The organism is Desulfomonile tiedjei DSM 6799 (genome assembly GCF_000266945.1).
GTDB lineage: Bacteria > Desulfobacterota > Desulfomonilia > Desulfomonilales > Desulfomonilaceae > Desulfomonile > Desulfomonile tiedjei.
Window position 1 is genome coordinate 3,982,059 of the sequence record NC_018025.1, and the last position, 57,671, is coordinate 4,039,729.

Here is a 57,671-nt window from a genome sequence, read left to right on the forward strand (position 1 = left end):
GTGATTCCTACCGGTTTCTGAGGAGATACCTATACGGCCTATGGATACGTTGCGGTTATCGTCCTCAGACCAGTCGTAATTTGGATCACCCGGAACCGCAATCCATCCGATGTTACGTTCCATCATCACAAACTCTTCGATACGGTGCCCGCCGCAGTGAGGGCACGTGAAGGTCAGTACTTCGATTTCGCAGCTTTCATGCTGCTTGGTTTCAGTCTTCATGTCGTTCATCTTATTCGCTTCCTTTCTTGTTACTTGTTGTACGGGTAGTTTCGATGCTGACGCCCATCACCTTTGCCGCAGCGGAGATACGCCAAAACGCAGTCAGACCTGGATCAATAGTGTCTTCCTCTTGCTGTTCCACTGTGGTCATCATTCACCGTCTGCTTCTCCTGTCTGCCGTTCGATGGATTTAGTGCCAATGTGTCTTCACTGCGCTGAACCCTGTTTCTGTGGACTCGCAGGAGGCCAGGTCTTCGGCAATTAGCCCTGCCTCCTGACGGTCGATCTGATTCTTGTGAGTCGGACAGAGGCATCGCACCAAGACCCGATGCTATGCCCCCTCCGATCTCAGAGGGGCAGCCCTCTATGAACGGTTCTCGAACGTATTGCCATTTTCCGAGGGTTCCCTGCGGTTCCGAATCAACCACTTAGCGAGGTGAATATCGTCTTCCACCGGAGGTTCGTAGTCACACTCGGCACACCGAAACCAGGAATGGTGATCCGACGCATTATCCACGCCGAAATCCCAGATCTCGCTCCCGTCCGGGCGCGACTGGACCACTACGTAAGCATCTTCCACATCGTCATATGCAGTGACATCTTGCTCATCGAGTCCCTCCTCGGTATCTTCTTCGTTGTCCTCTTCCCATTCTTCTGTCTTGTAGTGGATTTCGTCCACCTGACCGTACACCACTCTGCCGCCTAAGCATTTGATGAGGCTGTTGGAGCCACATTTAGGACAGGTGAACGTAAGTTGAGACCAGCCGCCCGTGGCCGCTGCATCTGTCGTGGTATTCTCAAAGCCTATTTCTCTTTTTTCAGTCATCGTCGTTTCCTCCTCCAATGCGATAAGGTAATGATCCTCTATTTGGCGGTGGGCTCGGTCGGAGCCGAAGCATGCCTTCACGAATGCCCATTCGGACCACGGCTGGCCCAACATCGTTGGAGTTATAAGAGGGGCCGCCCTGAAAAAACGTGCGATGAGCCCCTGCTCGGCAGGTTGTCCGGTTTGCCCACTGACATGAGGCTGGTGAGCCCTCAACGACTCGACCAGCTCCTGTTCGTCCTCGACGGGACTGCCGTCCTCCTCCACCAGTTCAAGGCTCCCGCCGCACCGATACCTGAGACCTGAACGGGCTCCACCGTTTCTTTCGCGGCCTGGCCGTATTGCTTCTCCGCACGTTGCAAGTCTTTTCGGGCGTGATCTATGGTGTCCATCATCACTGCCATTCCAGCTACACTTCTTTTGCTGAAAAATGTTTTTGCCATTTCGTGTATCCTTTCGCTTTCAGGGAGTAACCTGCCCTTGTCGCTATTCGCAAGGGCAGGAGTATGTGTGTACGGAGCTATTCCGCAGACGGTTTATTCTCCGTGCTCGGCAAGTCTTCATCTTGAGGGCAGTTATCGAGGAGCCATCTGGCAAGAGACTCTTCCTGCGACTCTTCTTCATGGTTCTGTTCCAGGTAGGGCGCCAAGCCGCATTTGTCGCACCAGAATTCCCATTCGTCCGTATGACCTACACCTTCATATTCGGACGGCTCTCGCTCATCGATGTACCAGGGATCACCATTCGCGCCGGGATCTTTCTTGACTGCATCCAGTGTGGATATCTGATATAGAGGCTCCGGGAACTTAGTCCGCAGGTCTTGAGAACCGCACAAAGGGCACACGAATTTGAGTTCCAAAGGATTTCCGCCGGATTTCAATATTCGTCTTTTGAATCCGGTGTCTTTGTGAATAGGAAATTCCTGAACCAAGGCAGCGAGGGCCTCTTCCCGCATTGCAGTCGTGAGCGATGGGCGGCCTTCTGCGGGAAGAAGTTGTTTGTCCAGGAGAATACTTACCAATCCGACAAGATCATTCAGATTGTTATTGCAATGTCGGATGAGCCATTGCCAATAATCGTTAACAAATCCATAGGATTGAAAGATGGCCTCCAGTTGAGGAACATGCCGGGTGTAAATGTTGTGAAGTCCGGCTACCTTTACCCCAGTAATCCCGAGGTAGTCGGGATCATTCGGATACCGCACGCACCAACTGAGCGCGAGGAGGGAGAGTATGAATCCGCGTTGCTTGTTTGCCGGCTCTTCGGCACCGTGATATATCCCAGCAAGGTCCTGTAAACCTTCCAATATGGAATCACGACTAAAGGAACAGCGTTCCCGCACGGATTTCACCCGTTCGAGTGCAAAGCGAGACTCTTCCGGTCGTCCCCACCCCATGCAATTGTTGGAGAGAAGAATGAGACCGCATAGCACCTCATCCGAATGCAATCCATATCTTTCTTCAGCCACATATATGTAGTTTCGGATAAGAGGATCGGCTCTCTTGTGTTCACCGACCACGCAATAGAATGAGGCCAAAATCAGACCTTCTTGAGCAGCTTCGATGCAGTCTGGACCGTGGGTTTTCAAGGTTTCGTTCCAAACTTGTGCGACATGATCGGTGAGATCAGTCGTGGTTTGCCTGCCTGCTTTCGTGACATTATTCTCAAACAATCTAGCCATGTTATGCTCCCTTTCTTACGAACGATTTGCGTCTGGTAATACCAGAATGAATGGATCAGATGAGCGCTGTGGGGATGATCGCCGCGGTAATAGGAAACCATCCCCGAAGCACTCGCGTGTTTCCGTGTCAAAAAATCTCCCGGTCGTCCGGGGAATTACACGGGCTACGCTATCGTGCTACAACCCAGATTATCCTTCACCCAAACCGGAAAGAATTCCCTCAAGGGTATCCATCAGGTTTTTCCACTCGTCTAAGCCGGGTTTCCGCGCCTTGATCAATGCCCGTATCCTCTTGCGCTCCGTCTTGCTCAATTCATCGACTAATCTGTCCTTGTCGGTGCAAAGTGCCATGAGATCAGGATCTTCAAGGATTGGAACGGGCTGATCGAGAGTCCTGATGATTTCCTTACCGGGATCGTGATCGTCCTTATGCTCTCTGAGCTGTTCAATAGCTCCCTTAAGTTGCCGAACCGTGTAGTTGTGCCTGCTCGCGTCTTCCGCCAACGCAAGGATTAGCTTCAGATCCTTCATGGAGTACATCTCGATGAAATGGGTGCTGCTGAAGGGCGAAATGTCTATTCCCTCCGCGAGACAGTACCGCCTCACAGCCGCGGCTCCCGTCCATTCTCTCCATCGACGGGGATCGATCAGCAGTTCGGGATGCTTCCAAAGCTTACGAAACCTCTTGTATTCCTGTGACCTTGGTTTCAGTACGGGCATGTAGGAACTCTTGAAAACGGTGTTAATGGTATGGTCGCCCGTTTCAAGAACAGCCTTGTCCAGGACCTTTACGCTCTTTTCATTGATCCCTCGCACCATCTTGTGATCCCAGGCGTCGAACACGATCTTCTCGTCATTTGCAGCGAGAATGCTGTCCGGGATAGCTGGCCTGGTCTCTATTGTCTTCTCCAACACAGGGGCATGTCGGCTGTTAATGGCGCTCCAAACGCTCTCGGTCTGCTCACCTGCACCGGACGATTCCGGTACGGGCTCAGCCCCATCGCTCTGTGACTGCGACGCCGCCTCCTCTTTCAGAGCCTCCACTGCGATTTCAGGCTCCTGCTGTGCCTTGAAGTACGGAGATTCCGCCATCTCGGGAATTGACTCGATGTCCAATTCTGGGACGTAAGAGCTAGGTTGCGGCGATGGTGCCATGGCAGCAGCGACCGGCAGCAAAGCCCCGGCCGGGCCATCTGTTATTGGCCCGTCATCATCCGGGTCCGTCGGTATCTCTTCTTTGATAGGGCTCGTTGAATCGGCCGATTGCTCCGACAGGAAAGCGACTACATCGTCGTGTCCCATCTCCTGCGCGATTGCCAGCGGCGTCATGTCGTCGTTGTTGCGGAGATTCCCATCGGCTCCGTGTGACATCAGCAATTCCACCACATCGAGGTGCCCGCCGTATGCCGCCTTCACGAGAGGGGTTTCGCCCTCGAAATCCACCGCATTGGGGTCTGCACCATGGCGAAGGAGCAGTCCAACCATGGCGGCATCTCCTGCTTCAGATGCGTGCATTAAGGGGGTTCCCCCTTTCTCATTTCTGCAATCCGGGGAGACCCTCCTTCGAGACAATAGCTTCTCGGCTTGAGCGGGAGCTTTTATCTTCACTGCATTAAATAGTTGGATATCCCAGTTGATTATTCGCCTATTGTTTTGATCTTCTTGCATGATTTCTCCTTTTTGAAATCGAACTGAATCCGTCGGCGGGCATACCACTCCGGTTCGCACCCATGGTGGTGTGCACCGACCAATCGGGCACTGAAAAGTGCCGCGGAAATCCTTGAAGTGATCGCTTACGGGTTAGCCGAAGGAGTCCTATGCAGGGAGCAGTCCGGCAGTTCTTTGTCGTGGTTTTTGTGTCAAGAACTGATAAAATGAACTTATCCGTGCCGAGGCTTCATCGGGTTCCCCGTGAGCTTGGTGAATCGGGTCTTGTGCTCGGACGAGGCCCACACGCCTGTGTTTGGCGACTCGGAACGTGTGGGCTTCTTCTTTGGCCTTTTCTCAGGCCACGTTCAATGAACTAACCCGCAAACTCATCGCCGCAAGCCGGACACTTGCGGCACCTGATTCAGATCAGCGCACTTCAATAACCCTAGGCTCTCGCTTCATCCATGATTTCGCCGACACGGGTGAGAGGTCCGCGTTGTAAAGAACAATGCTCAGCAGGCCGATGAAATCGTACTTGGTCAAATGGGCGTGCTTTACAAGCCAGTTCCACTCGTCGAGGACAATTCCATAGGATGAAAAGTGCAAACGGAGGTAATCCAGCGCCTGTGCACCCCATTGGGTTCTATACAGTCCACGGGTTATGCTCCAGCAAAGGGCCATGAGAGCGACAGCGACTCCTCGTTGACGGTTCTCAGTGTCACCTTTGGCCTCAAAGGACATGGCCAGATGCCACAGCGCTTCAAACACCGGGTCAGGAGCAGACGGGTCGATTGCTCTTGAGAGAGGTTTTGCTTCGCTGCTGACCATCATTGCTTCCGGAATGGGATTCATGGCACCATAAGCCTCTGCGAGCAAAGCGTTTGCCCAAGAAAGCGCGTCCGCATTCTGTGGCAGCCTATTTTTGGCTGTGGCTATGCACCTCTTCAGTAGCGGCTCGGCCTCCTCATAGCGCTCCACTACACAATACATGGCCGCCAGCAACAAAGAGGCCACAAGAGTCTTCCGGCTCATCTGACCATGCCGCTTTTCTGTCTTCCTTAAGCGCTTAAGGACGCAGGCCAAAGTTTTTGCTGTAATTTCTGTTCCTTTCGGGATCCTCTTGGCGAAAAATGTCTTTGCCATTTCGGCTCTCCTTTCAGTGTCGTTAATGTGCAGCCACTTCCGGAGAGCCCGCCACCGAGATGTTGTCAAACGGAACGGGGTGGACTTTCCTGTTAATGACCGGCTAAACAGGTTCGCGTCCGCTTCGAATATCCCAGGGGAGTGACCTCGTGCAAAGAGTTCGAACCGCACCCCTTGCTGAATCGCTCAAGCGGGCTTCCGGAGCCTGATCTAAGAAAATGATTGGAGGGCTCAGCCCTTTGTTCGCCAATTTTGGCAGAAATTCAGACTGAGCCACTCCAAGAGGGAGGTATGGAGGTGGTCTGTATGCTCCCGGAAATCAATTCCTGGGGGGAGCAGGAATTTGAGCATCAATTGATTTCCAGGAACGCCTCTGCCTCTTCGTGTATATGCATGAACGCCTCGCTGGGCGGTAACAGAAGTCTCCTTTTCACTCTTTTCGTTTTTGTATTTCGTTCGTTGACTTTATGAATAAGCAATGGCCGTGCCACACATGAAGGAGGGTGAATAAAGCTTAAATTATGACTTAATAACAATAAGATATGGAATAAGGTTAGCTCATGGTCAGAAGGGGGTCAGTAGCGGCGAGTAATAAGAGCGTGATGATCAGTCACGCACCAGCGAATGCTGTCAGAAGATTATATTGTTTTGTCAGCGATATAGACCGACGCTATAGTTTGTCACGCTTTGATATCTCGTGATCGATCGTCACGGTCAATTCCCATCCTATCGAGTTTCCTCGAAACCGTCTCACGCGCCGTGCCGAGTAGTTTAGCGGCCTGAGCCTTATTTCCCCCGGTTCGCTTCAGGGCTTCCTCGAAAAGAGCGCGCTCAAGGTCCTCTAGTATCTCGGTGTAATTGCGGCCTGGGGAGAATTCCGTTGTCCAAGTCCATTTTTCGGTTTCAGTTGGACCGGCGTCCTTGTCGCATTCCGGAGCCGGACCCGTACCTTCCCGGACAGACTTAACGTTTTCGGAACCTAGGCTTCTGTCGAGTTCCGCTTCTCCAAGGTCCGCCATGGCCCTCATAAGGTTCTTAAGCTCGCGGATGTTTCCCGGCCAGCTATATTTCCGAAATCGTTCGAGCACCGATTGGTCGATATACGGGAGACGAATCCCCGGATTCGCCTTACGCAAATCCTGTTCGATTCGCTTTATCAACAAAGGAAAGTCACCCAGGTGATCTCGTAAGGGTGGAATCCTGATCACAATTTGCTTGATTCGATAGTACAAATCTGCTCTGAATCTACCCTCGTTGACCTCTTCCAGAAGATCCCTGTTGGTGGCCACCATCAATCGCACGTTTACGCTCCTGGGGCGCTTGGCCCCGAGCCTGACAACCAATTTGTCATCCAGGAATGACAGGAGCTTCGCCTGGGCTTCTGGAGGTAACTCGCCAATTTCGTTGAGCAATAGAGTGCCACCGTCAGCCTGTTCAATTCTACCCGGTTTGGCAGCAATGGCACCGGTAAAAGCGCCTCTTTCGTAACCAAAAAGCTCCGACTCAACCAGATCCTTAGGAAGTGCGGCACAGTTCAGATTCAAATAAGGACCTTTGGAGCGGTCTGAATGATCGTGAATGAAACGTGCCAAATGATCCTTTCCGACGCCCGTTTCTCCCTGCAGAAGAACAATGCTGTCAGATCTCGATGCCTTATGGCAATCACTTATGACAGTCTTCATTGCATTAGAAGAATACTCTCTTTTCCGAAACTCACCTACTCCCACTAGCTCATTGTAATAGGTTGTTACTTCTCGCGAAATTCCAAGAATAAACTGGAGAGCACCTTCGTTGTCTCGCCATGGTAGCAGCACATCCAAGAAAGTCATCGGTTGCCCGCGCACTTCTCGCGTATGCACCTGACTGACCGAATTCCCGTTGATGACCTCCTCGTCAAGGGATTCGAGTCGCCGGACGGAAATTTCGTCATAAAAATCGTTGTCGGTATGCCCTACGATCCCGGAGGGAAGGAGCCCCAAGTCCTCTACCATGATTCCATTTGCGTATATGTACTCGTGCTCTCTGTTCTTGACGAAAACCCAATCCTTACAGGTACCCGATCGGAACATGTCTAGAAGGCATTCCTCGGGGCTCGACCGTATCATTATGTACGATCCTTCGTCATCGAACTGGTCGAGCGTATCCCAACTGAGAAATAATCTGGGAAGAGCGTCCTCAAACACGTCAGCGGTAAGTTTCCCCGCGTCTCGTGCCGCACGAAGATCGGAATGAGCCTGCTCTCTTAATTCATCCACAAATTTCTTCATCTCTCGTTTCCATTTCTTGCGCTGTTGGCGAAAGGTTAAGTCGGCATCGTTTTCAAGTTCATTTGAGTCAGTGGGGATTGAGGTTTTTGATTTTATCTTTTCATTCATGACGATTACCTCTGTACGTAAACAATTTATGTCAGGACTCGGAGGTTCTCCACGGCAGTCCTAACAATCCGAATGCGGGGAGGTTTTTTCTTCACCCTGGGAGTTGGAAGTGTGTTGAGACTAGTCGCAATCACATGGTAACGTCCGGACTTCCCCACATCAGGACAGGATAGGCCACCTTACAACGACATAGTGTACACCGAGGGCAAAATCTGGTCAAACCAGACCGCCCTAAATATTAATGATATAGACTGCCGGGTAAGTGGCTGTGCATGGAAAGGGGCTGGTCCATATCTCGCTCCGATCCATGTCAACGGGTATTTCTTAGACGGTTCATTGATCCGTGTCGAGACTGGCCATAAACGGCAGCTCCCACTCAATGCGTAAACCTCGGCGATGACGCAGACAGCACCGGCGCGATTTCCGGATAATTTGCCGGGGCATATTAGGGAGTAAGCGAGATCCCTGAGAGATGGAGAGAAGTTATTGGCTTGAGAGACTGATCGAATCATTGGCAGACGGGCTATATCAAGTAGGAATTGCTTTTCAGGACTCCTGCCCGGACCCGGAGTGATTTCGCAACGAGCTTTCAGGGGAGTCCCAAAAGTGTTTCTGATATGATCTGGCCCCCTCCATGGCCGGAGTGCTCGTTCAGAGTACGATCGCTCATACCTACTGGCCTATTCAAGGATTGTACATCAACCTCTCCGACCCTTCGCCTCTCTCACCTTACTTCGTGCTACAGATAAGAAGCCTTGGGCGGCGCTCTTCGTTGCCGGATACTGTTTGTTCCCACCGTTGACCAAGCTGAGCACCAGAAATCCTTCGACCGGTTTACCGTCTCTTGTTGCTTCAGACAAAAGTTTCGCCCTTATTTTTGCGTTCAGTTGACGGAGATAAGCGTTGACTGATCCCCTTCCTGTTTCCTGGGAGGCCATATATGTGACTTCAACGACATCTTGATAATGGAACTCATCGGTATTCCATGTATCGGGTTTCGATACGGAATACGTCGGAACATCTTCTTCCACGAGCGTATACGATGTAGCCTCCATATCGAAAATGACGTTGCTCACGGCTGTCACATGGCCGTTAGAGAAGATGTAAGTCCCAGCATTTCGCTTGATTGGTATCCCATTTGGCTCCAGAGCCGTGGGGTGTGAAAACAAAAGAAAACTGGATTCCGGTTTCATGCCTGCCTCGGAAAGAGCCATGGTTTGAGCAATTCTTTTCATTTCTTCAAACCACTTGCCGTAAGCGCTCCCAATAAAAGAAATCGCCAGCTGCTTAAGGTTCTGGTGATGTGCCGCTGAATGATGGGCCGTTTTCTCGGCCTTCAAGACAAACCCCAACAGCCGATCAACGAAAAAACTTACGAAATGATAACAGGCTATCACGAACGCTCCGAACATGAGGATGCCTGCGGCAGCAAGAAACATCCAAGGAATGTCGGTCACTTGATCATTAGGAGCTGGTTTCACCACTGCTCCCGCGATTGCGACACACATGCCGATGCCGCCAAACCATGACCACCCACCGATAATGAACACTAGGATCTTGCCCAGCCATCCGCCCCAGGGCACGCCATAGCGGGCCATCAGGGTACTCCCGGCCGCAGCTGCTTCTCTCGAAGCCAGCCCGAGTCCTGTTGACCACATCAAGTTCAACGCAAGCTTCCGATTTGCAGTGTTCAGATCTAGAAATGAGTCGGGTAATCGCTCGGGGCTGGAAGTCTCTTTGACTGCCGCCAGACGAGTTGCGATGGGCTTGAAGACACCCCATAACAGCCAAACAGAGAACAGACCACAGCCGATGGTCAACGCGGTTAGAGAGATGTAGAGTACCACACCCGAAGTGTCGTATGGGGGCTTGTCGCCCAAGGTGTTCAAGCCCAATTTGGCTACAAGAAAGATAACCACGGGGAAAGTCACAAACACTATTCCCAGGATTTGTTGTTTCCTGGACACCGCCCACTTGATCGAATCCTTCTGTGTTGCCTTTTCCTTAGCAGACACATCCTCCCAATTATCACGTCCGGCATGACGCTGTTCATCTCTTGCAGCAGTGAGTTTCGCCCCGCATTCTGAACAAAACTTGCCACCGGCATCATTCAGTCTGCCACAGTCGTTGCAGCGGATCATGCTGCTTTGGGACATGAGATTTGATAGGTCTTCCTCGGTTATCAGTCCTTTCTGCAAAAGCTGGTTCAAAAGACGCTGAAGACCCTGGGCCGAAACCCCATATTTCTTCATCAATGACTCTGCATTCAGTCCCGATTTGATATCCTCCGCGAGTTCCTTGGCACTGACTTTTCGGCTAGATTGCGACATGCGTTCCTCCAGAGCGGCAGCTCTTTACCATTATCAAAGGTCATAAAACATAAGGCAGCCCGACCGCTTCGCTGTAGCGGGAAGGCTGCTTATAGTGGTGAATGCAGAGAATGGCACGTTTGTTGATGTGCCGACTATTCGTTGCTGTATTGAGGGAAAGAGCAGGTTTGATTCCACAGACTATTGAATACTTCCTTCGCTTTTCTCCTATCTGACGTAAATGAGAAGCTATCACCGCCGTAGCTGTCAGTTATTGAACTTACATCTACTATGCTCAAAGCTCCTGACTGGTTTTTTACAACTATACAATGGTTGACGTAATCAAGCTTAGGTGAATTCTCAAATTGTGATACAGTCCTGCAAGCCACACAATATACTATCTGAGGGTTATATTTAGCCTTAAAGTCTTGTGAGGGTGACCCTTCTTTGCTCTTCTTTATGTCATTGCTAAGTATCTTTGTGTCTTGGTCAGGCTTGCCATAATGGCTTAGCACTGCCTTTTCAATTTCAGACGGTGCCCCTCCGCAACCCCATAGACAAACCGCAACCAGAAGTCCAGCTAATACTGAGACACATCTCTTCACAGTTCCATCTCCTTTCCACTTACTTGCCCGTTTCACGAGCATTATTTATTTCTGTATTTCGACCGTCTTGATGCCGCTCCGGCTCATCGACCACTTTCTTTGGTTCTTTCTTTTTGCTTTTTCCTGATATCACCACGGCCCACGCAATGGCCAATAGTATGAATCCTACGGCGCTTAGAAGACCAAGTGCAGGACTGACAGATATTATCTTAGAAATCACTTTGAATAATGCTTCTATCATGATGGATCACCGATCCGATGGTGCTTTTTAACGTCCTTTTCGCAGAATGAGACAAGATCCCTCTCTCCCAGCCGCAGACTTAAGTCGTCTCTGTGGGCCGAAACAAGTGATCGCCCTGACTTCGGTTCAAGAGCCGGTATCCCGTTCCGCGACACTGTCGGATACCGAGACGGGGCTCCGATATTATCAAGAGCGGTCGGGACATGTCATCCCTTTTCTACAGCGCCTTCCCGCTTTGCCGCGTCTCTCTCCGGGGGCGTCGCGTCCGCGATCTGATCGAGACCTGTGACTGATTTTCGGGATTACCTGACCACTTATGAGCCATCTCCCAAGGATGAACGGATATTGAAGCAAGCACCTATACTCCCTACGCAGCTCACAGCCCGAATCTTTCACAGGAAGACTCTTTTTCTCGCGTGGCTTGAAAGGAAATCCCACGAGAGAGCAGAGAACCCCGATGGATTGCAGATTTGATGCGCTTACGCGGTTGACAAGAAAGCGGGTTACCTCTACTGTATCCGGGTCGCCAGAAGCAGAGTTCATGTCCGGCTGGAGAGTATGAGAGCCGATTCACCGAATTTCAAGGTTACCGTGAAGGACTTGATAGCAGTTCCGCCCCCGGAAAGCGTGGTGGTTCTCGTGGTGGCTCTGCTCGACGGTAACCGGAACGCGCAGGCCGTTTTTTTCGAGGTGATGACGCCCATTGTGAAGCAGTTTGTACGAAAATGGAACGCCAACCATTGTAGGCCGCTCGGGCTCCCAACACTGGATGAAGACGACGATTGCCAAAATGTGATGATGCGTCTGATTTATGGCGAAAGGGTATCAGGGACGGTTCGTGAGTGCGACTCTCCGTTGAAGAACTGGCTTAATTACGACGGAGAAAGGAAGAGATCACTTTACCGGTACGTTCAATGGAACGTGAGTTTCTACCTGCGTGATCTTCGCAGGAACTCCGACTTTCGCATTCGTGGTGATAACGCTCGTAGACAGGGCGAAGCCCCCGGCAACGCTCAAGAAACGGAGGCCCGCGATCATTTGGTTCTATCTGAGGAAGAAAGATTTTACCTCAGACGATGTACGAGAACGTGCTGGGAGAGACTGAATCTGGCCCATCAGGAGGTCTTGGAATCAATCAGTCTAGGCTTCTCACAAGCTCAGGCGGCCCAGAGGTTGGGTGTATCGGAGGCCACGGTGAGTCGATGGCTTCGCGACGCTGCAAGGCAGTTCAGGGACTGTCTGGAGCACAACTGTCCGGCGGAATTGCTGCCGTTTGAAACACGCCGGTGACAGCGCAACAGATGTAGGTTCTGAAGGAAACCACAATGGACGAAGATCTCGCACAAATTGCCGGGCTCATAAGACATCACCTGCATCTGACCGATGGAGAGATCGAAGGCTATCTCGAAGACAGCCTTGATCGAGATCAGCGTGAGATGGTGGAAGAGCACCTGCGGCGCTGTCCTTACTGTTCCAGCGAACTTGCATTTGTGCGTGATACCCTAGCGGAGGAGGGTCCCAGCAGCATTTTGGAGGACATCCTTGAGGCCGCACGAAGGCTGATTCGTTTCCGTCCCCGGCAAGAAACCTTTGATCCGAAGACCACTTATACCACCCTCTGTATTGGCGCCAGATACTATCCTCTCTTGGCGCTGACCGCCACCGAAGGTTCGGTTTACCTGGAAACGGTGGGTCTGGTGGCCTCCAAGTTGCTGCTCGCCAGAGACAGGGATCGGACAGATCCGGGAAGCCAACCGGTAGGAATAGGAATAGCCGGGAAGCGTCCTATTATCGCTTCCCTGAGTGATTTCCATGTCACGCAGGGGTTCCAAGACCAGAGAGAAGATAGTCGTGCTCGGGGCAAGCTCGCTCACCATGGCCCCGCCAAAGGCGAAGCGGTAAGATCAGCCGCTATGGATCTCTCCAAAGTTGCAAGAATGCCGGACAAGAAGCCCCCTGAAGTAGAGAAGCTCAAGTCCGACATGTATCTGAAATGCGACACCAAGACCCACCTTATTGAGTTTTTCTTGCAATCCTCCTCTGAAAAGGTCTTCCTGCGGATAACAAAAAAGAAACATTGAGAACAGGATTCCTGCAGACCAATGGCGGAATATTCTCCTTTGGTTCTTTGATGCACAGTGCTCGGTATCGGAGGGGTCTGTCGCAACCTGAAGTGGCAATGCCTTCAAGTCGCAAATTGATTTCTCCAGTCGGCAGGATTGATTTCTTAGATTCCCCTTGTGGCGAAATAATTCTTCTTGTAAGATTCTCCAACGATTTGTCAAAGGGAGTTTGAGCCATGACCGCAAGAGAAGGCGTGAAGCCCAAGACCGGATCTGAAACGAAGCGAGAGAGAGATCGAAAGATCGCGAAGCCCAAGACTGAGGCCCAGGATTTGGTGAAACCGGAAAACCTCGAAGAGCCGCAGATCCTTGAAGAGCCGAAAATCGAGGTTCGGGACAGCCTGGAACCTGATAAGCTCGAAGAACCTCAACAAGACACTGCTATTCTCTCCACCGAGGAGGCCGGAGCCGACGTCATGGCCATGGCCGGTCCTGATCGGCTAAAGGAAATGCTGGGTGAACTTCGCGCCAAGGACAAAATCACGACCGATGATGGAGCGGAAATTGAGTTTGATCGAGAGACCAAGGAGTATTTCATCCGGGCTTGCGAGGAAGCGTACCCTATCATCGGGCAAGCTCTCAAGAGCATGTACGAAATGGGTCGATTCCTGCACGGAGTGCGGGCAGAACTTAAGCCCAGGAAATTATACAACACTTGGCTTGAATTCACCGGTATCCCCAGGCGGACGGCCCACAATTATCTTCAGGCCTACGAGAGATTTCAGGACCGCTTGCCGCAGTATTCCTATCTAGGAATCAAGAAGCTACTCATTGCCTCGCGATTGCCGGACAGCGCAGAATATATTGACAAAAACATTCAACGGATCGCAAAAGAATCGGCGGCGGAGCTGGAGAAAGAAGTGAAGGCTCTGCTGGCAAAAGAGCGGCCCAAGGACTCGGGGCGTGGGCGAAAGTCGAATCGTTTGGACGTGGGTAACTACGTCCTGCGTCCCTCGTTGGATGGAAAGAAGCTGACCATCGAAGGCTTGTCCGAAAAGAAGCGGACTGAACTAATTGAGATCATCAAGTCTTGGTTATTGCAAGAGAACCAGTAGATGTGCCACCGTGGCACGTCGGCAATGTTTGCGGGCGGTGAGAAACGGACAGGATTCTTCACACACTGTTTTGAATCTCATCGCCCTGCGGCATTGCCTCTTTTCAAGTTTACAATTAGGAAGCCGTCATGCTGCTAAACGTAAGCTTCGCACGGGTGACCACGAGCGGATAATGCTAGAAAACCAAGCACCCATGCATCATATCCTTAGAGTTATAGCGCTACTGGAATTTCGCCTCACGCGGGATAGAATTATGGGACTCCTAACTTTATTTTGGATTTAATATAGCCCCCCTTTTCCGTTTTTGCAGTATCCATGCGGCATTCCTCTCATTCATGTATCCCGAACGCCTGGTAGAATCATCGATATTGCAGGTAAGACCCTCCGAATTCTGTTCTTGATTCTATGACAATGGGTGTAACCCACTGCACTTTCTGCGGTAATGAAGCTACTAATCAGTAGGAACTCGACGAAGGGCACCCTCAGTAACGCTTGAGCGATGGCCTGATAGTTTCGCCGTTTGTCCCGCAACCGCGCACCATATCACCCATTTGCATACGTTCCAACTGGCTGTAAAGTGGTCGATGTTCGAAGAGCGAAGGGCAAGAACGACAGCTTGGATGCGGAACCCTGCCGATGGCCCTTGAAGACAGACTGTGTGCCTTTCTCACGGATTGAACCCCAAGAAATAGGCTCTGCCACCGTCTGCGGCTCTATGTTCCTCGAAATTTGGTCTCTCTCTCATGATCCCTCCCACGGGTTGACGTTCCTGCAGCTTGATTATCATGCTTTTGTCCCATTTTGCCGTCTTCCCGGCAGTCCCACTGATCTACTCTTTCTTCTTTGTTCTTTCTTCTTTCCCCTTCTTCTATTGATGGGGTTATAGAGGGGGCTTCATTGAAGGGTACAATGAATTTATGTGTCCGTCTGTACGGCTCCATTCGTTCTCGGACGCTCGTCTTCACGAACAGCCGCACAGGCGACGCTATCTATATTTAATGGGTAAATGGTTCTTATTTGGAGGGGAAATGAGTGAACGAGCGTCTCTGCGTTCATCCGCTTTTCTGGAAGACAGGAGGTGATCGATGCTGGTCTGTCAAATCGGAATCCTGATACTAGCGTGTTGGAACTTCGTCGTAAACCACGCTCTTGGCCTGATGATCTTGCTTCGGCGGCCTTATGGCGTATGGCCTAGGCCGGTGGCAAGGCATGATCTGAAACTGAACGAGAAAGGAGAACTACCCAATGAAGAAACCGTGGTCTGATGTGTTGGTGGCTGTATTGATAGCAGCCTCTGGGGCGATTTTGGAAATCATCAAGATCTTCAGCAAGAAAGGCAGGGCAGCATGATGAATGAACTTGACAAACTGATCCTCGGTGCTGCCGCAGCGATGGTCGTGATGCACTTGATCGGCCCCGCCGCCATTTGGGGGATTACCAGGACGGTAGCTGAGTGTTTGTTGGTTATCCCCGTGCTGATCTGGGCGCTGTAAGCGTCGTCAACTTCCTGCTGACAACAAGAAGAAGGAGAATCACATGAGCACAAACGCTTTCTTGGATTATGAACTGGTGACCCGTCGAGTGAAGGTTGGCAATGAATGGCAGACCAAGGTGTTCCCTGTGGTCGGTGGCCGACTGAGAATCGTACATGAGAGCAATGACCACCTGAGCATCGAAACTCAAATCGTCAAGCTGGAGTCCGACTTCGTGGTCGTTCGGGCTACCGTGGAAACAACCAAAGGCAAATTCAGCGGTACCGGCACTGCGTCGACCCAAAGAGATGCGAGGCTTGCCGATGCTCTGGTGGAATTGGCGGAGACTCGGGCGATTGCGAGGGCTCTTCGGTTTGGCGGCATCGGAAGCGAATACACCTCGGCAGAAGAGGTTTCTCATGTCGTGGCAGAACCTGAGCCCGCGACGGGAGGAAATGAAAGCAAAGTGGGCAAACCCGTGTTTGAGCCGCAGGAGAGCGAGAACAAACAAGAAACAAAGCAACCGGTTCAACCCAAGAATGGTGGCAACGGAAACGGAGGCCGGGCCACGGGGGCTCAATGCAGAGCCTTGTATGCCCTTTCCAAAAAGGCCAAGATGTGCGACGAGGACTTGGAGTCCGTGCTCAGGCCGTTGAATGCCAACCGCTTCGAAGACCTCACCTTGTCCGATGCCAGCCGCTTGATCCAGTACTTCCAGACCCAGGTCCAGGTCGCCGCCTAAACTTCCTCAGATGAAACCATTATCACCGCTCGCAGGTGGGCGAGTGCCCAAACTCTTCCGGGGGAGAAGTATGTACAGGTTTACACGATTCCTTCGTCAACTATTCGAGGAAAGAAAACACTGGAGGAGAAGAAACCGCAAACTGTTCCGGTATCGTAGCCGTTTGACCTACCGGCCGGGTCTGCGCCAAAAAAGGAGAAGACGATGAACGACCAGGGGCAAGAGAAGCCTCATCTCAGTTACAGCCAGATCAACACGTATTGCACGTGTCCCTTGAAATACCGCTTCCACTACATTGACCGGATCGAGCCGCCCTTCACCGCAGCGCCACTTGCGTTCGGCTCTGCTATCCATGAGGCCGTGGGAGCCTTCTACCAGAGTTGCCTTGAAGGTGATCCTCTGTCCGCGGATCAGATTCACGACGTGTATCGTCAGGCGTGGGAAAGCCATTCCAAGGAACGACCGATACGTTTCTCGAACGGTGACAGTGAGGACAGTCTCACGACCAAGGCAAAGCGGATGCTTGAGGTGTTCCACGCAGAATTCGATCCGGCAGTTCAGATCGTCGGGATCGAGGAACCCTTCGAGGTGGATCTCGGCAAGCGCATGCCACCACTGGTGGGTTGGATTGATGTGGTGGAACAGGCCCCGGACGGCACCGTAACCGTAGCGGATCTGAAGACCGCATCAAAACGCTATGCAGACCAGACCGTCCATTCCAACTTGCAGCTCACGTGCTATTCGTTGGGAGCACAATCCTTAGGCTTCAACGGGGACACTCGCTTTCGACTGGACGTGCTCTTGAAGACCCAGAATCCCGAGGTGATACGGTACGAGACAACCCGAACCAACGCTGATCGGGACCGCTTCCTCAAGCTGGTGAAGAGCGTGTGGCAGGGCATAAGGAAGGAAATCTTCTTCCCCAAATCGGATTGGCAGTGCGGGCAATGTCCCTTTGCCGATCCTTGTAAGGAGTGGTAGGAGGGCGAGATGGCCACAAAAGCGAAACCGGCAGCAGCCGTGGAAGAGCCTGCCCCGGGTACGGTCGAAAGACACATATCTTTGGAGATGGAAAGAGGGAGCGTAGCCGTATCTCGCAACGGGCTCACCCTTTCCGTGTCAGGCAAGAACGTGCAGTTGCGCAAGCAGTCCCCTCTCAACCTGTCGTTCGACTCCGGCGAGGTCGAGTACGACGACGGCGAGATCCAGGTCAAGGCTGAAGGAGATGCGATTAAGCTGCAACTGGATTGATTCATCACGGTTTCATCATGAGCCCGGCTGGTCTTCGGATCAATCGGGCTCTTTCATTGGGAGGATACCCATGCGCACAGCAGGCCGGATGAAGATGGGCTATTACCCGACTCCTCCGGGAGTTGTGGAACAGATAAGGAAATGTTTTTCTTTTCCCCGCGAGCCGTTCACCGCCTTGGACCCGTGCTGCGGCGAGGGCATCGCATTGGAACAACTCGCCAGCGGCAGCCATGCCGTCACCTACGGTGTGGAGCTGGATGAGCATCGAGCGGGAGCAGCCCAAGATCGCATTCAGAACGTTCTGAAGTGCGGAATCGAGGAGACACGGATCGCCCACCAGTCCTGCTCTCTTCTCTTTCTCAACCCGCCTTACGATGAAGCGACGTGCGAGGAGGATGCGGACACCAAGACCGAGCGCCAAGAAAAGGCGTTTCTCCGAATGACGGTACCGTATTTGGTTCCCGGTGGGGTGCTCGTCTACATCATTCCCCAGACACGCCTCAGCGCAGGCATCGCTCGGTTGTTGGCATCCCGTTTCGAAGATATCAAAGTCTTTTGTTTTCCTGATCCCGAATACGACGACTTCCGGCAGGTGGTGGTGATGGGTGTCCGCAAGACGGGAAATTCCTTGGATGAGGGGTTGGCTTTGAACCTTCAGAATGTTCCGAACCGCAAGCTTAAGCCCTTGCCGGAGACTGACACGGCACAGTACTCAGTTCCCCCCGCCGGACCCTTGAAGTTGTTCCGCTCGACGGTAATCGACCCTGAAGAACTGGCGAAGCAGATGGATCAATCTCCTTTGTGGCGCAGGTTCTATGCAATGACCACTCAGAGTGCGTTGAAATTGCCCCGCCCGCCTCTGCCTTTGCACTCGGGACACTTGGGTCTGCTGTTGGCGGCGGGAAAGCTCGACGGAGTGGTGGGTGAAGGCGCGGATCGCCATGTGGTGAAAGGCAAAGTAACCAAGGTCGTTTCCCGGGTGGAGGAGTACAAGGGAGACGTGTTGGAGCAGCGGGAGCTGGATCGGTACGTGGTCTCCATCAAGATTCTCAATCGTAACGGGGAAATCCGTGAGCTGACCTGAAGGGGCGCCATCATGTTGGACAGAATCGTCTTTGAACCGTACGGGCGAGGCATCAAGGTATCGGTCTACACGGACCGGTATGCCTACAACCCGGAGGACAATTCATTGGTGTTCATTTCCTTGGCCGGTACCGAGCAGGCGGTAAAGGCCCTATCATCCGCGATTATCGGGGGCCAAACCGTGAGCATCAGGGGTGCAGACAATTCGGAAATCCAGCTGGACGGGCACCCTGCAACCCATTTCCGAGTCTTGTCCACGAGGCTTCCCGGCGGCGCTGTGCATCAACTGGTGGCGGACACCAGGTTCTTCGTGAGTGACGAGTCCGGGGCCTATCTCGTGGTCATCCCTCAACACGAGGATGTATCCAAGGTTGTCTATAGCCAAGTTCTTACCCACTTGGCTTCTCCGCTACTTCCCGAGTGGAGCGCATGGATCTGCAAACAAATGAAGCGACAGGATCTTATGCGGCAGATGGAAGGAACTCTGAAAGTGATCGAGGTCTCGGCAAATGAGTCAAGTGTGGATGAAATCGTATCGAAAGGAGTACGGACAGGACGAATCCGTCTCGATAACAGAGGAGGAGCGTATGCTGGAATCAATTAACGACGTGAACGGATACTTGCATCAGTTTGGAGGGGCTCTGGCTCAGAAGACACAAACCGAGGCCGAGCCGCTTTTCAAACCTGGGGACTCGTGGCACCCACGTATGCATCAGCTCAAACGGAAGCCCTTTCAAGCGCAAGCCGATGCGATCCAAGGGGCTGTCGAAACGTTACGCACGCACAATCACGTGATGTGCATCGGAGAAATGGGTGTGGGCAAGACGCTCATCGGAGCCGCTGTGCCGTACATCATGGAGAACGGTCATCCTCCGCGTGTCTTGGTCATGTGCCCCGGCCATCTCACGCGCAAGTGGGTGCGAGAGGTGAGAGAAACCGTGCCGGGCGCTGAGGCCGACATCATCACGAGTCTGTCCGCTGTGCAGGCCATTGATCCTCGTGAACCGCACACGGGCCTGCGCTACTACGTGGTGAGTAAAGAGCGGGCAAAACTGTCCTATGCGTGGCGGCCCGCTTTCAATCTCCGTCGCGGGATTCCGGTGTGCCCCGATTGCGGAGCGACCGTGGTGGATCGAGACGGAGTGGAGGTGAGTGTTGAAGCTCTACAGCATCGGAAGGCTCGTTGCGGTACATGTGGAGCTGCACTGTGGCAGGCGGACAATACCCGGTTCCGCCGATTCTCCATTGCGGATTACGTCAAGCGACACTTGAAGGGGTATTTCGATTTCTTCATCTGTGATGAAGTCCATGAGATGAAGGGGGGAGACACTGCTCAGGGCAATGCCTTCGGGACTCTGGCGAGTGCTTGCAAGAAGACCATAGCGCTTACGGGAACCCTATTGGGAGGGTACGCCAGTCACATGTTTCATCTCCAGTACCGGATGAGCCCACGGGCGATGAACGCGGACGGATTCTCCTACGGCAACCGCATGAACTTCGTCAATCGTTACGGAGTGCTCGAAAAGGTCACCCGCTACTATCCCGGTGATGACAACATCTGCTCCAAGGGCCGCAAGGGAGCGACGGTTACGCGGGAGAAGCCCGGCGTGAGCCCTGCAATCTTCTCGAATCATTTGATGGGCTCCACGGTGTTTCTCCATTTGCAGGACATTGCCGTGGATCTGCCGAGCCTCAAGGAAGAAGTGGTTCCGGTTGCTATGGAAGACGACCTGTCCGTTGCCTACAAGGACCTTGAGCACAGGATAGGCTCTGAGATGAAACGACTCCTGGTCCAAGGATCTCGGCGGCTCCTCGGCGCGTATCTCAATACCCTGCTCTGCTATACCGACCGACCTTTTCACAATGAGCCCGTGGTCGATCCTGCGAATGGAAACGTCATTGCAGAGCCTGCTCACTTGGCTTGGGATCGCACGTACCCGAAAGAGCGAGAGCTTCTGAGGATAGTTCAGGGAGAGATCTCTCGCAACCGGCGGTGTTTCGTGTACTGCACGTACACCAACACAAAGGACGTGACGGGTCGTCTCAAAGAGATTCTCGCCCGCCGGGGCATCTGTGCCGAGATCATCAGGTCATCGGTTAAGCCGGAACAGCGTGAGGAGTGGCTGCGGCAGAAGGTGAGAGACGATGTACAGGTGGTGATCGGGAATCCGATACTCGTCCAGACCGGCTTGGATCTGCTCGACTTCCCCACTATCATCTTCTATCAGACCGGATATTCCGTTTTCACGCTGAGGCAGGCCTCCCGCAGATCCTGGCGTATCGGACAGGAGGAGCCTGTACGGATTCACTATTTGCACTACGCGGGAACCATGCAGGAGCGTGCTTTGGAGCTGGTGGGTAGAAAGCTCTCGGCTTCTTTGGCCATTGAAGGCAAGCTCACCGATGATGGTCTCGCGTCCATGTGTGGTGGAGAAGACATGACGCTGCTATTGGCCAAGGCTCTGGTAGGAGGGACGCATATCCAGGGTGCGGAGTCCGTGTGGCGAGCGCTGAACCAGCTGCGAGAAGCGGCCAGCGACAAGAATGTGATCCCCTTTCTCCGGAAGAACTGGTCTCTGGAGTTATTGGAAGAGCGTTCGGATATGCTGAGGGAAGATTTCCTGGACATCCTCGCGCACGCTCTTTGATTCGCTGAACACCAGAGCAATGGACAGCTCTGCCCTTGAAGTATCGCAGTACTAAATCTGCGGTCTTCTTTTTGCGGTATCCTAGCTGACGCTGTCAGGATCGGAGCATAAGACGTCATAGTTTTCTCTGCTATGATCATGAGAAGAGACGATTTCGCATTTGTGCCTGCAACAAAGAGCTACAAAAACAATCAAATACTTACAGACGGGCGATCCCATCCTTGACGTGTTATGACGCCGAGGTAGATTTGCCGAGCTTGAGGCAGTTTCCCTTGGGCACAGTAGTGGATATCGGAGTAGAAATCGGCATGTCAATCGATGGGGGGAGAGAAATCGAGCTTCAGATCTGAGACTTGAAGCGGATGCGGAACTGAAGGGATCAAAGGGCTTGCTCCAAGAAATACCCTGGCCAAGCCGGGGATAAGCGCAATCGAGAAAAGAATATATCTTGGTTTCCACTCGGATAATCATCGTGAACGCGTGCTTTCTTATGATCTGGCCTCAACCTGTCCTACTGCCGGGCGAAAGCTGTGGTGGATTTTATCAAACCAGAATTGACTCGGCGAAAAGGACAACAGATCATCGGAAAAAAGATTTCTCGAAGCGAGGCCGTAATACTCCTCATTCGCTACTATCCAATCAGGCTTTGCTTCTAAGTCCCTCCACACGATATAGGATGACCGGTCGCTCAATACCCTTGAGAACACACTCCCTTGCCTCCTTCACTAAAAACTCGCCGCTGAGATTATGAACGACTGCTTGGGGCACGAGCACCTCCCCGTCCTTGGCCTCTGACTGAATCCTAAAGGCCAAGTTTATGGGGCTTCCCACCGCTCCGTATTTCTTGCGTTTCTCCGAGCCTATGTCGCCGACAATTAGCTGACCAGTGCTCACCCCGATCCCCATTTGAAGTTCCGGGAGGCCAAGTTGCAGATTGCTTCTGTTTAGTCCCTCCATGGCTTTCTGCATCTCCAAAGCACAGGCCACGGCCCGCATGCAGTGGTCCGGGACAAAGGTGGGCGCTCCAAAGAATACGAGGATTCCATCACCGGTGAATTCGTCGATCATGCCTCCATGTTTCATTATAATATCCGTCATTTCCGCCAGGTAACGGTTGAGCGTTTCCAACACCTTTCTCGGTCCCAACAATTCGGTTGTGCGTGTGAACTCACGAATGTCCGACACGAGAATGGTTATCTCTCTCAGCTCACCCCTTAGCTCTACACCCGCTGGAGCTTTCAGGATCTCGTCAACGACCTCTGGGCTAAGGTAGCGACCAAAGGTATCCCGGATAGAGTCAAGGCTGCTGTGCTCCTTGAGCATGCCATTGAATCCTTCGCCAAGCCACGCCCCTAGTTCCTTGAGGAGACGGTCTCTTTCCGTCCCTTTCAGCTCTGTTAAGATGGAATCAATATTCTCGATATAGTCGAGACAAGCTACTTTTATTCCCACGTCTCTCCCGAGCTTTTCGGAAAGGAACCACTTGTGTTGCAGAATATGCATCCACAGAGCCTCGGCGAGTTCTGACTGCAATTTGCAGCCTCTCTGATCTGCCACCGGGCTCCTATATGCTCCCATCGCTTCCATGTCGCCCTCCTTTTAGGAAGTGAACGACAAAGAGCTTTACGGAAAGTTCCGACAAAAGTACGTGCGTCACCTGCCATGAACACATGTCTTCCTCGGCTGTGAGTTTGCCTCAAACGGAGGTGTCACGGATTCTCTGCCCCTGCGAACGCCGCGTGAGTTCCGCCCAAGGAATTGTCCCAACAGCAGAAATGTCCTCGCGAGCCATCTCGCAAACAACTGATGTATTGCTAATTGATGACGTAATGTTATGAACTGTATTTCACGTTAAACAAAGACTGTATTTATAAGATACTGATGTTATGTGTCTAATTCGTATCACTCCTGAAGACGATTACGTTGTCAAGATCTCTGGAACTTTTTGGATCAAGAGTGGACAGAAAAAATTTAGAAGAAGAAAGGCGGAGCGGGGTCAATTTCCGTCTCCCCTCTGAACCACGAAAGGAGTCAGAAGCACAGGCCAAGAGTCATTTTCATGACTTGGTCTTCTGAAAATTCACAGGAGGATTCGATGAATTATCCTGCCGTCGAGGACGATTTCACACGCTTTCTCAGTGAGTGTAGGAAAATCAAGCCATTAACCCGCGAACGTGAATATGAGCTTGCGGTGCGATACCACGAAACAGGCGATCCGAAGACTGCCCAACAACTCGTGATCTGCCATTTGCCCTTCGTTGTCCGAGTAGCTCTTCGCTACCGCCAATACCACCTGCCCATGCTGGATCTTGTTCATGAGGGGGTCATCGGTTTGATAAAAGCCGTAAAACGGTTCGATCCCTTCAAAGGGTACCGACTGGCTACTTTTGCCATCTGGTGGGTCAAAGCCTATATCCAAAATTTCATCATCAGGTGCTGGAGACTCGTCAAGCTTGGGACTACCCAGACCCAGCGAAGGCTGTTCTACCATCTGAAGCGTCTCAAGGGTCAGAACGAGTCGATTCTCAACGACCAGGCTCTGAGGGAGCTCGCGGAAGATCTGGACGTGAAAGAAGACGAAGTGATCGAGATGGAGGCCAGGTTGAATGCTGCCGACCTTTCGCTTCATGCACCCTTGGCTGACAATGGGGAACTCACTTTCATGGATGTGGTCCCCGACCCAAGGCCCAATCCTGAAGAAGTGCTGGCCGCGGAGCAAATGAACTCTGACGCGAGTCTAAAGATTTTCAATGCGATTAATCAATTGGATCTGCGGGAGAAATTCGTGATAAGGAAAAGATATCTTGAGGAGTCGCCCTGGACACTCGCGCAAATTGGGAGACATTTTTCGATCACGCGTGAAAGGGCACGCCAGCTTGAGCAACGTGCTCTCAGGAAGTTGCGAGCAGCACTTCAAGCACCTGCAGAAAACGCTCTTTTGAATTAGCGATCCAGAGCCACAGTACTGGGAAGGCATACTCGACAGGTCGCCATTGTTCGGGTCACGGGTGCGTCCTTGCCCGCAAAGATTCTTGTCGGGAACCCCATGAATGACTACTTGACATCTGGAACTCCATGAACATCCAATTTCTTGCCGGACCGAAGAAACGAGAACGCTATAGGCCTCAGGGTTTCAAGGCACCCGAGCATTGGAATGGCGTCGAGGTCATGCAGGACTCGGAGACGACGAGTGCAGCGGTAAGGGAAAGATCAAGATGAAGGTGATTAATCGGCGTCCGTTTCGGCATCTCTCTTGTTCTGCCTGCCGGGACTCACCATCGCGTGCTGGATCGGCGCTCTGAGAGGATTCGTTAGAGTTCTTGAAGCCATGACTTCGGCATGACGGACACGGGGTTTGAAGCTGGCTTCTGACAGTCGTGGCCTGCCACAAGTCTTCGATTTTCAAGATGAGAATGCGCTCGCTTATGGAGGAGGAAGGCATGAAGCGCAACATGGACAATAACGGGACGCTTTCCGGGAACATTCAGACAGTTGCAGAATCCGCTGGTGGAGATGGCAAGTATAAGCGATCAGGTCAAAAGACCTCGCCATTGCGAATGGCAGAGATCAGGCAGATTTTGCGGAAAGGACAAGAGGCGGGAACTCACAAGGAATTCCTGGAAGTCTGCTTAAAACTTGGCGAAAAGCTGCTGAGGGAATTCTTCAATGACGCGATTGATTTGTACGAAAAACAGGGTTCGTGGGCTGGGGACCGAAAGAGCCAATTGGATCGTTACAGACAAGAGATCCTGAAGGACCCCGATCTGGAATGCAGGTCGAGTGACACGCTTCTGAAAGCGCTTTACCTGGCTTCCCAGGACAAGTGGCTTGAACACAAAGGCATCAAAGGCCGAGAGAAACTAAATTCTCTGGACAAGGAAGCGCTCATCCAACTGGAGCCTGGAGACCGCAAGGCGAAACTTGTAGAGAATTATCTCAACGGAGAACAGAGGCTTCTGGAAGTGTTACAGGTGATGATCAAGCATGAAACGTATTTTGGGGAATCGTGGCAAAACCTGACCATTGACCAACTCAAGAAACTGCTTGAGCTTCATGACGTGACCCTTTTCCTTCCTGAAACCATAAACAAACTTGTGGAGATTTGCCACGACGCCAGCCCCGAGGATAAGGACAAGCTTGTGGAGCTGGTTTTGGCCACTTACGAGTACATAACCAAGTACCTTTTGGGGGGAATTTCGGCTTTGTATCTTACTCTGGGACGTCTGGATCTCGCCAAAGAAGTCCAAAACCAGCAGGAAAGGATGATGGATCGAGGTACAACTGATCATGAACGCGCTGTCATGATCCGTGATCCACTTTCTGGCCATGATCCGGGGCATGACCACTCGGCTAAGTCCAGGGGAAAGATTGGGAGAACGGAGCGCCCCGAGAGTATCCCATTGACATAGCAACCAATAAAAAGTTTTTTACCCCACTTGACATCCATTTTTCGATGGTTAGTCAGTTTGTTGATCAAATGATCAGGTTTCACACGTGCCGAGTATCATCGGCTCAATCTATCCACAGGAGGTTTACGCGGATGTTCGACCTCATTCCTTGGAGACAACGCGATGCGGGGATGGCTCCAGAACGGTCTGCTGTTGACCTCTGGAGAGAGATGGACAACCTCTTTGACCGCTTCTTTGGCGACATGCCTTGGCCTGGGCGCTCCACGACGAGACAGTTCGCTCCGGCTCTCGACGTCTTGGAGAATGACAACGAGTTCGTCATAAAGGCTGAGCTTCCTGGAGTTGATCCGAAAGAAGTGGACATCAACCTTACGGGAAATCTCTTGACCATCAAAGGTGAGAAGAAAGATGAAAGAGAGGAAACACGAGAGGACTTCCATAGAGTTGAGCGGTCATACGGTAGCTTCTCCAGGTCTTTCCAACTCCCCTGCGAAGTACTGGAAGACAAGATCGAAGCCCAGTACAAGAATGGGGTACTGGATCTCAGAATTCCCAAGGCTGAGGGAGCCAAGAGGAAGTCAGTCAAAATTGAGGTGAAGCAAGCATAGCTACAGACCGGTCACAAAACCGGGATGCACGGAGGGGGGTCTTTTCATGATGTGAAGTTGCCGGGCGCAATCCAGACCTGTGAAGAATTGGTCACATGGTGCAGGAACCGGAATTGATTCCACTGCTGCCGGGTCACGGACTCCTCGGACATTACGAAGAGAACGGGGGTCAATTTCCAATTGAGTCCTGCAAATCATAGTACGTGCGACCGAAAAAGGGTCCCAATTGTCCCTCGCAGGAAGAAGTAAGGAGGTATATCGTCCGGCGTGGCGGGTGGCAGCGGGGCCTCGTCTACGGGGCTCTCGTCGCCACTCCTTGATCTCTACTTCTAACTACCGGCAGTAGTAGGTGCTCGAAATAGGAGGAAGCATAGCAATGGATATCAGCAAACTTGCTCCCTGGAATTGGTTCAAAAAGGAAGAAGAACGTGAGGGGTCTACATTGCCAATCAAGAGGAAAGACTCACAGGCCCTGAGCCATTACTCCCATCCAATGTCGCAACTTCATTATGAGATAGATCGCCTATTCGAGGACGTTTTTCGGGGCTTCGGATTTCCTTCATTGGGGATTGGCAGGGGTTTTCCGAGGATTGCCCAGACCGACTGGCTGAAACCTACTCTGGATGTTGGAGCCACGGACAAGGAATACACGATTTCGGTCGAACTGCCCGGAGTGGACCAAAAGGACGTCCATTTGGAACTGGTCAGCGACACTCTCCAAATCAAGGGCGAGAAGAAGCAGGACAAGGAAGAGCGAGATAGAGACTTCTATCGTATTGAACGGTCCTACGGATCGTTCCAGCGTGTATTATCGCTACCGGAAGACGCTGACCGAGATCATATCAGCGCTGTGTTCAAAAATGGGGTGATGAAGATTACCCTACCGCGTAAAGCGTTACCTCAAATCGGGACGAAACAGATCGAGATCAAGACGGGGTAAGCGTTATTCTTTCTGATTTTGGCCGTCCTGAGAAAAGGGGGATTCCCATGGAATTCATGAACCGAGTAAAGAGGATGACAAGAGAGCAGGCTGCACATACTATGCTCCAGCTACTGCCTCACGTTTCCGCTGACACGTTCATGAAACTGACACTGCTGGCGTCACGAGTTGTGGAAGGTGAAGAGGCGAATGCAGCCATTCGAGCCGTCATGGACAGTCTCCGAGAAGGCGATGACAGCCAGGCTTCACGAATGTTCAGGCGTGTGATGACAGAACTTTCGCCTCATTGCTTACAGGCGGTCGGCCGAACCCTGTTTGTAAACGGACTTTTACGCAGCTCTGCGATTCGCCGAGATTTTGAGGCTAAGCACGGTTTCGATCCCCCTTTTACGCTTCTCATCAGTCCCACCATGCAGTGCAACCTCAACTGTGTGGGCTGCTATTCGGGGCGATATGTGCGTGAAAAAGGACTATCGAATGAGCTTCTTGACCGCCTCCTGGCCGAAGCACGGGACATGGGAACCCTTTTTATAGTGTTTAGCGGAGGAGAGCCTCTCACGCGTAGACAGGACCTGTTTGAACTGATACGCAAGTACAACGACATGTATTTCATGTTTTACACCAACGGGACGCTCATTAATGACTCCGTGGCCGACGAGCTTCACGACTTGGGAAACGCCGGGGCAGTGATCAGTCTTGAGGGTTTCGAGGAGGCGACCGACGCCAGGCGTGGTAAAGGAACCTACCAAAGGGTCATGGCTGCAATGGACATGCTCAAGGAAAGGGGAGTGCCTTTCGGCACTTCTCTCACTGTTACCAGGAACAATGTTGAGGAGATTACAAGTTCGGAGTTCTTCGAACATTTGTACAACAAGGGAGTTATGGTGGCGTGGTTCTTTCTGTTCATGCCGGTTGGCAAAGACCCTGATGTCTCACTCATGCCCACTCCGGAGCAGCGAGAATATCTCCGGCATCGTGATCGGGCTCTTCGGGAAGAGTTTCCCATATTCATAGCCGACTTCTGGAATGACGCCCCTTACGTGGGGGGATGCATTGCAGGAGGCAGGCGCTACCTGCATATTACGCCCAAAGGCGATGTTGAACCTTGCGTTTTCACACACGTAGCTGTAGAAAAGATCTATAATAAGACTCTGGTCGAAGTCCTGAACAGCGATTTCTTCAAGTATATCCGTTCCCTGCAACCTTACTCTGAGAATCTTTTGACGCCCTGCATGATCATCGATAATCCGCACGTTTTCAGAGACGTATGTCGCAAATGCGGGGCGTATGGAACGCATGACGGGGCAGAGGACGTTCGAACCAAGATCAAAGATGAAATGGACGATTATGGCAGCCAAGTGAGAGCGCTTTTCGATCCAATCTGGGCAACCGAAAAGGCTGAATACGGCTACACCGATTCCCTGCAGGCAGCAGGATAAACTTTAGGCCCTGTTCGTGATGTATGTCGGCTCATCAACCAGACAACCGGACCTTTGGGAAGCATGTGTGTTCAGTGGCAACAGAGACTAAGGAGCCCTTGGTGAATTCGTGCAAAGTTCACAGAGGTCCTCTATTGCGGCCGTTCCCGCGCACATCACGGTGTCGGCTCCTCCCCAATAGATCTTGACGGAGCCATCGTCTTCGGGGATCGCTCCACAGGTGAAAACGACATTGTGAACGTACCCTGTCACCTCCCACGGATCTTCAGGTTGAAGTATCCAGTCGTCGGCAATTCCCAAAACTTGCGAGGGATTACGGGAATCGTGGAGGGCGCATCCCAATCTGTAAATTGCCCCGTCCATGGTCCGAAAGACACCGTGGTAAATACTGAGCCATCCCTTTTCAGTCTCAATCGGTGTCGCACCAGGGCCGATCTTCATCTGATCCCAATGGTACGGGGCGGGCTTCATAGCGACACGGGAATCACCCCAATGAATCAGATCGGGAGAGTAGGAAATCCAGATGGACCAAGGAGCAATTTCAGTGTGCGGCCGGTCGAGTCGAGCAAATCGGCCGCCGAACTTCTTTGGAAAAAGGACCACATTGCGGTTATCAGCCTGAGTTATGAGCGCAACGCGTTCGACTGACTTGAAGTCTTCAGTCTTGGCCAGGCCTATTCGCACTCCATGTCTGGAATACGCGCTGTAAGTGACAAAAAACTCTTGTCCCATCCGGCAGATTCGAGGGTCTTCAATGCCGTACTCTTCATATTCGGCAAACAAACCTTGCTCGGCCGGTCTCATAAAGGGCCGTGGATCAACGCTGAATCGGAACCCGTCCTCGCTTCGCGCTTCGGGCAAGCCCAAGAATTGAACGCCCATTGCTCAGGTGGGACCGGAAAACCAGAACATAGTCAGTCCGGGTCTTGACCGCACCGGCGTTGTGAACTGTCTCAACCGTGTAGGGCACGTCCTCTTTCGTAAGTATGGGATTTCCATCGTACCTGCGTACCGGCCAGTTCTTTGATCTGGTTGACATTGTCTCCTGCCCTTCCATAGTCGTCCTCAAATCGCTCTATATCATCCTCGCCGAAATAGCTGCCCATCTGCACTTCAATGAATACGACCGGCTCATCTCCAGGATTCGAAACGCGATGCTTGGCTCCTTCAGGAATATCAATGGAATCACCAGGATTTAAAGAAATTTTTTCAGCATCTCGAATGACGAGCGGATTGCCGCTGACGACCGTCCAATGCTCTGCTCGTCTCTTGTGGCGTTGCAGGCTAAGCCGTTTTCCGGGAAAGACGACTATTCGTTTCACCTTATGGTCGGGCAGATCAGAGAGAACCTCGTAGTAGCCCCATGGCCGGTGGTCTTCTCTCTTCGTTTGTTCCAGGATTTGGTGGTAGAGTCCGAGGTATTCGTCTACCATGCGATCTCTGGAAAACCGCTCTTCCGCTATCTTCCTACAGTCACGGCGCGATATCTCTCCAATTCGCTCGACCGCTTCAGCCGCGGCGGACACATCTTTCACAAGAAACCCGTTGATCCCATTATGGATAATTTCCGGCATGGAACCTCTCGGGTAAGCTATAACCGGCGTGCCACACGCGTTGGCTTCAACCACGGAAAGGCCGAACGGTTCCTCAAAGCTTATGGGATGCAAGAGTGCGAGTGCGCTTCCGAGAAGTTCGTTTCGTTTCTCAGGCCCTACTCTGCCTATGTACTTGATGCGTTGACCGTCCAGCCGTGGCTCAATCTGGGAGCGAAAATACTCCTGATCCTGGATCACCCCAGCAATAATAAGCTCTCGCCTGGCTCGGCTGGCAATTTCAATGGCCTCTCGGGTTCCTTTCTCAGGGTGAATGCGTCCGAAAAAGAGCAGATAGTCGCCGTTACAATCGTTAAACGTGAAAGATTCAAGGTCGATCCCATGATAGACCGTCGCCATGTACGTGAGTTCAGGTGACCGATCCGCGTCGCTTATGGACACGTAGTAAACCTTGCCATTGTATTTCTTGTATGCTGGCAGAATTCTCTGAGAGGAGAATCCGTGAATGGTGGTCAGCACAGGGGTCGTCGTCAGACCTGAATAGCTGAGTGGGAGAAAATCGAAGTGGTTGTGAATAAGATCAAAATCATCTGCCATTTCAAAGAGTTCACTAATGTGAAGGCATTCCCAAACCTTGGGGTCTAGTGTCTTGTCCTCCTCATAAGGCCTCGGAACAACGGCGTGCAATATGCCGCTCGTTTCGGAGTCTGCCGTTGCAAAAAGGGTAACTTCCACTCCTCGCCTCACCAAACCCTCGGTAAGGAGCGAAACGACTCTCTCCCACGGCCCGTAATGTCTTGGAGGAGTTCGCCACGCAATGGGCGAAAGCATCGCTATACGCATACCGAAAACCTCCTGCCGGCAATAAGTTACAGCAAGTGCTCGTACCCGTGATTCTTGAGTATTTCGTGCAGCTTCCTAACGTCCTGGGCACGGTCTTTCCTGCAGATCATGAGAGCGTCGGATGTATCGACCACGATCAAGTTCTCAGCTCCTATCAAGGTCGCAAGTTTGTAAGGGGAACTTACAATGCACTCCCTGCTTTGAAGCGAAACAACCTGGCCCCTGATCGCGTTCCCCCCATCGTCGCAATCCCACACGCTTTCAAGCGAGGCCCAGCTGCCCACATCGTTCCAATCTACGTCGATAGGCAGACAAAGCACGTTGTCAGCCTTTTCCATGACTCCATGGTCAATGGAAACGGCCTCAATACGATCATAGGCTTGCTTGATGGCCAGGCTTTCTTCAGCTGTTCCCAATGACCCTGAAATCTCCCTTATCGCATTGCTGAGCTTGGGAAGGTGCTTGTCAAGAGCATTTATGATGTTAGCGGCCTTCCATACGAACATGCCGCTGTTCCACATATACTTTCCAGAGGCAAGGTAAGATTCTGCAGTGACGAGGTCCGGTTTTTCAACAAATTGGGCGACCTTGTACACGGTCTTGGGTCCGCCTCCCGATAGGCGCTCCCCGATTCTGATGTACCCGTAACCTGTCTCCGGGCGATTGGGCACGATGCCGAACATGAGAAGGTATTCACCGTTGGTTACTGTGTCTACGGCTACCTTCATAGCTTCCAGAAATTCCTTCTCTTTACCAATCAAATGGTCAGAAGGGAGCACGACCATCAAAGCTTCCGGGTCTTTATTGCTGAGCTTGTACGCCGCGAGTGCAATACATGCGGCTGTGTTTCTGCCCACAGGCTCAGCCACAACCTGATCATTGCCCAATTCGGGCAATTGACGCTTTAGTTCGTCTACGTGGGGAGCGCCAGCGATGACCATGATCCGCTCATACGGGATGATCGGAGTGATTCGCTCCACAGTGGCCTGGATCATGGTCTTCTGGCCAGCGATGCTAAGAAGCTGCTTGGGTCGTTTTCTTCTACTGTGAGGCCAAAAACGGGTTCCGCTCCCGCCTGCCATGATTACTCCGTGAACCATTGTTCAGTAACCTCACCCCAGATTTCGCTCCGGCGGAACATGCTATTCTCTCTTTGAGACCCAGTCCTTTTGTCAAACAGGCGCCAGCCAGTGGCATGTATTTCGCCGGATGCCCTATTGAGAGTTCCTCTGGAATCCGTACTGTACGTGGAATTGACCATGTCAAGTCCCTCTGGGGAAAAAACTCCCAACACCCAAAACTATTCATGGCTGATCCACAAGATTTTATCAGGTCAAGGCGGCAGTTTTTTTACAGAATTGCTTGTGCAGGAGATTTTTTCCTCGGAATCAGGGGCTCTCAAGCAGACGTTTCCCCTGTTTCCAATGTGGTTTCTTGCTCACGCGGATTGAAGACACAGATGGCGGTAATTGTGACTGGTACGGGGCTTGACATTCGCAGCCCCGATGACCATTCCGTTAAACAAAACGGCGAGCAGCAGCTGGCTCTTGGCGTGTCGATTTGCGGAATAAGGATTGATTGTACCTTCGGGCCAAGGGGTCCGCGCAGGGAGGACATGGAGGGACAGTCATGAAAGAGAAAATTCGCTTCTCTGGGTTACACCCCGAAATGGACATAGTCTATCTGGCCACATCGGTCCCTCGTAAGTGTGGAATAGCGACATTCACCAAAGATTTAGCGGATTCCATTTCCGACGAGGTTGGGGGACTCCCGTACCGAGTGACGGCCCTGTCGGAGTCTACCAATGGGTATGACTACCCGCCTCAGGTCACTTTTGAAATTCGGAAAAACGAGATTCGAGATTACGCAAGGGCTGCCGAATACCTGAACGGATCGTCCGCTCAGGTCGTGAGCCTTCAGCATGAGTTCGGCATCTTCGGCGGAGAAGCCGGCAAGTACCTCGGCGTCTTGCTCAGTTATCTGCGCAAGCCGTTAGTGACCACCTGTCACACCATAATCAAGAACCCTGCGAAAGAGTACAGAGAATCATTTGAGCGCGTGATTGAGTTCTCAGATCGGCTGGTGGCGATGAGTCCCACCGGTGTCGAAATCCTTCGCACAATCTACGGTGTCCCCGAAAACAAAATCGTTCTCATCCACCACGGAGTACCTGATGTCCCGTTCGTTGATTCCAACTTCTATAAAGATCAATTCGGAGTTGAAGGACGAACCGTGCTTCTTACCTTTGGATTGCTCAGTCCCAATAAAGGCATAGAGACGGCCCTGGATTCCATGCCCGCGGTAGTTGAGCGGCATCCTGAAGTGATCTACATAGTTCTCGGTGCTACCCACCCGGAAGTGCGCCGACATTCAGGAGAGGAGTACCGGCTGTCTTTGGAAAGGAAGGTCAGGGACTTGGGACTGGGCAACCATGTAGTTTTTCATAATCGATATGTGGATCTTCAAGAACTCATTGAATATATTTGTTCCTGCGACATTTATGTCACACCTTATCTCGCAAAAGAGCAGATAACCTCTGGAACCCTTGCCTACGCCATGGGAGCTGGGAAAGCGATCATCTCAACACCCTACTGGTATGCGGAAGATATGTTGAGCGATCACAGAGGGATCATCGTCGATTTCGGGGATACGAAAGGACTGTCAGACGCGCTGGTCAACTTGATAGAAGACCCGGTCATGCGTAATAAGATGCGTAAGAAAGCGTATGAGTTCGGACGGTTGATGATATGGCGAGAGGTCGCGCGGCGGTATGTGGAACTCTTCCAGGAGGTGCTCAAGGAGAGAGAGCACAGAGAAGTCCGTGAGGTATGGCAGGCTCGAATGTTTCCACAGGCAACTCTGCCCGACATTAAGCTGGATCATCTGCTCGCACTATCTGACGATTTGGGCCTCATACAACACGCAGCGTTCGGAATTCCAGATAGGGATCACGGATACAGTGCTGACGACGTAGCCCGAGGTCTAGCCGTCTTGATGACCTATTATAACCAGGTCAAGAGCCCCGCAATTCTTCCAACTGTGCGGACCTACATGAGTTTCCTGAAACATGCCCAGACAGACACAGGGCATTTCCATAATTTCATGTCGTATGATCGCCGTTTTCTCGACCAGGAAGGAAGCGACGATACTCTGGGGCGAGTGATATGGGGACTTGGCACAGTCGTGAGATGGGGTCCGAATCAGAGATTAAGACACTTGGCTCAGAATCTGATGGAAAAAGCCTTGCCTAAGCTAGAACTTGTGGAATCGCCGAGAGGCAAAGCCTACGCTATTCTCGGATTCCACCATCTCCTGGATAGGTTTGCAGGGGCCAGCCGCTTTCGATGGCTTTTGGAAAAGTTCGCGGACGACCTGGCAACACATTACAAGGCCCACAGAACGACTTATTGGCACTGGTTTGAGGACATTCTGACCTATGGGAACGCCAAACTTCCTGAAGCCTTATTTCGGGCATACCAGGACACCGGAAAAGAGGAGTTTTTGGAAGTTGCGGTCGAGTCTCTCGACTTCCTGACTCAAACTCAGTGGAACGGAGTCTACTTTGAGCTGATCGGCAACGAAGGGTGGTATCCGAAGAATGGAGAAAAGGCGACGTTTGGTCAGCAACCGGTCGATGCCGGATACTTGGTGGAAGCTTATATCGCTGCATACCAGGTCACGGGCAAGGACGAATACCTGGATTCTGCTCAATATGCGTTTGAATGGTTCCTGGGCCGTAACCGCCTCAATGAAGCTCTGTACGACTTTGCTGACGGAGCTGTCGCTGATGGAATAGATTCAAGCGGCATCAGCGCGAATCAGGGCGCGGAGTCCGTGATTTGCTTTCTCATGGCCCTGATCGGAATGTCCGAGTTCAGATCGCAACGGCTCATGGCATCTCAACCTGAGAGCCCTGAGATTACCACGAGCCTCAATCTCACGAGGTACGCAGCAGCACATTGATCTTCTGTTGAAATCGTCTTCAGAGTGAGATAGGAAAAGCGCTGGCATGACAGAGAGGGACGCGAACGAGGCCAGCGTATTTTTTTGGCCCGAGACTCTTTCCTTCTCGACTAGGCGTGTCTAAGGTTTTTAATCGAACATCAAGACATTCCTGAGGAAGATCATATGGGCGAGTCACAACCTATTGTAATGATTTCAAGTTACCCGCCGCGGCTCTGCGGCATAGGAACCTTCACAGAGGAAGCGCGGGAGTTCATCCAAAAGGCCAATCCGGGCAGAGAAGTTCTGGTCATCAGTCACACGGACGGGTCAGGAGAAGGGGTATTTCCTATCATCGACATGTCTCGGAAAGACTGGTGGGTACCGGTAGCGAACAAGATCAGGGGGTTGCGGCCCTACGCAATCCATCTTGAACATGAATACGGATTGTACGAATACGTCGATCCACGAGGATACGGTGACGGAAACGAGGGTGTCCTGAGTCTTCTCAGTGCCCTAAGCGATTACCCTACGGTAGTGGAACCCCACACTGTTCACGGGCGACTAACGGAATTTGAAGCTAACTTCATCTATCAAATGTGCCAGCGGGCACGCATTGTGCTTTTGAAGTGCCATTATCAGAAATGGCGACTAGACTGGAATTTCATGGGCCGAGGATGGGCGACGCCTCGAAACATCATGGTTGTCCCGCATGGGGCGCGTCCTGACAGACGCTGGGGGATTGAAGATGTTCCACAACTGAAAGAGGAAATTGGCTTAAACCGGTTCCCATACCTAGGTGAACACATAATCGGACTTGTAGGATGGATACAGTCGAACAAACGGTGGGACATCCTTACTTCGATATGGGAGGAAGTCCACGATCTGATCCTTCAAGAATCCGGACAAGACTGGAACCTTCTGGCGGCTGGCTCGATGAGAGATCCAAATCATCTCAGGGACTACGAGGAATACCGACAACAGGTGGAAGTGCTTGAGCAGAAAGGATTGGCGCACTATTTTGAATTCATCCCGAGAGGAGATATCTACTACAAGGTGATGGCGGTTTGCGACTTCATTGTGCTTCCGTCCATAGACGAAACACAGTCGGGTACGCTGGCGCGAATCATATCACTTAACAAGCCATTCATCACAACCGCCCCCATGGAAGGGCTCACGGCCCAGACTCTGGAAAGCAAAGGAGGGCTCCTATTTACCACTAAGGCCATGCTGAAGGAACAGGTTGTGCGTTTGGCCTGCGATGAGGACCTCAGACTAGAACTAGGAGACAACCTGAAGAAATATCTCGATGGTGTGGTCTCGTGGGACGTGGTTGCGGGACAGTACAATGAAGCCTACGCTCTGGCAAGAGAGTCGGTTGATTCCGGACGACCAATAGAATTGCCGCTGGAATTCTGAAGACACCGTTGGCGAGGAGTGAGAGAATGAAAAGGTCTCGTAATCCTGTGCTGTTTCAAAGGCACCCAAATAATCCCATATTGTCTGCCAAGGACTGGACGTACCCGGTCAACTCGGTGTTCAATGCCGGTGCTACTCTCATGGGCGAGGAACATATCCTTGTTGCAAGAGTGGAAGACAGGACAGGGATGTCACATCTGTGCATAGCACGGAGTCATGATGGCGTCGGCGGCTGGAGAATAGACCGCAAACCGTCTCTTTTGCCGTCGCCGGAGACGCACCCGGAAGAAATGTGGGGTATAGAAGATCCTAGAATCACATGGTTGGAAGACCTCGGAACCTGGGCGATTGCCTATACCGCTTATTCCGAGGCAGGCCCACTTGTATCGTTGGCCACTACGGAGGATTTCATCGATTTCAAACGTCTTGGCCCGGTCATGCCTCCTGAAGATAAAGATGCTGCATTGTTTCCGGCGAAATTTGATGGCCGATATGCCATGCTACATAGGCCTGTGTCGGCGTTTGCCGGCGTTGACAAGCACATTTGGATTTCCTATTCACCAGACCTTAAGCATTGGGGCGATCACCGGGTCTTAATCCGAGCCAGGCGAGGAGGATGGTGGGACGCTAACAAAATCGGGCTGTCTCCACCGCCGCTGGAAACTCCCGAAGGATGGTTGATACTCTATCACGGAGTTCGCGAAACGCCCGGAGGCTGCATATACAGACTCGGCCTCGCACTCCTGGACCTTGAGGACCCTGCCAAAGTGATCAAGCGTTCAGACGAGTGGGTTTTTGGTCCGCAAGAATCCTACGAGATAAGTGGGGATGTGGGAAACGTTGTTTTCCCATGCGGTTGGATTCTAAACAAAGACGAGTTGCGCCTGTACTACGGGGCGGCCGACAGCTGCATAGCTTTGGCTTCAGCCCGATTGAACGACGTCTTGGCCTTCTTGAAACAGTCTGAATAGATATGAGTCGGTGCTAAGGTAGGCCAGTCGACGTGTTAATTTCGTCAGGAGCCCGAATTCATTCCGTTCCGAAGTTGTTCTTGCTTCCTGGGAAAGAGTATCTCCGAAAGACTTCCTGCGAGACAAAAGCTAATCAAGTGGACCGAGACGAGTGTAGAAAATGGTTGATATTACTCGATGGAAAAGCTGGACCATGTTTCAACGTGGTGACACGCGGTCAACTCACCTCCGCCTTGAGAGGAACAGAAAGCCTCACAGAATTCTCCATGATTTTCTGGATTTCTTCAGTAACTCGCGCGACAGTCGCGCGCTCATCTGGGCACGTGAACCAAATGCCGTCGTAGAGAAGGAGTGACGTATTATCGTTAATTCCAGGGCAATGAGACTTTGCCACTCCGCGACGCTCAGTCTTCAAAGTCCACGAGCAGAGGAGCCGACAGACTCATCGCCGTAGTCATGACCGTTTCCATGATCTCCCGGACACTTTGTTCTTCGGCAAGCGGCGCTTCAAGCCATATCGAGTCGTGAATGCACGCGACTATCCGCGCATCCAGGCCTCTTCTCCTAATTTCCCCGTTGAGTTTGACCAGCGAGACTTTGAGAAGATGGGACTCGACCTGCTGTAGCAGCGTGGCCTTCATTTCACGCTGCAACTTGTCGCTCTTCTGCTTGGGGAATCGACGGAGGCGTCCTGTAACCGGATTCTTGAGCACTCGCTCTGAGACCCTCGTGTCCGTGAGCCTGCCAAACTCTTCATAGAAATAGGGAAGAATGCCCTTATAGGTACCGAAGAAGGCGTCGATGTACCTTTGGGCTTGGGCTTCATCGACCCTCCCCGACCTCCCTTGTTCATTCCACGAAGCCGTAATCTCTCGGGCTAAAGCCCGCGGACTCTGGCCGAAGATAATTCCAAAGTTTATGGGCTTCGCTTCATCACGACTGCCCAGGCCAAGCATCTGGGCCGTCCGGGAGTGAAGGTCTTCTCCGTCCGTGAACAGGCGTATCAGCTCCGGGTCTTTGCTTAAATGGGCCAAAATCCGCGCTTGGCAGGTCTTCCAGTCGGCCTTTACCAGAGTGCGGCCTGGCGGGGCGATGAGAAGAGGACGGTATTTCTTCTTGTCGATGTTCTGCACCGGCGGATCTGACGCCACGATTCGGCCGGTGGACGTGCGAGTCATCCGCCACACAGGATGAACTCGATCAGCCCCCGCGCCCGCCTCAAGGAATCGCACATCCCGCTTGAGCTTTCGCCACAGCAAGACTTGGGCCGCAAGCTCGATCCCATGTTGCTCGGCCAGTTCTTTCAGTTCATCGTCGTCTATTCGAAAACCGCGCCCAATGTCATCTGGAAAATCCACACCTGCGTCATGCAGGTACCAATAGGTCTTCCGAGCAGAGAAGAGGTTACGGGAGCCAAACCTAAATTGTGATTCCAAGTGTTCAAGCTCTTGCCGCGCAGCCGCAAGACGTCTTTCACAGCCGGCCTGATTAACGGCGATACCGTCCAGGTGCATCTGTACAAGGACTGATGACACAGGGAACTCCGCTTCGCGGTAGAGCTGGAGCAGGTCCGAGTCCATCTTCATCACGAGAGTCTCTGTCATACGGTGGACAAGCTCAGCATCCTTCTCGACGCAACGGCGTAGGAACTCTGGGTAATCCTGTGCGAACAGGTTCTCGCCCATGTACGGATAGTCTTGATTGAGATGCGTCCGCACAAGAGCGCTCAAACGGTAACCGTGGTCATCGTCCCGGCCTGGGTCAAGCAGATGGGCCATGAGCCGCGTGTCCCAAATTCTTTCGTGCTCAAGGTCCAGATCGCGGAGCTGGTACACCTCCCGCATCCTCTTCAGCCCATGAACGGCCACGGGGAAATCTTTGCCCGTGTAGAGCAATCCTACAGCGGCTTTCAATTCACTCTGGGGAAGCCTGACATGTCCTGCGCCCGTTTCAGGCCGGAAGTACCCGATCATGATCGAGTCATCTTCAGGCACGGATAATGGAACACTTAATCCTACGAGTGAATCTGTATTCAAGGTGCTCATGAAGCTCTTTAGATCCACGAATCTTTTGCTCCTCAAGCGCTAAGCGTCTTGTAATCTATATTTTCCGGGGCGGTAGTTAAGTCCTAAATCTCAGGGAAATCCTCTATTAATCTATACTCCGAAAGAGGAATCTCTGAACCGCAGAGCGGCCCAGAGCACTATTAAATCTAATATGTACGCCGAGAGAACTTATCAGTGGGTACTACAAGAACTCGATTTCATTGGGCACAACCCAGCCAAAAAACAGGGGTTTTTGTAGTACCCATTTACACGTTCTCCCTTGGATTTTTGTCGGGGAGTAAACCGACCGATTCCAGGTGCTCAAGATACCTCTGGGCTGACCTCCGGGAGATCTTGTAGCCCCCCACCTCCGTGTCCGTTTCGATCTCCGCCGGTGTAGGAATGCTGAAGGGACGATTGGCTATGGTGGCTTCCAGCCTGATCACGAGTAGGTGAAGATAGAGAATGACCGCCGGATGATTGATCCCTTCCAGTGTACCCTCGGCCACTATGGACTGTGGAAAGCAAAAGTGGTTCTGGGATATCTCCGGTGGCGGTTTGCGGATGAAGTAGACCAACTGCGAACGCTTGCCCGTGCACCTGTTCCGAAAGTTCTTGATGAGCCTGGAAATATCGTCACGATAGTTGTTCAGGAGCTTCACGAAAGCTTCCTTGGGGATGGCGTAGTACGGTGAGCCAAAGTCATGAAGTGGAAGGTCAAATACAGCCGACACTTCGCTCACCGCCTTGCTCAAAGGCATCTTCTGTTCGCCGCAGAAGATCTGGAGCAGCTCGAATAGGTCCACCCGGTTGAGTCTTTTTTGGTCGTTCTTCTTCCTTTGCAGATTCAGGGGGCACTTGATGCGTTGGCATCTCCGGGACCGGCAACTGAAGCCCACGCCGACCTTCCCGTCGTACATAAACGCGCCCATCCGCAGAGCCCGGACGTACCAGTGCCGCTCCCCCTTTTCAGCAATTTCGTCGGAGAATCTACCTTGGTATTTCCCGGCCAGGCAATCGAAGAGGTAATAGGGGCTGATGTGAAGCCCGAACCGCTCCCGTAGAAATCTCCGCGTGTCCTCCCACCATCTCAAATGCCTTATAACTCTCGGATCAAATCTCCCTTCCTGATCCGGCTCGGGCCCATAAGGCTCGTACATATCCGAATGCCACACGTCGGCGGGTGGCAGCGGCTGCTCGTCGGGATGGAAGACGGCGAAGCGTTCCCCGTGCTCGTGCCAAAGCCTCAACATCCATTTCTTTCTTTCCATCGGATCGTCAGGGATACTCACCGGCGCTGCCTCCTCGAAGCGGAATGCGAAGGCAGTCTATCACATAGAGCACGGTCACAGGGAGTTTGAATATAAGGGCTGAGTGCAAGCCTTCCCGGTACTGAGGAACGGCTCTGTGGTCCGAAATCGCAAATAGACTGGTCGCGAGATTCGTCTCCAAACGCAAGGAGAACGATTCTCAGTAACTTTGTGGAGACGGGAATAGTCTAGCACGGTCGTTTCGGAAGATTATTGAATAATAATTGGGAGTTGCCAAATGTGCCTGTGATATCGCCAATATAGAGCCGCGTCCATTAAGAGGCTTTCCGCCATTCAGGGTTCCCTGCACGGGGAAACGAACGAAAAGGCACCTGAGAGGCGATTTGAGCGATTTTCGTGTAACAGTTCCTCTGGTGGGGCAGTTCCATTGAGTCCGTGATAGCCTCAGATAGCGGTGTTAGTCCGGTACGCTGTCCAAAGCGTCAATAGCGTAGTTGATCGAAAACTGACCCCATAGCCTCTGCACTAATCAGGGTCACCCGCCCTAGCATTCAAGTAATACTCCTCAGGCCTGATATTGGCAGGGAAGAAATCACACAGAGGCTGATGACGGTCATCGCCGGGTTCGCCGTCTTCCCAGTCCTCTATTTCTGTGCATCTCACATGCCTCAGGTGCAAATGGTCGGCTATATGATCGCACATTGTGCAAAAGACGAGACCGTGCTTTGCAGCCCGTAATCCGTCTAGTGTCACGTTCCGGAAGTTCGGAGTGCAAATAGAATACACAAGCGACCAGCATGACGGAATATCATGCGGTTCGCATGCAGACCTTATTTCGAGAACGCAACACTAGGCCGATGGATTCAAGGAACGCAAACTTCCTGTCTGAGTCTCGCTTGGAGACCTCGTACCAATCGATATTACCGGCGCTGGCCCCCCAACATATCTCGCAGAATGCGTGCACCATTTCGTGCAGCATGAGATCAGCCACATATCTGAAACGCCCTTCCGAGTACTCGTGGCCTTCTTTCCAAAGAGGATGATCCTCTCCCGCAAGAACGTTCTCGCACAGTCGAATAACCGGATACTCTGATGGCACGTCGTCTGAGTCGTCCGCGCGTCCGCCTATTCGGTCATAGAATCCTTCGTAACCGTCGCTCAATGTGAATAATGGCTCTATGACAATGACTGGTGTATTTTCTTCCTCAAAGATGCCGTCAAAGAAGGCAATGTTCCATCGGTGCCACAAGTCATACAGCCTCATGATGGCCTCATGATGGCGCTCTTCATTTGCTCCCAGCGCCTCGATTACGGCTGGTCGGTCCTTCATTGCCATTTCTCCTCCCGCTCTTCCCCTCCGTGATTTTCCTTATCACCGATTTTTTGATCGGTGGCCTGAATTGCCTGGGTCCATTCTTTCCGAACTGTCACAAGCTCGTTGGTTAGCAGCAAATCTATCACGGCTCAACAGAGTGTTCAACGAGATGTGCGGCACCGATCCATCACTCATGACATGCGCAAACCGGAGAGTTGCTTTCTTGAAATGAATAGCGACGACCTGACCACAGAAGCTGCGCCGCGTGTCCTGAGCAACAAGGGGTACGGGATGCCACACCGGTTTTGTACACTCCTTGTACACGCGTTGAGGAACTCTCAGGGACTGAAAGGGATCGGAAAGGATCTATTCGGCTTGAAATGGTTGGGCTTTTCGGACAGACGGTTGATTTCATTAAGGGGGCTATTGCCTTCACACGGCAGGGGTCGGAGGTTCAAATCCTCTCCCGCCTACCAGAAAAGCTAAAAGGAATCAGGAAGATAGGTTGACGGCCACTTCCTGATTTTCTTTTGGGGCCAAGGCCTTTGGCACTTTTTTGGCCCCTTTTTCGGTAAGGCCATCAGGCTTGGCCTTCCTCCACCATGTCAAGCTCAGTCCATCCATTGTCAAACCTCATGCTGTCCACGGCTTTCAAGAGTTCCTCATCCGAAACCCTGATGTAGCGATCCTCTACGGAGCGATTGGAGGAATGGCCAACAATGATGTTCCTCACGGTGGGGTCCATTCCTGATCGCTGCGCATTCGTCTTCCAGGTGTGCCGCAGATCACGCATTTGCAGTCCGTCGATCCCCGCCTTGGCAGTTGCCTTGGCCCATGCTTTGCGCACCATTGAGGCTACCACGGCCTTTCCTTGATGAGTGCCACAGTGCTTTTTGTAACGCCCCTCATACGGGAAAATGGGTCCCATAGCTCGCAGGACGTTCTCGCCCTGATCTTTTCGCCGACCCTCAAGCATTTGGATCATTTCCATGCGCAGGGGGACTCTTTTCGTCCGTAGCCGCACCTTGTTCGCACTCTTGCCCTCTTTGGTTGCCTCGGGGGGCAAGACCAGCATCCGTCTCTCAGGTTTGTACATTTCCCACCTGAGGCTGACCACCTCTTTGAATCGCATTCCCGTGTAGTACATTGCCGTGAGGATGTCCCGCAACCACCAGCTGTGTTCAAGAACACGGTTGAAGTCTTCCCATGAAAGATACGAGTCTCGCTGTCTTTCAGGAAGTCTGTGGGCCATGGTGCAAGGATTGATTTCCACCCTTTCCAGTTCCAATTGAAGACGGAATATTCCTGAAAGCACGCCTAACTCTCGGTTGACGGTTCCATTCTCCGCCTTCTGACTGCGAATCCTCTGGTAAGCCCGTATATCGGCCACCTTAATGTTCTTCAACGGATAGTGCTCCCCGAAGTGCTCAGTGATGCGGTCAATCGCATAGAGATTCCTCTCTGCTCTGTGCTTCAGATCAGCCTTCAGGTATTCCCTCGTGGCCTTAATCAAGGTCAGCTCTTCTGTGGGCTCGGGGCGAGCAAGTTCAGGCGGTAAAGCCCATCCCTTGTTCTCATGCGTCCTGAGAACCACATCGAGACAGTCAGGGTCTAAATGGCCAAAAGAGCCAATGGTAAATGCCGTCTTCACAGCTTTCTCTATCTTCTTTGCGTCTGTCGAGTTAGTGGCTGGGGTTACCGTCCTGATGCGGTGTCCCTTCCACTTAAATGAAACATAGTATTTATCGCCGATTTTCATCAATCCCACGACGAAACCTCCTGTCTGAGGTCTCGCCAAGATTCCCCTGTATTTTTCTTACCACCTCCCTTCCGAACCACCTGAGGGTAATTTGTCGCACGCAGGGCAGATTGATGATTCTTGGTTGCTAATTCTACTCGATTCGTCTTTTCTTTCAAAAAACTATCTATGGCCTCGATGCTGAATAGCACGATCTTGGCCGAAATCTTTACTCGCTCAATTTTCCCTTTTCTGGCCCATTTCAAAATAGTTGCCTTTGACACATTCAAATAATCCGCCGCTTCTTCAGCGGTCAACAACTCCTTTCTGTTTTCGCTTTTCATTAATCATTTTTTCCTCCGCTAGATTTGCGGGACTACACCCGCCTTGTGCCCCCTCGCCGTTGGAGGTAACGGCGGAAAGGGCCTTAAATCAGATCATGTGGGGCGACAACACCTCAGTCTGTTTCGTCATCATCGTCAACCACATGTCCGTTACTATCGACTAATAGGTATTCGTCATTATCATCTCTGGACTCATCATGTTCCTTTTCGTCCTGGGGTTTCTTAACTGTATCGCCATTTTCATCATCGTACTCTGCGGGGTTAAAGTATTCCTCATCATCCTCGTCTGGAGCCTCCCCCGTACCAGTCTGCTCACATTCATTCGTGAACGATTCCAGGTAACGCTTGATAGCTTCGGATGCATGATCCTCGACTAAGCCACCCAACTCTTGGAGCGCCCCGACCAGTTCCAAAGGAATGGGAACGGGAACCATAGCTGCGGATTTGGTATCCTTAGCGCCCTGTTCAACTTCTCGGCTTTCATCGATGGCCATATCGTCAGAATTCTCTGTGGAGAGCTCGGCCTCAAGCTGCTTCCGTTGGTTCTGAGTCTTCTGATATGCTTTGTTGATCGAAATCTCGTTTCTCAAAACTGCTTCCCTGATTTCGGGCAGTCCTTTGTTGATAACCGTAAGAGCCTGTTCGACTTTGCGAGAGCTGATGTTCAGGAGGTCAGCGGTGCGCTTGGCTCCTGCAGATCGACCGTCTCGGCTGCCGCAACTTTGCGGCGCTGATTCTGCTACCCCCACATTCTTACGATCTCCCCCTCGGGGCTTACGTTCGTGGAGTCGTTCGATACAATGGATCAGGTCACCGTCGGTCAGATTTCTTCGGTTGCCCTGGAGACGTAGCGCATACTCAAAGGCATCCTCTTCTGTCTCGAACTGGTATGAGTAGACTGAAACTTTTTCAATCTCGGCATTGGTAGCTGCCTTCAACCGAGTATGACCGTCGATACACACAGGTTCCTCCTGACCTTCCCAGGTTGCCAAGATGATGGGCTGGGAGTCGTCGTAATTCTCTTCACGCATGTTTTGCTCAATTCTCGCCAACAAATCGTCATTGATCGTGAATAGTCCCTCAAATAGGGGATGGGTCTTAATGTCTTCAATCTTTTTCGTTGCCATAGTCTCTTTACTCCTTGTCTGGGCCGAGCATGAACGTACTCGACCCGAGTGGCGGGGCAACCTATTACGGTGCCCGCCTCCTAAAATTGTTGATGAATCTGGCTATGGAATAATCAGGGGGGCTGGCCGTTTCTGGGTGTCCGTGAGGCCACGGGGCCAGCCGATCAGGTAATTATCTGTAGACTATGGGGAAAACTCGATTGACCATGAAAAAGGATCTCTGCTGCTGTTCAGCTGCGCACCCTGGTCTGTTTTTCATCTGTGGACCAAGGCGCTGTCCTAATTTTTGTTTCTACCTTTTAACTAGTACACAAATCCATCTCTAATGAAAAAAGAATGAACGGCTAGTAATTGCGCATTGTTGCAAACATGAGACGGAGAAATATGTCGTGCATTTTTTCATCCCTCCGTCGGTATGGGGTGCTGCCCCCGTGGGAGGATGCGGAGGCGCTCTTGGATTTTTGCTCTTTCGTGGTCTTGCTCTCATTTCTCAGTAACAGTAGTCATCGTCTTCGATTACCCCGTCCAAGAGAAAGGAGGTTTGGCCCTCGACATCGGCAAGAAAATAATCTTGTCTGAGCAATTCTCGTTTGGTTCTATCCAGCTGGTCTCTTAGTTTCACCAAGTTACGAAGGTCCCAGCGGTCAGAGCAGGTGCTTATCTTTGTTTGGCAGTGTTGCTCAAGCCAGTCAGTCTCTGCCTTGAGTACTTTCACTAGATAACCAATTTCTTCGGACACGTCTTTTTGCAGTTTTTCGTAATTGTTCTTCTTCTCTTTTTCTTTCATCATTTCTCCATGGGCTCTCCCGCCCGTAATTGTCGTTGAGGCCCGTGCAGGGCGTAAAGCAATTCATCAGTCAGCATCTCGGTTCATGTCATAATTCCGCTTTCGCAGTTCAGTCTCAGGTCGTCTATGATGATGTTCTGTCTTCTGTTTGTCGCTCAATGAGAACCCCGCAGACATGAATTCCGTGTTTTGGCAGGGGAATGTTTGCCTTCATATGCAAATTCGCTCAGCGGGGCTCTCAGGTGCCTATTTGTTGATGTCTGTTTTAGTATAATGTCGCAGATGTATTCTCTGGTACGACTATAATATCACTTATATTGTTACCAAGCATTTTCCAGTGTGATAATCCCAACGAGACATATCGCATTCCTTTGATAATCGCAAAACCTACTTTCATATTCCTTTGATTATCACACATCAGTAACAGGGTCTCCCTATGGGATTATCACACATCTCATATATATACCATATCTACCTCGGTAATGTACAACTATGGGTATCTTTCTATTCATTAGCAGAGCAACCAGCATAATCTGTAAAGAGATCCAGTTGCACATAACCTAAAGTATCTGCTTCGTGAACATCAAGAGAAGTAGTTTCAGACCTTGAGTTTGCAACATTACGCTTAACAATATTCGGATAATGACAATAGCCAGGTAGAGGACCATCATAGAGCGGCTCTCCATGTTCCGACATGAGAGCTGAACCATTGTAGATACGCCACCTGTCAGAATATCGGAACCTGCCCGCCTTGCGAAAGGAACCTTGGGTGACCACATCCATGAATCCGACCTGTACCAGCTTCCTCTTTGCCCGTGCTATGGTGTCTTCTCCTTTTATGCCTCGCTCTTGGAGGTACTTGGTGGGCAGTCCGAATTCTCCTCCATTCAGCAGCCAACCGAGGCCGCACTGGAATAACGTGTCCTTTGGTATCTTCTTTCGTTTCTTCTCGCTTTTTGGTGCGTACCGCAATTGAGACAGGCATTCCAAGAGGATTAATTTCTCGGATTTCTCCAGGGCATGAAAGGCTTCTCCGTTCCACAATTCCATCGGTATGAGCACGAACCCTTTTTCCTGCTTTGCTTTTCTCAGTCTCTCCTTTCCCCATTCTTCAATAGTTTTTGGTTTTTTCAACATGTTTACTCCTCGGGGCTCGTACACTCCATTGCTGCGGCCCCCTTTTCCCTTGCTTTGGGTCTTATTTGATTGTTGACGAATTCGCCTGTGACTAAATCAGCGATGTGGGTAATAAGTCTGGGAAATCATGTCAAATTCTTGGGGCTACAAATTACACTAAATATTATAGCTAGTTATCGCCATGCATCAGTTCATGCATCGCCTCTTTGTCTCTACCCTATAACTAGTACACAAATTCATCTCTACTGCCATAGTCATATTAGCTACTTAGCCGTAACGGACCAATATTAGCCATGAATATATTTTGCATTTTGGCCGAAAAAATTCTGTGGGGCCAGTACCGACGGTCTGCCGCAATGTTGCGGCATCAAAATTGCCCTGAAACTTGGGGAGCCAGCGACTCCTCATGGACAAATTCAACTGCTGAGATTGGCCAAAATTGCAGCAGATTTGCCGTGCGAAAAGTGCTCGAATCCGAACATGCTCGACGTCTAGCATGTTCCAAGGTGGCTCCCTGACAGCGTTTGGCCTCAAATGGGCAGCAGCCCTTCATAGGGGCTCACGTAATCGGGCCGCTCAGATTTGATCATTTCCCGCAATGCTGTAACGTAATCTATTGACGATCCCAGATCGTCCCGCACCACCGTAATGGAGTCCAGAACCAGCCAGTGGTAGAGGCGGTCTTCATTCAATTCCAAGACCCTTATGAGTTCGTCCGTGTCGTAATTATTGAGTCGGCGTATCATTTCCATATCAATCATTTTGTTGTCCCTCCTTCGTTGCCTGGGCAAAAGCGTCCCTTGCGCTCATACCTGTATCCATCAATCTTTTTGCTCGCCGTAGCACCCGCATGGTATCTTGGTCGTAAATCCTCAACGTGGTCTTGCCCATCGTTGCACGTTCTGGAGAAATCAGACCATTCTCCTCCCAACGCCGCAATGAAGAGGGATGCACGCCCAGTTCATGCGCTGCAAAGTCAATTCCGTAATATCTCATTCTCGTCCTCCTGAGGTAATTCATGGGTAGAGGTAGACCTCTGTCCATGCCAAAAGGTAGGTTATTCGCTGGAGGACAAAGGTTGTTGTTGAGGACGTCAGGAGAATAGGGATCGATGGATGTGTCAATTGGAGCCTGATATGCAGGGCATTTGAGGCACATACGAGAGATTGGAAACCTTGACAATCATCTTCTGAGATGAGTACTGTGGCCGCAGATGGCCCCTGTGAATTTTGGGATTCCCTAATGGCAGGATGCCATGCAATGACCAGGCTCGTTACAGAGTCTTGCTTTCGGAGCGTGAGTTGACATGAATGAAAGCATTTGCAGACACAAATTGATCAATCGAGCAGGAGATGATCAGATTAATAATATTGAGGGTCTCGCAGAAGTCTGGGACGAAGTCGTCCAGAGAATAATCAAGAGAATGATCGAGCTCATTGCACCGCAGATCGATGGAATTCACGTCAACCTCCGTGAAGAGGTGACTTTTGACGTGGCGAGATTAATGGATTTTATTGCGGAAAAAGTGATCAATCTTAGAATGGAACAAAGATCGCTGTCTCAGCTTGATGAAGAATCCGAACGTCAATATTTCCTGACTGAGGAAGGGAATACAAAAATCGAGCACACTGCCTGCGTTTTGTCGCAGGCGTTACAAAAGAAATACTGCGAACGATGGAAACCAAAAACAGATGCCTTGCTCAGGAATGAAAAGAACCCCAAGAAGACAAAGCTCTCAATCAAGAAAGTAGAGAAGAATCATTTCATTCCGAAGTCATTTATAAGACGTTACTGGTCGAGAGATGGCCTTGTGTGTCGATTCACAAAAGGAAAGGATGGCTCATTCAAGTCGAAACGAATTCCATTCAGTCAATGGGGGTATGCGAGGAACTTATGTAGCGACAGACTCGAAGCTTACTTTGGTTTAATAGAAGGAGACGCAGTTCGCCCCATAGAGATGCTCCTGCAAGTCGTGCCTTTGAACAGGCCGCAAAAAGAGGCTCTAATAGGATTCATTGTCATTCAACAACTCCGCAACCCACATCTGATTTCTCAGTCAAGAGAGTTGATGAAGCCCCTGGTCAAGAGCATGGTGGGTGAAAGGCAGTCGGAGAGTCGTGAATACATGAACTCCGTATATGAGACGTTATACGAAAACGACGAATTCTATGATCTAATAGCGAGGCCGATCTTCAACAGCAAATGGGTCCTAATAAGATCTGAGAGGCCGTGTTTTGTTCTCCCAGACACGTGCAGTGTATTTGGACACCATAAGGGCTTGCCATACTCTATAGTGCCGCTCACGCCAAGTGACTGTTTTGTGGCGTTGCCCCTGGCCGAAAAAGGGGAGCGGATCGTTCCACATTACGTCGAAGCAGACGAAGCTTTGGCTCAAAATATTGGTCAAGCCCTTATTATCAGTGCGCAAGAACAGTTCTTGGCTGACGAGTCGATGACAAATCAGGGCGTCATCGAACATGAGCCGAGCACCCTGATTCACAGGATAATGTCGTCTATGATCGAAGAAACTGCCGACAAATAGACTTACTCAATCAGTTACCCCACCAGTATGTTTCAACTTCCAATACCCCGCCAATGGTGGTCGAGGAGAAGAATTCAGGAACCGACTACCGTTAACGAAAAGAACGGGATTACCATTCTGGCAAAGTGGTATTTCCGCCGCATATATAAGGTCGAACCCCGATTCGTGGAACCACTGCTATGCCGAGTAGTTTCCGATTCCGATCCGATCCAAGCACCGAAAGTTTGGATGACTCATTGCTGAGAAACGCTCAATGAATCAACGAGAGCCATTCTGAACCACGTTCTTCTAGGGGCGATGGTTGTAACAGGATGAATTCTCAATATTCCTTTCCCTCGCATCCCGCACCATCATTATCCCCTCAAGATCATATTTTATCTAAGGGTTAGTGGGGTCTCCCCCAAGAGGGATAGACCTGATCAAAGAGAAGTGCGTACGAAAGGAGGTTGCCATGAACTATCAGCGTCAACACGATGGCTCGGGAATCGGCTGGATTATCCTGCTAGTCCTGCTCTACATCATCTTTAACCCCATTCCTGGTCCCATAGACGATGCGGCGGCGGTGGCCATCGGAGGATACCAAGCTCTGAAGAGGATATGACGCACGCACGCCTTAAATCTAAAGAGAAACAGAATACTTCACAAAAGGAGCACCACTATGGCCACAAATGGAAATGGGCAGTTCAGAGAGGACGAACTGGTAAGCCGAAAGGTCAAAGTCGGCCAAGAATGGCAAACCAGAATATTCCCGATCATTGGCGGGCGCTTGCGGATTCTCCACGAAAGCAACGATAACCTCAGCATCCAGACCGATATTGTCAGGTTGGAGCCTGACTTCGTGGTCGTAAAGGCAGCCATTGAAAGCCAGAGGGGAAAGTTCAACGGCACAGGAACGGCATCAGGCCAAAGAGATGCGAGGCTGGCAGACTCCCTGGTTGAATTGGCTGAGACCAGGGCCATAGCAAGGGCGCTGCGCTTCGGCGGGATAGGCGTTGAGTACACATCAGCAGAAGAAATCTCACACACCACCGCCACAGAATCTCACAATGAGCAAACCACAAGCAAAGCGCTACAATCAGTGTTCCCTGAAGGCAATGGCAACGGCAAACCCGAAGCGAAAGCATCGAGTGGCACTGCAGATGCACCTGCCCAGGGAAACGGAGATACGCCGCAACGTTGCGGCAACGGTCGGGTCACTCAAGCGCAGGTGAGAGCTCTTTTCGCTCTCAGTAAAAGGGCAAACTATCACGATGACGACATTGCCCAAATGCTCGCACCATTCCAGGTCTCCCGCTTTGAAGACCTGCCCCGAGAAGCAGCCAGCAAATTGATCGGCGCTTTGCAGACCGAAGCCGCAGCGTAAACAAATCCCATAATCACAATCAAAGGCAAACCAGGGGGCGGGGCGCTACAGCTGCGTACCCGTCCTGCTACACAAAAGGAGAAGACCCATGTTCAGATTGACGTCATTTCTTCAGCCGCAGAAGCCCAGGCCCAGAAACAGAAGGCTTGTTCGTGAACTCCGCCGTCTCATCCACCAACGGAATTATTGGCGCAATCGAACCCGTGAACTGCGGGGGGGAAGGAGGAAAAGATGAAACCCGCATTCGATTACGATCACTTCTCGCATTCACAGCTCAGCTGCTACACGCAGTGCAGTCTGAAATATCGGTTCTCCTACATAGAAAACCTGGAACCCGAGTTCACTTCTTCAGCCCTGGTGTTCGGGTCATCCATACATTCGGGTATACAAGCGTATCTGCAAAGTGTTTTGGAAGCAGACCCGCTTAGGGCTGACCAATTGGCCGATGTTTTTCGCAGTGAATGGACAGGCTTTGGTGGACCGCCAGTCCGTTACTCGGGTAGAGAAACAGAGAATGGGCTTCAAACCAAAGCGCAAGAGCTGTTCTCCCTGTTCGTGGATCACTATGACCCTGCATCCGAGGTGATAGCCGTAGAGGAGTCGTTTTCCATCGATCTGAACGACAGGATAGAAGTGGCATGCTGCGGCCCTCTGCCTCCGTTTGTGGGGTACATCGATGCCATCATTGGAAAGGACGGGTCCACGGCGCTGATAGACTATAAGACCAGTTCACGCAAGCCTAATGGTGATCTCAATCCCATGCAGCTTGTAGCCTACAGCATGGGGGCGTCAGTCCTGGGATACGAGCCGAATCAGCTTGATTACAGGTTTGAGTACCTGATCAAAACTGCAAAGCCCGATTTCGTCCTGTGTCCTGTGAAAATCCGTGATCATGACCGTGAACGATTCCTGAAGATTGTGGCCAGGATATGGAAGGCGATCCGCTCGTCGATCTTCTATCCGAACCCAGGCTATCTGTGTAGTTCTTGCGGGTACCAAATATGGTGCAAGGAATGGTGAAGGAGGACAACATGGCCAAGAAAGACAGTCGCAGCGTCACCGACATCGTTGCGTTTCAACCCACAGCCAATGTCACCGTGCTTCCTCCTGACTCAGGAGTGGTAGGACAGTTCCTCGATGATACCCGCAACATGCTCAAGGCCCGAGCTATGAGGATGAGCGGCTTGCTCAAGCGCATCAATGAGTCAGGCCAAAGGACTGAGCAATTGTTACGGCAGGCTGCGGAAAGAATGGAGTCCGCAGAAGCTGCGCTTGGTGCTCAGTTCAGGAGTGAGGGACTGTTGCCTGGGAACGATGAAGACCAGGAGGCGGAAGGCTGAAACAGCCATAACCAGATATTCTGCATTTCAATCATGTCAAATTCTATAGAGACCGAAGGTCTCTATTTCCCCGCCCAGACACGAATGTCTTGCTATTCTTACACATCCCGAACGTATGCAGATGGGAGATTTTGCAGGCAGGGACTGCAAGAACGACCCCCACCCCCTTTACTGTTTTCCAAAATCCTGGATGGGACCCAAAAAAACAGCTCCTGGCCTTCTTAAATTCCTCACCGATCCAAATCACTAAGGACTTCATACAGTCCCCGCCTAGCAAATCTCAGCAGAGCCTATCCGTTTCCGCTAAGGCGAAAAGACCATTTTATTAGGTCCTACGAAATCTTTTGGAGTTTTGCAGGACGTCGAATTACTGACATTTTTTTATACATTCGTTATATTGACCCTCAAGGAAATACCCAAAAAAAGGTGTTCCTGATTTTCCCATTGCCTGATCTTTGCACCGCTCTTTGCAATCAATATAACCTTCTACTCTGGCAGATCCGCCCGATGATTTTTTGTCACATCCACAGACGAGAATAGCCATTAACAACGCTAAGATCATCAACAGTCCTTTCATGTCTCGATTCCCTCCCTTCCATTGCATAACGATTCAAAGCGATTGTCTACGCTGTCGCACTCATTGTTGTCTCGTCACCCCCGAACTTTGACTCAGGGGAAGCATTTGGCATAGCCTTCACAATATCCACGCTGTGATCTGCAAAAACCTGCTTCCAGGACGCCGTGGTAGAATCTGGTGCCATCTGATTTGGTGCTGTAGCAGTGGCAACAGACCATTTCGACAGTCTGCCAAGGGGAAGCAGAATCCTGTGCATTGGTGCAGGTGCTAACCGAGGGCTCAAGTCCGTCATGGTTATGGGCCTGAACCATGCCAGTAGAATATGCAGCGAAGGCTAAGAGGATGGCTAAGAGGTATCCGATCTTCAATCTGGCGTATTCTCGTGTGATAGTTGTTTTTGCTTCGGCACTGGAGACGGTTAGGAGCAGCCCCAACCATACCAGAATGCACCATGCTGTGATGCGCCGTTTGCCGTCACTATCTCGAAATCTTCTCATTCTTGAACCTCGTTATGCTTCATTTTGAGCACACAGGTTATTTGGCTGGGAAATCGTGTTCCGTTACGGGCATCCACCATTGCAGATTTCTTTGGCATTACAGACCCAAATAGTCTCACCGACTTCCAGGTTGTAGGGCGGATTTGGCTTGACTTGAAATATCTTGAATCCCATTAATTCGTATGACAGGGTGGTCGTTCCCGTTATATCTTGCTTTTGCAGCTGCAGGATTTCTCCTGATGGTGCAGCGTAAACGAGTTTACCCCAGTCCTTCCCTCTTGCGATTGCCTTCGCTATGACGCGGCAGAATTCTTCCCGCCTAAATATGAGGGTCCCTTCTCCGAAAAGGCATCCACGGAACTGTGTTGAAGAATTCGGACGAGGATCATCTGTTGGTGACGCAATACCAAGCTTTTTGTTCACCAATGGTTTGCTCTCCCAAGCATACGGGGCATTTTTACCCTTATTTTCCGTGCTTGTCGCTTTCTGAGCTTCCTTTTCGCCTCTTCCGCACATTACCAACGCTCCCAAGAAAAGAACGACGATCAGGATAACCTTTCTCATCTAAACCCCCATTTGTTTTCTTGTTAGTGCTCAATGTCCTGCACAGAGGGAATTTGAGCAATCACTTCCCAGAACTTAGGTGCGAGTCGTTATACAGCGCCACATGAGAATGGCTCGGTGATTTGGTGATCATCTCTTCGGCCCCGTTTCCACCACATCAGGTGGACACCCAAGGTACTTCCAAAGCAGCAGCTCTATCAAAGAACTGAGGCTCCCCCCCGTTCCATCAGGGTCACTTTTTGCTTTCGCCAATGCCCGCCTTCGGATCTCGGCATTACACGTCATGCCGCTATTCACACGGGGATATTTGAATCTGGGGCGATGGGGGAGGATGGAGAAATCGATCCGTTGACCCTTGTACTCTCGGACGATCTTTTTCAGGATTTCGATATCTTCTGGTTCAGGCCAAGTCGAGGGGGGAGCAGAGCAAGATTTGGCGGCTGACTCGTCATTGCTTGGAAATCGTCTTTTTGCAGACATCTGAACCCGCACCCTCGATGAAACTGATGTGGTAACATTAGACCACACCCATGTTCAGATGTCAAGCGCTATGTGGTATCAGGATACCAATTTAATAATTCTTCAATCGCTTCGCTTCAATTGCTCCACTACATCGTCAGGGCTTCCGATATAGATCCACAGGAGCCATTCCACTAGCTGGGAAAGATTTCCTCCTGTGCGCAACCGTTCCTGCCTTGCCTTATTCATGGCTCGGTCCAGGATGATTTCATTCACTCTGATTCCCGAGTTCTTCGTTTTTCCGAGGAACACGGGCCTGCGCTCAATTGCGTTCAGCGTAGTCGCTTCCCTGGCCTTCCACCATTCAATGATCTCTTTCAGCGTTGCGGTTTCGTCCAGTAACCACTCTGGTAATGGCGGTTCATCAAGGGGTTTTCTCGACTTTCCAGATTGGGCTGATTTCTTTTCCTTCATTCATCTCCTCCCTATGGCTTTGATCGAGTGCGGTGCCTCTTTCAATAGCCCACCAAAAGCTTGGGGATATCCAAATTACTGCTGTGGTAGGAGATTACCAGGTAAGATGCCAATTGGTCAAGAATTTAGTAGAATAGAGCTACCATGAGAATAGTGAGAGGGATTGCCACGGGAAAGAATGAAGAGGAATCTGTACGAGAAACGAGGGACAGGCATAAGCCAGACAAACCCTGGCGTGCGCACAAGGGTAATTGTCGCTGCCGCTCAAGTCCAATTGTCGTCGATCATACGGAAACAGTGATGACTTCAATAAGGTGTTTAGCAGTGATCATGGGGCCGTATCGAGACCAATTCTCGAACATGCTAGACGTCTGGCATGTTGGACAAGGCTATAAAGGCGCTTATTTACTGGTAAAACTGTGGAACGGATATCGACGGGAGCACAAAATTCGGTTGGTCCCGAACTCATTGCAGTCGCAAGAAGTTTGGATGCATGGGCACAATGGCAGACGATTTCAGGGCCTTATTTAGAACTTATCATGAGGTTGTTCTGAGCCTGATTTTTGAACATGCCCGACGTCTGGCATGCTACTCCGAGGTTCTGGAGGGCTTTTGGGGATAAAAACGTGCCCCAAGGAGGCTTTGGGGCACGGGTCGGAAACCTTACGCCATTTCGGGCTCGGGTTCACTCAATTCAATACGTACAAGGCGCTTCTTGGCTGCATCGAGGAGGTCAAGCTGCTCCATGAGCCTCGGCCTCGTCTTGTCGATGGTTTTGATGAGCCTTATCCGATCCTCGGATTCCAGTTCTTCCTGAAGGAGGATGGAATCCATCAGCATCTTTTTGGCTTCCTCATCACCATAGTAAGCCAAGGGATTCTCCAACATTTTCCTCAAGTCTTTCATTCTTCCGCCATACACCTTGGCCTTCTTCGTCTCATAGACTTTTTCGGTAAGTCTCCTTACCGACCAGGCCCCCTTGCTGGCCTTTTCCGCAAGATCGTTGCGGGTCTTTTCATCGGTCACCCGCAACAACAGTGCGTAATGAGAAAGAGTGAGGTTGGAGCAATCCGCCTTGAGATCAGTGAGGGTTCGCTTGAGATCCGCAGCTCTCACCCACCCGCCGAGAGTCCTCCTATCGACCATCAGGTCGGGATGCTTACTGACATCCACCAGCGACTGACTCTTGTACGGATTTCGAGAAACCGCATCACCCAATCTACCCTGAAAAAGCTCATCGAGTATGTACTCGCCGATTTCCATCTTTCCGACTTCAACGGTATTGACTGCCCGAAGGTTTATTCCTTTGACAATCCCGTCGATGTCGATCAACACAGAAGAATCGGATTGCGGATTCTCAGGGTTACCCTCAGTGGTTGTATTTTTCATTGCAAAACTCCAATAATTACATATAAAACTCCTTTGTTGAATGTCCGAAGCTGACACGGATCAAGCCGTTATCAGCCCAGACGCTAGTTGTGACGTCCTCCACCGCATCCTCGGAGCCATCTTCGTAATCCCTTCGGGTCACTCTGACAGCCGTGGGGATGCAAGCCTCCGTGTGGAGGTTGACAAATTGTTCGCCGCCTTTCGGTGACATGGTGATCAAGGTATGCACGTCTCCACCAGTGTCAAGTGGGCATGACAAAAAGAAATCTTCACAAAACATTGCACGTAATGATCTTTTTGATATGAATGCCGAAATCCTCCACAGCAAAGAAGCATGTAAAGAAATAATTCGCAGAGCTGCTTCTTTTGGACTGCCCTGCAATCAAAAACCCGAGTCACCTCCTCTCCCGCTATGTTGACAATGGTGATGGTCAATGAGTCAATCACGGCGATTGCCATCTTGATGAGGTTACTGGACATTTCGGGACCACCGTTGGAACATACGCATGTACGGAATGTTAAAATGCAACCGATCGGGGTCTTGGCATAATCCTTGCATGGAACCCCTGAGCACGAAGTGGAACCACGGCCACGAAGAAGAAACGGGCCAGGAATTTCTGTGGACAGAGTTCCATGGTGGGCATCAGCGGGTTTGTTCTCTGCGTCGGCTCCGAATCAGGGGTCGATCAATCTAGGAGCCAACGGAACGAACAAATAGCTTGTTATTTCCAGCCAATGGACGTATTCTCCGTTCCTGAGATGCAGAAATTAAGGGAGACTGCCTGTCTATGCCGACGCTCGATCTCAAAACGAACCACAAAGCCGTGAAGGAATACTACGCAGGGCTCGAAGAATTTCACCGCCTCGGGGTTATCCATGAAACGGCTGTCCGTGCTGCGTTCCAAAGGCTCTTGGAGCATTGTTGCAAACAAACCAAGTGGACTTTCGTCGGCGAGTACAAATACCTCAGGAAGGGCCAGAGACCGCTCAGCGTTGACGGGGCGGCAGTTGACGGCTTCAAAATCCCGCAGGCTTATTGGGAGGCCAAGGATACGCAGGATGACCTCCCGAAAGAGGTGCAGAAGAAATTCGAGAAAGGCTATCCCAGGAACAACATCGTTTTCCAGAGTCCCGACAGGGCCATCCTTTGGC

At 51.3% G+C, this 57,671-nt stretch carries 54 protein-coding genes and 1 pseudogene (2 of these 55 cut by a window edge); 25 read left to right on the forward strand and 30 right to left on the reverse strand.

Annotated elements, in window-relative coordinates; translation table 11 throughout:
* The 11 genes from DESTI_RS16840 to DESTI_RS16890 all read right to left on the reverse strand — a co-directional run.
* Positions 1–231: the 5' portion of a hypothetical protein gene (locus DESTI_RS16840; RefSeq protein ID WP_014811176.1), read on the reverse strand. The gene continues 429 nt to the left of window position 1, outside the view; 231 of the gene's 660 nt are visible here — the first part of the coding sequence; its start codon is at positions 229–231; the stop codon falls past the left edge of the window.
* 1 nt (position 232) lies between these two features.
* Positions 233–376: a hypothetical protein gene (locus DESTI_RS30830; RefSeq protein ID WP_014811177.1), complete on the reverse strand. Its 144-nt coding sequence runs from the start codon at positions 374–376 to the stop codon at positions 233–235.
* A gap of 210 nt (positions 377–586) precedes the next feature.
* The gene (locus DESTI_RS16845; protein ID WP_157212190.1) at positions 587–1,048 is read right to left on the reverse strand and encodes a hypothetical protein; all 462 of its coding nucleotides are present in this window, start codon (positions 1,046–1,048) and stop codon (positions 587–589) included.
* A 212-nt stretch (positions 1,049–1,260) separates the two neighbouring features.
* Entirely contained in the window at positions 1,261–1,491 is a 231-nt protein-coding gene (locus DESTI_RS16850) for a hypothetical protein (RefSeq protein WP_014811179.1), read from the reverse strand.
* Positions 1,492–1,568: 77 nt separating this feature from the next.
* Entirely contained in the window at positions 1,569–2,729 is a 1,161-nt protein-coding gene (locus DESTI_RS16855) for a hypothetical protein (RefSeq protein ID WP_014811180.1), read from the reverse strand.
* Between the two features lie 189 nt (positions 2,730–2,918).
* Positions 2,919–4,397 carry an ankyrin repeat domain-containing protein gene (locus DESTI_RS29060; protein WP_014811181.1) on the reverse strand — a complete coding sequence of 493 codons (1,479 nt, stop codon included), beginning with the start codon at positions 4,395–4,397 and terminating at the stop codon, positions 2,919–2,921.
* Between the two features lie 408 nt (positions 4,398–4,805).
* Positions 4,806–5,522, reverse strand: coding sequence for a tetratricopeptide repeat protein (locus tag DESTI_RS16865; RefSeq protein WP_014811183.1), 717 nt, complete (start codon positions 5,520–5,522; stop codon positions 4,806–4,808).
* Positions 5,523–6,202: 680 nt separating this feature from the next.
* Positions 6,203–7,897, reverse strand: coding sequence for a sigma-54 interaction domain-containing protein (locus DESTI_RS30055; protein WP_014811184.1), 1,695 nt, complete (start codon positions 7,895–7,897; stop codon positions 6,203–6,205).
* Positions 7,898–8,595: 698 nt separating this feature from the next.
* On the reverse strand, positions 8,596–10,227 hold the full coding sequence (locus DESTI_RS16880) for a zinc ribbon domain-containing protein (RefSeq protein ID WP_014811185.1): 1,632 nt from the start codon (positions 10,225–10,227) through the stop codon (positions 8,596–8,598).
* 134 nt (positions 10,228–10,361) lie between these two features.
* Positions 10,362–10,811: a hypothetical protein gene (locus tag DESTI_RS16885; RefSeq protein WP_014811186.1), complete on the reverse strand. Its 450-nt coding sequence runs from the start codon at positions 10,809–10,811 to the stop codon at positions 10,362–10,364.
* A 19-nt stretch (positions 10,812–10,830) separates the two neighbouring features.
* The gene (locus DESTI_RS16890) at positions 10,831–11,052 is read right to left on the reverse strand and encodes a hypothetical protein (RefSeq protein WP_014811187.1); all 222 of its coding nucleotides are present in this window, start codon (positions 11,050–11,052) and stop codon (positions 10,831–10,833) included.
* 558 nt (positions 11,053–11,610) lie between these two features.
* Here DESTI_RS16890 and DESTI_RS16905 point away from each other — a divergent pair.
* The 11 genes from DESTI_RS16905 (at position 11,611) to DESTI_RS16955 (ending at position 21,426) form a co-directional block, all read left to right on the forward strand.
* Positions 11,611–12,342 carry a helix-turn-helix domain-containing protein gene (locus tag DESTI_RS16905; protein ID WP_014811188.1) on the forward strand — a complete coding sequence of 244 codons (732 nt, stop codon included), beginning with the start codon at positions 11,611–11,613 and terminating at the stop codon, positions 12,340–12,342.
* A gap of 35 nt (positions 12,343–12,377) precedes the next feature.
* Positions 12,378–13,133, forward strand: coding sequence for an anti-sigma factor family protein (locus tag DESTI_RS16910; protein ID WP_014811189.1), 756 nt, complete (start codon positions 12,378–12,380; stop codon positions 13,131–13,133).
* Between the two features lie 218 nt (positions 13,134–13,351).
* On the forward strand, positions 13,352–14,230 hold the full coding sequence (locus DESTI_RS16915; RefSeq protein ID WP_014811190.1) for a hypothetical protein: 879 nt from the start codon (positions 13,352–13,354) through the stop codon (positions 14,228–14,230).
* 1,085 nt (positions 14,231–15,315) lie between these two features.
* On the forward strand, positions 15,316–15,495 hold the full coding sequence (locus DESTI_RS16925; protein ID WP_014811192.1) for a hypothetical protein: 180 nt from the start codon (positions 15,316–15,318) through the stop codon (positions 15,493–15,495).
* A gap of 81 nt (positions 15,496–15,576) precedes the next feature.
* Positions 15,577–15,723 carry a hypothetical protein gene (locus tag DESTI_RS30835; RefSeq protein ID WP_014811194.1) on the forward strand — a complete coding sequence of 49 codons (147 nt, stop codon included), beginning with the start codon at positions 15,577–15,579 and terminating at the stop codon, positions 15,721–15,723.
* Between the two features lie 43 nt (positions 15,724–15,766).
* Positions 15,767–16,444 (forward strand): hypothetical protein, encoded by a 678-nt coding sequence (locus DESTI_RS16930; RefSeq protein WP_014811195.1) that lies wholly within the window; start codon positions 15,767–15,769, stop codon positions 16,442–16,444.
* A 204-nt stretch (positions 16,445–16,648) separates the two neighbouring features.
* Positions 16,649–17,425, forward strand: coding sequence for a RecB family exonuclease (locus tag DESTI_RS16935; protein ID WP_014811196.1), 777 nt, complete (start codon positions 16,649–16,651; stop codon positions 17,423–17,425).
* Between the two features lie 9 nt (positions 17,426–17,434).
* Entirely contained in the window at positions 17,435–17,695 is a 261-nt protein-coding gene (locus tag DESTI_RS16940) for a hypothetical protein (protein WP_014811197.1), read from the forward strand.
* 70 nt (positions 17,696–17,765) lie between these two features.
* On the forward strand, positions 17,766–18,779 hold the full coding sequence (locus tag DESTI_RS16945) for a DUF6094 domain-containing protein (protein ID WP_014811198.1): 1,014 nt from the start codon (positions 17,766–17,768) through the stop codon (positions 18,777–18,779).
* Positions 18,780–18,791: 12 nt separating this feature from the next.
* Entirely contained in the window at positions 18,792–19,382 is a 591-nt protein-coding gene (locus DESTI_RS16950; protein ID WP_014811199.1) for a hypothetical protein, read from the forward strand.
* On the forward strand, positions 19,366–21,426 hold the full coding sequence (locus DESTI_RS16955; protein ID WP_014811200.1) for a helicase-related protein: 2,061 nt from the start codon (positions 19,366–19,368) through the stop codon (positions 21,424–21,426). Before DESTI_RS16950 ends, DESTI_RS16955 begins: the two co-directional genes overlap by 17 nt.
* A 639-nt stretch (positions 21,427–22,065) precedes the next feature.
* Here DESTI_RS16955 and DESTI_RS16960 read toward each other — a convergent pair.
* The gene (locus DESTI_RS16960; protein ID WP_014811201.1) at positions 22,066–23,013 is read right to left on the reverse strand and encodes an adenylate/guanylate cyclase domain-containing protein; all 948 of its coding nucleotides are present in this window, start codon (positions 23,011–23,013) and stop codon (positions 22,066–22,068) included.
* Positions 23,014–23,521: 508 nt separating this feature from the next.
* On the opposite strand from DESTI_RS16960, the gene DESTI_RS16965 reads away from it, so the two are divergent.
* The 5 genes from DESTI_RS16965 to DESTI_RS16990 all read left to right on the forward strand — a co-directional run bounded on the left by DESTI_RS16965 (position 23,522) and on the right by DESTI_RS16990 (position 28,822).
* Entirely contained in the window at positions 23,522–24,373 is an 852-nt protein-coding gene (locus DESTI_RS16965) for an RNA polymerase factor sigma-32 (protein WP_014811202.1), read from the forward strand.
* A 493-nt stretch (positions 24,374–24,866) separates the two neighbouring features.
* Positions 24,867–25,835: a hypothetical protein gene (locus DESTI_RS16970; RefSeq protein ID WP_014811203.1), complete on the forward strand. Its 969-nt coding sequence runs from the start codon at positions 24,867–24,869 to the stop codon at positions 25,833–25,835.
* A 131-nt stretch (positions 25,836–25,966) separates the two neighbouring features.
* Entirely contained in the window at positions 25,967–26,443 is a 477-nt protein-coding gene (locus DESTI_RS16975) for an Hsp20/alpha crystallin family protein (RefSeq protein ID WP_014811204.1), read from the forward strand.
* Positions 26,444–26,819: 376 nt separating this feature from the next.
* Positions 26,820–27,383 carry an Hsp20/alpha crystallin family protein gene (locus DESTI_RS16985; RefSeq protein WP_014811205.1) on the forward strand — a complete coding sequence of 188 codons (564 nt, stop codon included), beginning with the start codon at positions 26,820–26,822 and terminating at the stop codon, positions 27,381–27,383.
* Positions 27,384–27,430: 47 nt separating this feature from the next.
* A complete protein-coding gene (locus tag DESTI_RS16990) occupies positions 27,431–28,822 on the forward strand; it encodes a radical SAM protein (protein ID WP_014811206.1) in 1,392 nt (463 codons plus the stop codon).
* Between the two features lie 87 nt (positions 28,823–28,909).
* Here the strand turns inward: DESTI_RS16990 and DESTI_RS16995 are convergent.
* From DESTI_RS16995 to DESTI_RS17005, 3 genes and pseudogenes are all read right to left on the reverse strand, one after another.
* A pseudogene (locus DESTI_RS16995) lies at positions 28,910–29,861 on the reverse strand (glycoside hydrolase family 130 protein).
* Positions 29,776–31,218 (reverse strand): glycosyltransferase, encoded by a 1,443-nt coding sequence (locus tag DESTI_RS17000; protein WP_014811207.1) that lies wholly within the window; start codon positions 31,216–31,218, stop codon positions 29,776–29,778. Before DESTI_RS17000 ends, DESTI_RS16995 begins: the two are co-directional and overlap by 86 nt.
* A gap of 26 nt (positions 31,219–31,244) precedes the next feature.
* Positions 31,245–32,300 (reverse strand): mannose-1-phosphate guanylyltransferase, encoded by a 1,056-nt coding sequence (locus DESTI_RS17005; protein ID WP_052316066.1) that lies wholly within the window; start codon positions 32,298–32,300, stop codon positions 31,245–31,247.
* 547 nt (positions 32,301–32,847) lie between these two features.
* On the opposite strand from DESTI_RS17005, the gene DESTI_RS17015 reads away from it, so the two are divergent.
* From DESTI_RS17015 to DESTI_RS17025, 3 genes are all read left to right on the forward strand, one after another.
* A complete protein-coding gene (locus DESTI_RS17015; protein ID WP_014811210.1) occupies positions 32,848–35,181 on the forward strand; it encodes a glycosyltransferase family 4 protein in 2,334 nt (777 codons plus the stop codon).
* A gap of 165 nt (positions 35,182–35,346) precedes the next feature.
* Positions 35,347–36,579, forward strand: coding sequence for a glycosyltransferase (locus tag DESTI_RS17020; protein WP_014811211.1), 1,233 nt, complete (start codon positions 35,347–35,349; stop codon positions 36,577–36,579).
* Between the two features lie 26 nt (positions 36,580–36,605).
* Positions 36,606–37,550 carry a glycoside hydrolase family 130 protein gene (locus DESTI_RS17025; protein WP_014811212.1) on the forward strand — a complete coding sequence of 315 codons (945 nt, stop codon included), beginning with the start codon at positions 36,606–36,608 and terminating at the stop codon, positions 37,548–37,550.
* 404 nt (positions 37,551–37,954) lie between these two features.
* Here DESTI_RS17025 and DESTI_RS17030 read toward each other — a convergent pair whose 3' ends face one another.
* The 10 genes from DESTI_RS17030 to DESTI_RS17085 form a co-directional block, all read right to left on the reverse strand.
* Positions 37,955–39,613, reverse strand: a complete 1,659-nt coding sequence (locus DESTI_RS17030; RefSeq protein WP_041286276.1) for a DNA polymerase — start codon at positions 39,611–39,613, stop codon at positions 37,955–37,957.
* Between the two features lie 248 nt (positions 39,614–39,861).
* Entirely contained in the window at positions 39,862–40,866 is a 1,005-nt protein-coding gene (locus DESTI_RS17035) for a hypothetical protein (RefSeq protein ID WP_169316383.1), read from the reverse strand.
* Between the two features lie 808 nt (positions 40,867–41,674).
* Complete coding sequence (locus DESTI_RS17045) at positions 41,675–42,196, reverse strand: hypothetical protein (RefSeq protein ID WP_014811214.1); 522 nt, start codon at positions 42,194–42,196, stop codon at positions 41,675–41,677.
* Positions 42,197–42,761: 565 nt separating this feature from the next.
* Complete coding sequence (locus DESTI_RS17055) at positions 42,762–43,940, reverse strand: tyrosine-type recombinase/integrase (RefSeq protein ID WP_157212365.1); 1,179 nt, start codon at positions 43,938–43,940, stop codon at positions 42,762–42,764.
* Positions 43,940–44,263, reverse strand: a complete 324-nt coding sequence (locus DESTI_RS17060; RefSeq protein ID WP_014811217.1) for a helix-turn-helix domain-containing protein — start codon at positions 44,261–44,263, stop codon at positions 43,940–43,942. The genes DESTI_RS17055 and DESTI_RS17060 overlap by 1 nt, the downstream gene beginning before the upstream one ends.
* Before the next feature lie 113 nt (positions 44,264–44,376).
* On the reverse strand, positions 44,377–45,390 hold the full coding sequence (locus DESTI_RS17065; RefSeq protein ID WP_014811218.1) for a hypothetical protein: 1,014 nt from the start codon (positions 45,388–45,390) through the stop codon (positions 44,377–44,379).
* Positions 45,391–45,880: 490 nt separating this feature from the next.
* Complete coding sequence (locus DESTI_RS17070) at positions 45,881–46,180, reverse strand: hypothetical protein (RefSeq protein WP_169316384.1); 300 nt, start codon at positions 46,178–46,180, stop codon at positions 45,881–45,883.
* A 501-nt stretch (positions 46,181–46,681) separates the two neighbouring features.
* Positions 46,682–47,314 carry a hypothetical protein gene (locus tag DESTI_RS17075; RefSeq protein ID WP_014811220.1) on the reverse strand — a complete coding sequence of 211 codons (633 nt, stop codon included), beginning with the start codon at positions 47,312–47,314 and terminating at the stop codon, positions 46,682–46,684.
* Positions 47,315–47,844: 530 nt separating this feature from the next.
* The gene (locus tag DESTI_RS17080; protein WP_014811221.1) at positions 47,845–48,075 is read right to left on the reverse strand and encodes a hypothetical protein; all 231 of its coding nucleotides are present in this window, start codon (positions 48,073–48,075) and stop codon (positions 47,845–47,847) included.
* Positions 48,068–48,310: a helix-turn-helix domain-containing protein gene (locus tag DESTI_RS17085; RefSeq protein ID WP_014811222.1), complete on the reverse strand. Its 243-nt coding sequence runs from the start codon at positions 48,308–48,310 to the stop codon at positions 48,068–48,070. The genes DESTI_RS17080 and DESTI_RS17085 overlap by 8 nt, the downstream gene beginning before the upstream one ends.
* A 310-nt stretch (positions 48,311–48,620) precedes the next feature.
* Here DESTI_RS17085 and DESTI_RS17090 point away from each other — a divergent pair, with 310 nt between their 5' ends.
* From DESTI_RS17090 to DESTI_RS17105, 5 genes are all read left to right on the forward strand, one after another.
* Positions 48,621–49,856, forward strand: coding sequence for a DUF4238 domain-containing protein (locus DESTI_RS17090; protein ID WP_014811223.1), 1,236 nt, complete (start codon positions 48,621–48,623; stop codon positions 49,854–49,856).
* Between the two features lie 451 nt (positions 49,857–50,307).
* On the forward strand, positions 50,308–50,457 hold the full coding sequence (locus DESTI_RS31095) for a hypothetical protein (RefSeq protein ID WP_014811224.1): 150 nt from the start codon (positions 50,308–50,310) through the stop codon (positions 50,455–50,457).
* A 57-nt stretch (positions 50,458–50,514) separates the two neighbouring features.
* Positions 50,515–51,219, forward strand: coding sequence for a hypothetical protein (locus DESTI_RS17095; RefSeq protein WP_014811225.1), 705 nt, complete (start codon positions 50,515–50,517; stop codon positions 51,217–51,219).
* 231 nt (positions 51,220–51,450) lie between these two features.
* Complete coding sequence (locus tag DESTI_RS17100) at positions 51,451–52,239, forward strand: RecB family exonuclease (protein ID WP_014811226.1); 789 nt, start codon at positions 51,451–51,453, stop codon at positions 52,237–52,239.
* Positions 52,240–52,250: 11 nt separating this feature from the next.
* Positions 52,251–52,559, forward strand: coding sequence for a hypothetical protein (locus DESTI_RS17105; RefSeq protein ID WP_014811227.1), 309 nt, complete (start codon positions 52,251–52,253; stop codon positions 52,557–52,559).
* 669 nt (positions 52,560–53,228) lie between these two features.
* Here the strand turns inward: DESTI_RS17105 and DESTI_RS17115 are convergent.
* From DESTI_RS17115 to DESTI_RS17150, 5 genes are all read right to left on the reverse strand, one after another.
* Positions 53,229–53,633: a hypothetical protein gene (locus DESTI_RS17115; protein WP_014811229.1), complete on the reverse strand. Its 405-nt coding sequence runs from the start codon at positions 53,631–53,633 to the stop codon at positions 53,229–53,231.
* Positions 53,634–53,696: 63 nt separating this feature from the next.
* Positions 53,697–54,197 carry a hypothetical protein gene (locus DESTI_RS17120; protein ID WP_014811230.1) on the reverse strand — a complete coding sequence of 167 codons (501 nt, stop codon included), beginning with the start codon at positions 54,195–54,197 and terminating at the stop codon, positions 53,697–53,699.
* A 582-nt stretch (positions 54,198–54,779) separates the two neighbouring features.
* Entirely contained in the window at positions 54,780–55,130 is a 351-nt protein-coding gene (locus DESTI_RS17130; RefSeq protein WP_014811232.1) for a hypothetical protein, read from the reverse strand.
* Positions 55,131–55,793: 663 nt separating this feature from the next.
* On the reverse strand, positions 55,794–56,519 hold the full coding sequence (locus tag DESTI_RS17140; protein WP_014811234.1) for a DUF1016 domain-containing protein: 726 nt from the start codon (positions 56,517–56,519) through the stop codon (positions 55,794–55,796).
* A 216-nt stretch (positions 56,520–56,735) separates the two neighbouring features.
* Positions 56,736–56,999 (reverse strand): hypothetical protein, encoded by a 264-nt coding sequence (locus DESTI_RS17150; RefSeq protein WP_014811236.1) that lies wholly within the window; start codon positions 56,997–56,999, stop codon positions 56,736–56,738.
* Between the two features lie 308 nt (positions 57,000–57,307).
* On the opposite strand from DESTI_RS17150, the gene DESTI_RS17155 reads away from it, so the two are divergent.
* On the forward strand, positions 57,308–57,671 hold the start of the coding sequence (locus DESTI_RS17155; protein WP_014811237.1) for a type ISP restriction/modification enzyme. Its footprint extends 2,696 nt past the window's final position; the window shows 364 of its 3,060 coding nt (coding positions 1–364); it begins with the start codon at positions 57,308–57,310; the stop codon falls past the right edge of the window.

What these genes read in the sequence shown, in the direction of transcription:
- DESTI_RS17130 (WP_014811232.1), bottom strand. Translation starts at nt 55,130, where the DNA reads ATGAAGGAAAAGAAATCAGCCCAATCTGGAAAGTCGAGAAAACCCCTT.
- DESTI_RS16850 (WP_014811179.1), bottom strand. Translation starts at nt 1,491, where the DNA reads ATGGCAAAAACATTTTTCAGCAAAAGAAGTGTAGCTGGAATGGCAGTG.
- DESTI_RS16985 (WP_014811205.1), top strand. Translation starts at nt 26,820, where the DNA reads ATGGATATCAGCAAACTTGCTCCCTGGAATTGGTTCAAAAAGGAAGAA.
- DESTI_RS16960 (WP_014811201.1), bottom strand. Translation starts at nt 23,013, where the DNA reads ATGGAAGCGATGGGAGCATATAGGAGCCCGGTGGCAGATCAGAGAGGC.
- DESTI_RS17015 (WP_014811210.1), top strand. Translation starts at nt 32,848, where the DNA reads ATGAAAGAGAAAATTCGCTTCTCTGGGTTACACCCCGAAATGGACATA.
- DESTI_RS16925 (WP_014811192.1), top strand. Translation starts at nt 15,316, where the DNA reads ATGCTGGTCTGTCAAATCGGAATCCTGATACTAGCGTGTTGGAACTTC.
- DESTI_RS16950 (WP_014811199.1), top strand. Translation starts at nt 18,792, where the DNA reads ATGTTGGACAGAATCGTCTTTGAACCGTACGGGCGAGGCATCAAGGTA.
- DESTI_RS17085 (WP_014811222.1), bottom strand. Translation starts at nt 48,310, where the DNA reads ATGAGATATTACGGAATTGACTTTGCAGCGCATGAACTGGGCGTGCAT.
- DESTI_RS17035 (WP_169316383.1), bottom strand. Translation starts at nt 40,866, where the DNA reads ATGGAAAGAAAGAAATGGATGTTGAGGCTTTGGCACGAGCACGGGGAA.
- DESTI_RS17045 (WP_014811214.1), bottom strand. Translation starts at nt 42,196, where the DNA reads ATGAAGGACCGACCAGCCGTAATCGAGGCGCTGGGAGCAAATGAAGAG.
- DESTI_RS17105 (WP_014811227.1), top strand. Translation starts at nt 52,251, where the DNA reads ATGGCCAAGAAAGACAGTCGCAGCGTCACCGACATCGTTGCGTTTCAA.
- DESTI_RS17075 (WP_014811220.1), bottom strand. Translation starts at nt 47,314, where the DNA reads ATGTTGAAAAAACCAAAAACTATTGAAGAATGGGGAAAGGAGAGACTG.
- DESTI_RS31095 (WP_014811224.1), top strand. Translation starts at nt 50,308, where the DNA reads ATGAACTATCAGCGTCAACACGATGGCTCGGGAATCGGCTGGATTATC.
- DESTI_RS16975 (WP_014811204.1), top strand. Translation starts at nt 25,967, where the DNA reads ATGTTCGACCTCATTCCTTGGAGACAACGCGATGCGGGGATGGCTCCA.
- DESTI_RS17005 (WP_052316066.1), bottom strand. Translation starts at nt 32,300, where the DNA reads ATGGCAGGCGGGAGCGGAACCCGTTTTTGGCCTCACAGTAGAAGAAAA.
- DESTI_RS17000 (WP_014811207.1), bottom strand. Translation starts at nt 31,218, where the DNA reads ATGCGTATAGCGATGCTTTCGCCCATTGCGTGGCGAACTCCTCCAAGA.
- DESTI_RS16880 (WP_014811185.1), bottom strand. Translation starts at nt 10,227, where the DNA reads ATGTCGCAATCTAGCCGAAAAGTCAGTGCCAAGGAACTCGCGGAGGAT.
- DESTI_RS30830 (WP_014811177.1), bottom strand. Translation starts at nt 376, where the DNA reads ATGATGACCACAGTGGAACAGCAAGAGGAAGACACTATTGATCCAGGT.
- DESTI_RS17150 (WP_014811236.1), bottom strand. Translation starts at nt 56,999, where the DNA reads ATGTCCAGTAACCTCATCAAGATGGCAATCGCCGTGATTGACTCATTG.
- DESTI_RS30055 (WP_014811184.1), bottom strand. Translation starts at nt 7,897, where the DNA reads ATGAATGAAAAGATAAAATCAAAAACCTCAATCCCCACTGACTCAAAT.
- DESTI_RS16970 (WP_014811203.1), top strand. Translation starts at nt 24,867, where the DNA reads ATGAAGCGCAACATGGACAATAACGGGACGCTTTCCGGGAACATTCAG.
- DESTI_RS17120 (WP_014811230.1), bottom strand. Translation starts at nt 54,197, where the DNA reads ATGAGAAAGGTTATCCTGATCGTCGTTCTTTTCTTGGGAGCGTTGGTA.
- DESTI_RS30835 (WP_014811194.1), top strand. Translation starts at nt 15,577, where the DNA reads ATGATGAATGAACTTGACAAACTGATCCTCGGTGCTGCCGCAGCGATG.
- DESTI_RS17140 (WP_014811234.1), bottom strand. Translation starts at nt 56,519, where the DNA reads ATGAAAAATACAACCACTGAGGGTAACCCTGAGAATCCGCAATCCGAT.
- DESTI_RS16955 (WP_014811200.1), top strand. Translation starts at nt 19,366, where the DNA reads ATGCTGGAATCAATTAACGACGTGAACGGATACTTGCATCAGTTTGGA.
- DESTI_RS17090 (WP_014811223.1), top strand. Translation starts at nt 48,621, where the DNA reads ATGAATGAAAGCATTTGCAGACACAAATTGATCAATCGAGCAGGAGAT.
- DESTI_RS16930 (WP_014811195.1), top strand. Translation starts at nt 15,767, where the DNA reads ATGAGCACAAACGCTTTCTTGGATTATGAACTGGTGACCCGTCGAGTG.
- DESTI_RS16940 (WP_014811197.1), top strand. Translation starts at nt 17,435, where the DNA reads ATGGCCACAAAAGCGAAACCGGCAGCAGCCGTGGAAGAGCCTGCCCCG.
- DESTI_RS17070 (WP_169316384.1), bottom strand. Translation starts at nt 46,180, where the DNA reads ATGATGAAAGAAAAAGAGAAGAAGAACAATTACGAAAAACTGCAAAAA.
- DESTI_RS17095 (WP_014811225.1), top strand. Translation starts at nt 50,515, where the DNA reads ATGGCCACAAATGGAAATGGGCAGTTCAGAGAGGACGAACTGGTAAGC.
- DESTI_RS17025 (WP_014811212.1), top strand. Translation starts at nt 36,606, where the DNA reads ATGAAAAGGTCTCGTAATCCTGTGCTGTTTCAAAGGCACCCAAATAAT.
- DESTI_RS16910 (WP_014811189.1), top strand. Translation starts at nt 12,378, where the DNA reads ATGGACGAAGATCTCGCACAAATTGCCGGGCTCATAAGACATCACCTG.
- DESTI_RS17080 (WP_014811221.1), bottom strand. Translation starts at nt 48,075, where the DNA reads ATGATTGATATGGAAATGATACGCCGACTCAATAATTACGACACGGAC.
- DESTI_RS16865 (WP_014811183.1), bottom strand. Translation starts at nt 5,522, where the DNA reads ATGGCAAAGACATTTTTCGCCAAGAGGATCCCGAAAGGAACAGAAATT.
- DESTI_RS29060 (WP_014811181.1), bottom strand. Translation starts at nt 4,397, where the DNA reads ATGCAAGAAGATCAAAACAATAGGCGAATAATCAACTGGGATATCCAA.
- DESTI_RS17100 (WP_014811226.1), top strand. Translation starts at nt 51,451, where the DNA reads ATGAAACCCGCATTCGATTACGATCACTTCTCGCATTCACAGCTCAGC.
- DESTI_RS16935 (WP_014811196.1), top strand. Translation starts at nt 16,649, where the DNA reads ATGAACGACCAGGGGCAAGAGAAGCCTCATCTCAGTTACAGCCAGATC.
- DESTI_RS16945 (WP_014811198.1), top strand. Translation starts at nt 17,766, where the DNA reads ATGCGCACAGCAGGCCGGATGAAGATGGGCTATTACCCGACTCCTCCG.
- DESTI_RS16905 (WP_014811188.1), top strand. Translation starts at nt 11,611, where the DNA reads ATGAGAGCCGATTCACCGAATTTCAAGGTTACCGTGAAGGACTTGATA.
- DESTI_RS16915 (WP_014811190.1), top strand. Translation starts at nt 13,352, where the DNA reads ATGACCGCAAGAGAAGGCGTGAAGCCCAAGACCGGATCTGAAACGAAG.
- DESTI_RS16855 (WP_014811180.1), bottom strand. Translation starts at nt 2,729, where the DNA reads ATGGCTAGATTGTTTGAGAATAATGTCACGAAAGCAGGCAGGCAAACC.
- DESTI_RS17020 (WP_014811211.1), top strand. Translation starts at nt 35,347, where the DNA reads ATGGGCGAGTCACAACCTATTGTAATGATTTCAAGTTACCCGCCGCGG.
- DESTI_RS17065 (WP_014811218.1), bottom strand. Translation starts at nt 45,390, where the DNA reads ATGGCAACGAAAAAGATTGAAGACATTAAGACCCATCCCCTATTTGAG.
- DESTI_RS16890 (WP_014811187.1), bottom strand. Translation starts at nt 11,052, where the DNA reads ATGATAGAAGCATTATTCAAAGTGATTTCTAAGATAATATCTGTCAGT.
- DESTI_RS16965 (WP_014811202.1), top strand. Translation starts at nt 23,522, where the DNA reads ATGAATTATCCTGCCGTCGAGGACGATTTCACACGCTTTCTCAGTGAG.
- DESTI_RS16845 (WP_157212190.1), bottom strand. Translation starts at nt 1,048, where the DNA reads ATGACTGAAAAAAGAGAAATAGGCTTTGAGAATACCACGACAGATGCA.
- DESTI_RS17055 (WP_157212365.1), bottom strand. Translation starts at nt 43,940, where the DNA reads ATGAAAATCGGCGATAAATACTATGTTTCATTTAAGTGGAAGGGACAC.
- DESTI_RS17115 (WP_014811229.1), bottom strand. Translation starts at nt 53,633, where the DNA reads ATGAGAAGATTTCGAGATAGTGACGGCAAACGGCGCATCACAGCATGG.
- DESTI_RS16990 (WP_014811206.1), top strand. Translation starts at nt 27,431, where the DNA reads ATGGAATTCATGAACCGAGTAAAGAGGATGACAAGAGAGCAGGCTGCA.
- DESTI_RS17060 (WP_014811217.1), bottom strand. Translation starts at nt 44,263, where the DNA reads ATGAAAAGCGAAAACAGAAAGGAGTTGTTGACCGCTGAAGAAGCGGCG.